The organism is Corynebacterium sp. LaCa54 (genome assembly GCF_046717495.1).
GTDB lineage: Bacteria > Actinomycetota > Actinomycetes > Mycobacteriales > Mycobacteriaceae > Corynebacterium > Corynebacterium kefirresidentii.
This window is the reverse complement of record NZ_CP177115.1, coordinates 57672-113257: the sequence shown is the minus strand read 5'-3', so window position 1 is coordinate 113257 and position 55586 is coordinate 57672. Positions and strand designations below refer to the sequence as shown.

The window sequence follows — 55586 nt, the reverse complement described above, 5'->3', positions numbered from 1 at the left end:
AGTTCCATAAGGAACGCGGTAGCGGTAACCATTGGCCGCGAGCGTGCACGATTCCATATCGACAGCCACCGCGGTGGAGGTACGCAGCCACTCCCACAAATCCCGGTTAGTGCGCCACTCCCAATTGCGATCATCGGTGGAGAGCACCGTACCGGTTCGCATGAGCGAATTATCATCGCCGTACACCGCCTTCACCGCAGATTCGAGCATGCGCTGTACCTCCGGAATCGCCGGGATGGGGGAGGTCGCCGCGACCTTTTGGTCCAAGATGTGGTCATTGCGTTGATAGGCATTGCCCAAAATCAAATCCCCGATGCGCATGCGCCCATCCATGCCAGCGCAGTGGCCGATCATGATCCAGGCCTCCGGCCGCAGCACCGCCAAGCAATCCGTAATGGTTTTGGCATTCGAGGGGCCTACGCCGATATTGATCATCGTGATGCCATCACCACCGGCAGTAATCAGATCAAAGCGCGGCATTTGGTACCGAGAGGTCAAAGTTAGACCATCCACATCGAGGTCCACCGCATCGTTGGGGTGGATGGTCTCTCCATTGGGCAGCACCAAGGCGGTATAACGCGAGTCTTCCCTGGTCAACTCGCGCAAACCGAATTTCACAAACTCGGTGGTGTGCATCGCGTAGTTAGTAAACAAAATGTATTTTTGCACCGTATCGACCTCGATGCCGGTGTAGTGCTCAATGCGTGCACACGCGATATCAAAGCGCTGGGCGCCAAAATGAAAAAGCGGCTTTTCCGCACCGTGGAAGGCATCCCATTCGCCATCAATGATTGCATCATTGACCTCATCCAGCGTCGGACGCGGAATGGGTCCGCGTTCCTGCGGGGCCTTTCTTGTGTCCTTGATGTACTCCGGTGGAATGCGCTGGTCGGATTGGCCAACAAAGATATCGCACGGATAATTCCCCGCCAGGCGAGTCAGCTGCTCGTGCAGGTAGTCCCTAATAATGTGCGGCTTGGAGATTACCGCCGAGTACTTGCCGGCCTCGTTAACGTAGCCGAAGGGCTCGGAACGATCGATCGGCTGCCATTTGCGGATATCCACCGTGACCTTGGGATAAACCACATAGCGATAGTCATCAAGGTTTCCTGATTCCAAAGTCTTGCGCGCAAGCTCGCAGGAATTCTCGTAAATCTCGATCAGGCGGTTTACCGCCTCATCAACGGAGTGGACATGCTGCAGATCGGTCATAAGCGCGAGTGTAGCGGGGACTTCGCAGCGCGGCAGCGGTCCGCGCATTTCATTATTCTTTTCCGCGGTGGCTTCAGTGATACCACTACTGACATGATTTACTGCGAGAAAATCAAAGGCCTAGGATCAGTCCTTTTAGCTGCTAAGATTGTCCAAGCAAAGGTCTCAAAGGGAACACGACGAAGAGCTCGACTATGTCAATTCGGGTATCAGTCCCATCAATCCGAAGTATTCCTAATTCACATTGTCCCCAGTATGAGAGCGAGAAGAGGCACTGGCCCCAATACTGCAGACGATTCCTACTAGGACTGCACCTAATGCTCCTAACAGGATTCCCGTGGAGGAGGGCAACAGTAATCCACCCACTGCGGAGCCGACTGCCGAGCCAAGGTAGTTCGCAGATGCATTAGCAGCAACAGCAGTCGCCCCTTCGTCAGGGTTTGCACTGAGCATCGAATGCTGCTGCGGCGCCATAGACGACCACCCCAAAAGCCCCCAAGCAAAAAGACACACCACTGCCACCACGTGGCTCGAAGGGAAGAGCAGCAGTAGAGCGAAATCAGTCACGAGTAATGCAATGATAATGACCGTTAGTTTGCGTGAACTATTAACCTTGTCAAGCACCCTCCCAATCCCAAAAGCACCCACTGCCCCGCCGATACCCCAGACCCACATGCCAGCAATGGTGTCTACCTGCACACGATCAAGCACTACAGGAATATAGGTGTACAACCCCAGCGAACCCACTCCCACAAAGAAAGTAACTAAGGTCGTCAGGAAATTATCCACTCGGCCGATGACTCGGAGTCGCTGCCCCAACGAGGAGGAGGGCACAGCTGGTACCACACTCGCTTTGCGCAACGCTAGACCCGCTAACGCCACTATTCCAATGGCCGAGACCAAACCGATGGTAGCCCTCCAGCCTAGCTGTTTAGCTACCCCCAATCCCACCGGTACGCCCACGACAGTTCCCACCGCTAAGCCAGCCAGCACCATTGACAGTGCGCGCCCGCGATACTTTGCTGGGACAGACATCCCCGCTACGGCTGAGGACAACGGCGAGTAAATTCCCGCTGCCGCACCTGCGATTAAGCGCGACACGAGAAAAACGCTCACTGTAGGCGAGACTGCAGTCACGACATTCGCCAAAGAAAACACAGCAACAGCTCCAAGCAGACCACTCCGCGGATCTTTGCCTGCCCTACCCGAGAACAGCGGACCAGATATTGCGTACGCGCCGGTGAAGGCGGTAACGCCCAAGCCGATCACACTGCCACTTGTACCCAAGTCGTTTGCAATCTGTGATAGCAGCCCAGCGATAACATATGCGTCCAATCCGAGCGCTACACTGCCCAAAACTAACGGCCACAGCTGTTTAAGCATTCGAAATCACCATATCGAGCAAACCAGGGAACCGTTCGTCTAGATCGCCTCTGCGCAAAGAGATAACACAAGTTCGTCCCTGGCTTCTTGTCCACGTCACACCGGCTTCACGCAGCTGCCGAGTGTGGTAGGTCAGGGTAGATCGAGGCAGGTCATCAGCGAGCGTCAAACTATCGTGCTCCTGACCGTCTGCCAGGCGCCTAACCATCTCTAACCGGATGGGATCACTTACCGCAGCCAGAACACGGACGAATTCAAGGTCCTCGGTGGCCGGATGCTCATACTTTCGTGGGCTCATCACAACTCCAATCGTGCAAGAATTCCTGAACGATTGACCACAGTAAGCTACCCGAGAGATTCGTGCAAGATTTCTTGCACGAATGTAGGTGCGCAGATAAAGCCCCACCCAGACAGCGATAAATGAACACCGGAGTCTTGAGGAGTTCTATTTTTAGATACCAAGCTTTCAACCCCAGACGTCTCTAATTCATAACTTTCAACGTTGGAACAATGAATCGAGCCAAGCTTATGAAAGTAGAGAGCCTTTTTCCTTTTTCTAACGGTGCGTACAACGTAGCTTGATTTAATAGACCCTTCTACCCAAAAATATGCTCGAAGGTTCTTTGGTCAGGAAAGCATGACAGACACCGTCACCCCTTCAGGGAAAAGCAACTAATCTGCAGCACCAGAAATGATTTAGAGAACGAACAATCGCTGGTGACCAGTTGAAATGTTTAGTTCTCACGCGCTTGCAGTTGGTTAAATGCGCAGGGCACACCGAAGCCCTCGACGCATAAGCGTTATGGATACCAACTCGCACCCCTCCACTGCACAGAATTGCCACTGCAGAAAATGGCGTCAGCTACTCCTAGACTCCTGGGGAGGTAATGAAGCGGTATCCCAACCCGGGTTCAGTAAGCAGATATTGGGGATCAGAGGGATCGGTTTCCAGTTTGCGGCGCAGCTGCGAGGTATAGATGCGCAGGTAGTGGCTTTGCCCTTCGAATCCCGGGCCCCAAATCTCTGCGAGGAGGTCTTCTTTGCGCACCAAACCGCCGTGGGCACGCAGCAGCGTTGTAAGCACGCCCCACTCAGTAGGGGTCAGGTGAAGGGGCTTTCCTGCCTTGGTGATGGAGTGTCGAGGGACGTCGATCAGCACATCGCCCGCCCGCACCATCGTGGCTTCCCGCTGAGCAGATGGATGCTGGGGACTGCCATGCCGCAAAGCCACGCGCACGCGGGCCAAGAGCTCTTCCATAGAAAAGGGTTTGGTCACATAATCATCAGCACCGCGATCTAGGGCCGAGGCACTAAATAGGGGATCGGACCGGGCCGTAAGAATCAGAACGGGAATTGCTGACCACCCTCGAATCCCATCGAGGACCTCCCGCCCATCCATATCCGGCAGACCCATATCCAAAATCACCACATCGGGCTGATGCTGGGAGACCACCTGCAGACCCTCCGCCCCGGTGCTGGCTGAATACACCTCATACCCACGCGCTTTAAAATTAATGCTCAGGGTGGTGAGCAAACGCGGATCATCATCCACAATGACAATCGTGGCCTTCTTATCAGTCATGGCTTTTCTCCTCCCGCAGCGGGAAACTCAGGATAAAGGTCGCTCCTGGAGTGGCCTCTACGGTGATAGTACCGTCCATGGCCTCCACAAATCCGCGTACAACGGAGAGGCCTAAACCTACCCCGTTGTCATTGCTGGTATCGCCCAAGCGCTGAAAAGCTTGGAAAAGCTCCTCCTGCTTTTCTGGTGAAATTCCCGGCCCTTCATCGCTCACACTCAGCTCCACGCGCTCATCTATAACCTGCGCATCAACGTTGACTGGTCCGCTCGGCGCATAGCGCAAAGCGTTATCGAATAGGTTCGCCAGCACGCGTTCCAGCAAAACGCTATCCGCGCAACAGGTGCGGCCACGGAGTCCAGAACCAATATGAATGCGACCAAGTTGGTCCTTGCTATGTCCAAAGGCACAGGAAGCAATAGCCCGATTGGCTACCTCGTATAACTCCACAGTATCCCGGCGTGCAGTTACCGCTCCTGCACTCAAGCGCGAGTGATCCAATAGGTTGGTCACGAGCAGCGTGAGTTGATCGATGCTAGCTGCGGTTTCCGCCAGCAGTATTTCTTGATCCTCTGGACTGAATTCGATTTCGGAATTCCGCAAAGAGGACACAGCCAGCTTGGCCGTTGCTAGGGGCGTGCGCAGATCGTGGCTCACGCTCGATAGCAGCGCACGACGCAATTCATCAGCGGCAGCAATGGCATCGGCACGTGCGGCTTCAGCCGAAAGCTTGTCGCGGCGCACGATGCCGGCTAAGTAACCTGCCACAACCGCCACCAAAGCACGGTCGCGGGCGGATAACGCTGGGCCCTCCATCACAATCTGGACCGTAGTGTCCTCGCTGGAGACCAACGTTTCTACCTCACGTTTATGAGTCTTTGCGGGGATATGCAGGTGTCTACTTTGCCGGGGCGAGGCCGCCGAAGCGTGCCAGGTAGAGAGTATGTCCCCGGAGGCGTCAAGAAGCACGGCCTTATGGCAGCCGAAGGTCTCTCCTACCTTGCGAAGCACTGCGTCGATGGGAGATACGTCCGCACGGCGGTTGAGGGCTGCGCGGGAAAAGACCGTCAAGAGCTCAGCATCGCGCGTGGCAATGGCCGCATTATGGTGCTCTATTTTGGTGCGCCGCACTTGTAGGCCCACGGCCAGGGCAATGGCTACCATGACCACGAGGATGACAGCGTTAGCCGGCTCAGCAATATCGAAGGTGTACAGGGGTTCGGTAAAGAACCAATTGACCGCCAAGCCCGAGGCAAACGCAATAATTACCGCCGGCCACAGGCCAGCGAGCATGCTCACGAGGAGGATCAGTGCAAAGTAAAAAGCAGAACACGTGCCTGTTCCCAATGCTGAGCCGTCGATGCCTTGCAACAGTGCGGTCAAGGCGATGAAAGCGACAGCTGCGCCTACCCAAGACACCGCCCGGCGCGGGAGGGAATGCAATGGTCGCAGCAGTGGTGAAAGAGGCGAGGGTTTATCGGACGGAAGATTAACAATGTGACAATCGATCTTGCCTGAATCCCGCAACACGGCCTCAGCAACGGTGCCGCGCCAGTGCAGGCCTAAGCGACGCCGTGGTGAAACCCCCAGGACCAACTGGGTGGCGTTGACGCTGCGGGCAAAATTAAGCAGCGCTTCTGGCACCGAGTCACCGGTGACCTGATGCAAACGGGCCCCCACGTCCTGAGCCAAGGATTGTAATTTGGCCAGTTGTTGAGCGGAACCTGCAACAGAAGATTCACCGGAAGAAAAGGAATCCCCAAAAATTACGTGGACCACATGTAGCTCGGCTGAGGATTTGGACGCGATGCGGCGCCCACGGCGAATGAGCAGTTCTGCGTGCGCGACGTTCTGAATGGCCACGACCACCCGCTCCCGCGCCTCCCAGGTATCGGTAATGTCTTGTTCAGAACGGTAGGATGCGAGAGCCTCATCAACCTGGTCCGCCAACCACAACAGGGCAAGCTCCCGCAGTGCAGTCAGATTGCCCACCCTAAAATAATTATTCAAGGCAGGGGCAATGCGCGCTTCTTTATAGACTTGACCATCCCTCAAGCGGGTGCGCAAGAGCTGCGGGGATACATCCACCAACTCGATCTCGTTCGCCGCACGCACCACCTCGTCCGGCACCGTCTCCTGCGGGGAAATACCGGTGATCTGCTTTATTACGTCATTGAGGCTTTCGAGGTGCTGGATGTTCAGGGTAGAAATCACATCGATTCCTGCGGCTAGGAGTTCCTCTACGTCTTCCCAGCGCTTAGCGTGTTCCTCACCGCGCGGATTGGAATGGGCAAATTCATCGACCAGAACGGTTTCCGGCTGGCGCGAGATGATGGCTGCAGTATCGAGTTCTCCGGTGGATAGCCCGGCGGCGTAGCGCCGCGGGATGGTCTCAAGGCCATCACACAGCGCCCGAGTGAATTCGCGCCCATGATCTTCCACGATGCCAATGACCACATCGCGGCCGGCCAGCACAAGGCCGTGCGCCTCGTTGAGCATTGCACAGGTCTTACCGGACCCAGGCGCCGCGCCGAGGTAGATCTTCAAAGCGCCACGCTTGGTGCGCGCCGGAACTTTCTTGTCGTTCATATAGCACTCATCTTATGAGCAGGACGGGGGATTGGGCAGCGCTCGGTTGAGAGTAGTGACGTTAACTGCGTCTTCGCCTAGGAACCCGAGGCTGGCATGCTCCGTGTTGTCTTCGATGAGGCGTCGCACTTCTTCGGTGCTCATCCCCTGCTCTCGTGCGACACGCGGAGCCTGTAGTTCAGCGTACGCAGGGCTAATGCCAGAGTCGACACCAGAGCCGGAACCGGTTACCGCATCGGTGGGAACATCTTCTGGAGCGGCGCCTTCGCGCTTGGCGATGTCCCCGCGCCGCTCCTGCACGGCTTTTTCTAGCTCGGAGCTACTAGCGCCGTAATTGCTCATGCCTTCGGAACGGGGGAAGAAGTACGGGCCTTCGGTCTGGCCATCTTGCAGCTGGGTCGAGCCAGCTAGGCACTCACCTTGGTAAATGAGATTGCCCTCGGCGGAGTCCGGCTTGATGCGGGAGATTCCCCACACGGCAGCAGGATAAATCATTCCCAGTGCGATAACGCACAATAGTACGGCTACGAATCCAGCGGCGAGGTTACGAAAATAGACACGCATTTTTTGATCCTTCTTTTTCTACATGCCTGGAAGCAGGTTGACTACCTGGTCAATGAGCCAGATACCTAGGAATGGGGTGATCACGCCGCCCAGTCCCCAAATGCCCAGGTTACGGCGGAGCAGGGACGAAGCAGAGGCCGGCTTATAGGCCACGCCCTTGAGCGCCAATGGAATAAGAGCAACGATGATGAGCGCATTGAATACCACTGCAGACACAATGGCGGATTGCGGCGAGTGCAGGTGCATCACGTTGAGGCGCTCGAGGTGCGGAAGCTGGGTAGAAAACAGGGCCGGCAAGATGGCGAAGTACTTCGCTAAGTCATTAGCCAAAGAGAAGGTGGTAAGCGCCCCACGGGTGATGAGCAACTGCTTGCCAATGCGCACGACATCGATAAGCTTGGTCGGATCAGAATCCAAGTCCACCATATTGGCGGCTTCCTTCGCTGCAGAGGTACCAGTATTCATGGCCACGCCCACGTCCGCCTGCGCCAGCGCCGGTGCATCGTTAGTACCGTCACCGGTCATAGCAACCATGCGGCCGTGCGCCTGTTCCTCGCGGATCCTGGCCAGCTTGTCTTCTGGGGTGGCCTCCGCGATGTAATCATCGACGCCTGCCTCTTTCGCAATGGCCGCTGCCGTCAACGGGTTATCGCCGGTCACCATGATGGTTTTGATGCCCATCTGGCGCAGTTCGGCGAAGCGCTCCGCCATGCCCGGCTTGACGACGTCACTGAGCTGCACCACCGCAATAACCCTGCGGGTGCCGTCGGATTCTTCCACAGCAACGGGCAGCGGGGTTCCACCACCTTCTGCAATCTGGGTCACGGAGTCTTCAATTTCTTGCGGCCAGTCGCCACCCGCCTCAGTTACCCACCGGCGCACAGCATCACCGGCACCCTTACGTAGTTTTCGGCCTTTGAGATCAAGCCCAGACATGCGGGTAGAAGCGCTAAATGGAATGACCTCGGCGGTCTTTTCTTCCTCTCCTGCTGCGGCAGAAAGGTGGTAATTTTCGGTCAACCACGACACGATGGAGCGACCCTCTGGGGTCTCATCGGCAACCGAAGCAACGCGGGCTATCTCCGCAGCTTCCTGCTCATCGACACCGCGCGCAACGATCAGCCCGGTGGCCTGCCGGTTGCCATAGGTGATGGTGCCGGTTTTATCCATGAGTAGGGTCGCTACGTCGCCCGCCGCCTCCACCGCTCGTCCGGACGTAGCCAGAACATTGTGGTGCACGAGGCGGTTCATTCCCGCGATTCCCACCGCGGATAGCAGGGCAGCGATGGTGGTTGGGATGAGGCAGACCAACAGGGCCACCAGCGAGAGCGGGGAGAGCTCCGCGCCGGTAAACAGCCCCATTGGGGCCAGTGCGGTAACCGCAATGAGGAAGAGAATAGTCAGGGTAGACAGGAGGATACTCAGCGCGATCTCATTCGGGGTCTTGCGGCGCTCCGCTCCCTCCACCAAGGCAATCATCGTATCGACGAAGGTAGATCCCGGCTCCGAGGTGATCTGTACCAGGATGGAATCAGACAAGACCACGGTACCGCCGGTCACAGCACAGCGATCTCCACCGGCCTCGCGAACCACGGGAGCAGACTCGCCGGTAATGGCAGATTCATCGACGGTTGCCGCGCCTTCAATGACGTCGCCGTCGCCCGGGATAGTCTCTCCGGCCTCCACGCGCACGATAGCGCCCTTGGTGAGCTCAGAAGCGGCAATAACCTCGATGCCGCCATCGGTGACCAGGTTAGCGGTGGCGTCATCGCGCACGGCGCGCAAGCTATCCGCTTGGGCTTTACCGCGGCCTTCGGCATATGCCTCAGCGAACGCGGCGAACGCAATGGTAAACCATAACCATACGGTCACCACCCAGCCATAAACGCTGGGGCTAAAGATGGACCACAGGGTAGTCAGCGCGGCGCCTACCCACACCACGAACATGACGGGGTTGCGGGCTTGGGCGAGCGGGGACATCTTGTGCGGCAACGATTTCAACGCTGCCGCAGCCAACCCACTGTTTTTGGTGGCAGAGCGCTGGGGAGTGCGTTGCTCAGTGGTCATAGTTGGTGTTGTCATGAGAGTGCCTCCGAAATGGGACCCAAGGTAAGAACGGGGAAGAAGGTAAGGGCGGCGACCAACACAATGACGCCGATGGTAAGCAGCGCGAAGGTCACGCCGGACGTCGGCAAGCTGCCGGCGGTAGTGGCCTGCCGGCGTTGACCGGCTAGGCTGCCCGCCAAGTACAGGGTGAAAACGATGGGGAGGAAGCGGCCCAGCAGCATGGCGATACCGAGGGTGACTTGCCACCAGGGCTCGGTTACCGTCAGGCCCGCGAAGGCCGAGCCGTTATTATTCGAGGCCGAGGTAAAGGCATAAAGCACCTCGGAGAGACCGTGCGCGTTATCCGGGGTTCCAGGAGCGCCGTAGTTGGTCGCCGAAAGCTCCACCAGCTTGCGCTGAGCCACCGATGCGCCCACGCCTACCAGGACGAGGACCGGCATGGTGAGGATGTACAGGCTCACCGCGGAGATTTCCTTGCGGCCGACCTTATTGCCCATGAACTCCGGTGTGCGCCCAACGAGCAGGCCGCCGATAAATACGGCGAGGATTGCCACCATCAGCAGACCGTAGAGACCCGTGCCCACGCCGCCTGGTGCAATTTCGCCCAGGAGCATATTGAGGATCAACAAGCCGCCACCCAATGGTGAGTAGCTATCGTGCATCGAATCGACCGCACCGGTAGAAGTGCCCGTGGTAGACACCGCAAAGAGTGCCGAAGCGTCAATACCTAGGCGCTGTTCGATGCCCTCCAAGTTGCCGCCAGCTGCCTGTGCTGCCGCACCGGTGGTAGTGTGCTGTGCCCATACCACCAAGGCAACCATAACGGTCCAAATGCCGCCGATGACGCCAAGCAGGGTCCAGGCATGCTTCTGCGATTTCAGCATTACCCCATAGGCACGGATAAAGCAGAAAGAGATAACCAGCAAAGAAAAGATTTCCACGAGGTTGGTAAAACCAGTGGGGTTCTCAAAAGGGTGCGCCGAGTTGGCGCCGAAGATGCCACCACCATTGGTTCCCAGCAGTTTAATTGCCTCCTGGCTAGCTACCGGAGCGCGCGGAATATCCACGCCCGCGGAGCTCACCAGGTTGGACCCGAAGGTTTGCATGGTTCCGCCCAAGATGAGGACGAAGGAAATCAATAGAGAAAGCGGCAAAAGAATGCGCACCAAACCGCGGGTGAGGTCAACCCAGAAATTTCCGATGAGGTGCTGTCCGCTCTCAGAGCCCAGCTTGTCACGGCTATATCCCAAGTGACCGATACCGCGAATGAGCGCAACCGCCACACACATGCCAACAGCCGCGGAGGCGAAGTTCTGGACGGTCAGGCCAAGCATCTGCGCACCATTGCTCAGGGTTTCTTCGCCCGAATAGGACTGCCAGTTGGTATTGGACACGAATGACGCCGCGGTATTAAACGCCATCCACGGTTCCACCGCTTCGGAGCGGGAATTGCCAAAGCTAGGCACAACGGTTTGTAGGCGCTGCACCGCGTAAAGAACGAGTACGGATGCCAAGCTGAAACCAAGCAATGCACGGCTGTAATTCTTGCTGTTATGCCCGCGGTTTGGGTCAACGCGCAGGACCTTATACACCGCACGCTCTATCGCCCAGTCCTTGTCAGAGGTGTAGCTGCGTGCGATCCAGTTGCCCAAAGGAACATATGCCGCCGCGAGCAAGACGACGAGGGCGAGGAACTGCGGTAACACCGCCCCAATGCCGGCGATCATGCGAAACGCTCCGGATCAACTAAGGAAATGATGAGGTAGGTCACCAAGGCCACAACAATGATGAGGCCAATGACCGCTGTAATGGTGTTCATGGTTATGCATCACCGTCCAGAAGCTCGTTGAGGACGGAGGGACAGCCAACCGTCAGGATGGCTATCAGGATTGCCACGATGTCTAACATGTGGGAAACCCCCTTGTGCGAGTGAAACTTTCCTATGCCTGACAGGTATGCCTGCCAGGTGCCGGTACCAAGGCAGCACCTGCTACGCACAAACGTTAGGACCACACCCCCGCTGCCCTAGGCAATCTTTGCGCTATCTTTACGCCTCCCGCTCGCAATTTTTATATCTTCTTTACACCCCTTTTGCGCCACCTTTTCTTCAGGCCACGAACCGCCCCTTATCCACAACGAAGGCCCGCCGACAGCACATCGGCGGGCCTTCTCCCCATGACTAATCTCTCGGTACCCAAGGAGGGAATGGAGCGCACCCTCCTGCAAGCACCGCCCGTGATTAGGCAAGCCTAAGTTTATAAACCTTTCGTAGGATGGTCAAGGGTTTGCCCATAAATTTCTTAACTCCTGACAAAAACACAGTTAACCTGCAATAACGAGTACAATCCGGAACCATGGCTGAGTTGAAATCCACTATCTCCGAACAACTCCGCAAATTCTGGCGTGCCAGCGAGAAGGAATTGACCGATTCCCCGCGTCGCGGTGTCGCCTCCCCTGCCGAAGCCACGGCACTGCGCGAGGAGGTCGCGGCCGAGATTGCGGACCTCATCAAAGCGCAGAAGATAAAGACCAGCCCCGGCGATACCGCCCTCGACGCCGATGCCGCCGCTACCCTCCCGCTAGGTGCACGCATGAAGCCACGTGGGATCTTCGAAGATGACTGGGGTGCACGTCCTACCGCACAGCGCCCCTGGCCGGTCATCCTCATCCACGGCACCTGCGATACCAAGGGCGTATGGCAAATCCTCGGCAATGAACTGCGCCAAGACGGCTGGGCGGTCTTCGCCCCTGACTACGGCCGTCGCGCCACCCAACCCCTTGCAGAATCCGCCGAGCAACTCGATGCTTATATCCGCACCGTGCGCATGGCCACCGGCGCGGACAAGGTCATCCTCATCGGCCACTCGCAGGGCGGGCTGCTTGCCCGCTATTGGATGCGCATGATTGGCGGCGCCGAGCATGTCCTCCATCTGATGTGCATCAGCGCGCCAAACCACGGAACTACTTACGGCGGCATCGTCAGCCGCCTCATTCGCACCCCACGCCAAGAGGCGGTTATGCGCTCCGTCATCGATGGCTGGTTTGGGCCGGCGGGAATGGACCAAATTGTCGGCAGCGAAGCGTTACGCGAGGCCAATCGCGATGGCGACTTGGAATCCGGCGTGAGCTATACCTGCATTGCCACGCGGTCTGATGCCGTCGTGGTCCCCCCCGAGACCTGCTTCCTCGACCCCCGCGGCGTCGCAGAGGGCACCGTGCGAAATATTTATGTCCAAGACTTCGACCGCCGAGCAGTGGTCATGCACGAGGATATGCCCATGGATAAGCGCGTCCACGCCATCGTGCGCACCATCTTGGAATTAGTAGAGACCATTCCACGCTAGTTAGAGCTCCAGCTCATCAAGAACCGCGTCAAAGGCTGGGCCCACCTGCGTGCGCCACAGCGTATCCACTTTCTGATCACCTCGGCCAGGCCCGCCATTGATGACGGCCACGCGCTTGCCCTGTTTCTTTGCCTCCAGTACAAAGCGATACCCACTCATCACCGCAAGAGAGGACCCAGCCACCAGCAGCGAGCGGGCCTGGCCTAACACGGCAAAGGCGGCATCGCGGCGCTCAGCCGGCACGGGCTCGCCAAAGTAGACGACGTCTGGTTTCAATAATTCCGATCCACACCGCTCGCATCCGGCCATGCGAAACGCCGCCACGTCGGATTCATCCAGGGTCACGTCACCATCCGGATTCACTTGGTCTGCCTCCACCACTAGGCGCTCCAAGTACCCCGGATTTGCTGCGGCCAAACGCGCATCGAAATGCGTCCGCGCCTCCCGATATCCGCACATCAGGCACACGACGGTTTCCATATCGCCATGCAGCGTCACCAAGTTCGCGGTCCCGGCCTGTTTATGCAGGCCGTCCACATTCTGGGTAACCACGCCATTAATCAGCCCGGCGCGCTCCAGTTCCACGAGCGCGTAGTGCGTGCGATTCGGCGCCGCGGAATCCATGACTCGCCACCCCACAAAGCTGCGGGCCCAATACCTATGGCTCGCGGCCGGGTCGTGGCGAAATTCCTGATAGGTCATCGGCCGGTGCCTACTCAGCGAGCCGCGCGGCCCTCGATAATCCGGCACGCCCGACTCCGTCGACACCCCAGCCCCCATTAGCACCATCACTGGGCCCTCGCGCAGCTGCTTGACGACGTCCCCTAAAGCCCTCCCTGGCTCCGTATGCGGCGCCGATTCCTCTACCACTCGGGCGATCGAGCGCAGCGCGGACTGGTGCGCAAGGGAGACGGCTGGATCCATGCTCCCGATGCTAGCTTTCGGGCAAGTGCTCTACGTATAGCCACTCCGAATCCAGCTCCCCGTGGCGCGAGCACTTGGTATGCCAGCCATCGGGGCGTACCTGGGCCACCATGCGGCGACCACAGATTTGGCAGTAGCGCGGCACATCGAGTCCAGCTGCGGCTGCAGGGTGCAGCGTAAAGACTTCCTCGATCGGCTTGCCGGTATTCGGATGGAAAATCGGCTCATCCCCAGCCAGGACGGCAGCGGCCAATTCGGAAGTCGGCGCGGATAAACCAGCCACTACAGGGCCTTAATCGGCAGATCGATGCGGTTCAACATGTCCACATCCTTTTCAATCTGCTGGCCCAGGGTGGTCAGGTAGTTACCGGCAATGATGGCGTTGATGCCGCCGAGCAGGCCGCGCTCCGTGCCGTCGTCGCCAAGCGAAAGCTCGCGGCCGCCGGCAAAGCGCAAGGTGGTAGACGGCATAGCCAAGCGGAATGCCGCCACGGCGCGCAGGCCCTCACCCAGTGGAACCAGCGGGCGATCCGCAAATGGGGTGCCCGGGCGCGGATCCAGGAAGTTCATCGGCACCTCGCAGGGATCAATTTCTGCCAGCTGCGCGGCGAACTCGGCGCGCTGTTCCAAAGACTCGCCCATGCCGATGATGCCGCCGCAGCAAACCTCCATGCCTACCTCGCGCACATAGTCGAGGGTCTGCTTGCGCTCCTCCCAAGTGTGGGTGGTGACCACATTGGGGAAGAAGGAACGGGATGTCTCCAGGTTGTGGTTATAACGCTGCGCGCCCATGTCCTTTAGGCGCTGCGCCTGCTCGCGGGTCAGGGTGCCCAGGGAGCAGGAAATCTCGATATCGACGGCGTCATTAATCGCTGCAATCGCCTCGCCTACCTGGTCCAGCAAGCGATCATCCGGGGACTTCACCGCAGCGACGATGCAGAACTCAGTAGCACCGGTCTTGGCGGTCTTCTGCGCTGCCTCCACCAACTCCGGGATGTTGAGGCGCACGGCGCGCACTGGGGACTCGAAGAGGCCGGACTGAGAACAGAAGTGGCAATCTTCTGGGCAGCCGCCAGTTTTAATGGAGATAATGCCTTCCACCGATACGTCTGGACCACACCACTTCAGGCGGGTCTGGTGGGCGATATCGGCGATTTCCTCCAATTGGGAATCCGGAACCTGTAGTACTTGCAGCAGTTCTTCCTGGTTGAGGCCTTTGCCTTGCTCCAGTGCTTTTTCGCGGGCGATGTCAATAATGCTCATAGTGTGAACCATACTTGAACAGCGTTCAGCTTTGGTTAAAATCACATAAAATTTTTCCCAGCGTTAGGCTCGATAGCATGACGCTTTATGATGACACCCTCTCCCTCCTCCAAGAACTTATCCGCAATGCCTGCGTAAACGACCTCACGCCGGACTCCGGTCACGAGGTACGCAATGCGGATAGTTTAGAAAAATTCTTCGCGGGCGAAGACGTGCAGATTGAGCGCTTCGAGTCCCACCCAGGCCGCGTTTCCATCGTCGTGACCGTCCCCGGCGATCCGGACAAAGAACCGCTCACCCTCATGGGGCATACAGACGTCGTCCCCGTCGACGAACCTAAATGGACCAAGCCTCCCTTCGAGGCGCTCATCGAGGACGGCAAGCTCTACGGCCGCGGTTCCGTAGACATGCTATTTATTACCGCCACCATGGCCGCCGTCACGCGCGAGGTCGCCCGCACCGGCAATACGGGCGGCACCCTTGCCTTCGTCGGCATGGCCGATGAAGAGGCCCGCGGCGGTCTCGGCGTGCGCTTTATGTCCGAAAACCACCCCGATGCTTTTTCCTGGAAGAACTGCTTATCTGAAACCGGCGGCAGCCACCTGCCCGGCGCGGTGGGTTTCAACGTGGGTGAAAAGGGCGCCGGCCAGCGCCGCCTGCACGTACATGGCGATGCCGGCCATGGCTCCACCCCTTATGGCAAGGACTTTGCCATCGTAAAGATCGGTGAGGTGGCCCGCCGCATCGCCGCCGCTGAGCCGCCCACGGCTTCCAATGAGATCTGGGAGGGCTTCGTGCGCACCTTCAAATTTGACCCCCAGACCGAGCAGGAGCTTATCGACGGCACCGGTGACTACTCCAAGTTCGGCAACCTCGCCGCCTACGCGCATGCCTTTAGCCATACCACCATCGCCGAGACCGTCCTGCGCGCCGGCGGCGCCATTAACGTGCTGCCTTCACATGCCTACCTGGAAATGGATGTGCGCCCCTTCCCCGGCCAGACCCAAGAGGATCTAGATGACTTCCTGCGCAGCGCGCTTGGAGACATGGCCGATGAGGTAGAAATCGAACACCTCATTACTGAAGATGCCACGCAATCCTCCACCGATACCGAGCTGTGGCGCGCCATTGAGTCCACCTCCAAGGAATTCTTCCCCGATAAAGACGTCGTCCCAGTTCACGCCACCGGCGGCTCGGATCTGCGCTTTGCTCGGCGCAAGGGTGGCAATGCCTATGGCTTTGCCATGCACGCCGAGGGCCGCGATATGGCCAGCGCCAATTCGCAGCTGCACAGCCACGACGAGCACCTTTACTTGGAGGACCTCGAACTCACCGTGCGCGCTTACCGCAGCTTGGTCAATCGCTTCCTTGGCCTGTCACAGGCATAACAAGTGTGGCAAGATGTCTGGCATGAGCTTTGCACGTAAGTCCGCGCTGCTATCTGCAGCTACCGCCCTGACCGTAACCCTCGCCGCCCCTGCCGCTGCCCATGCCGACGCCGTTGATAACCTTCTAGCCAAGATGCCCGCCGGCCAGATTTCCTGCTCCCAGGCGAAGCAGTACTGGACCAACTCCGCTGACTACAACCAGAAAAAGTCCCAGGCCCTCGCCGTTGCCACCGTGCACCCACGCGGCAACGAGGTTCGCGACGCCATCGGCCGCATGGACGAGGCTATTGCCCGCTGCGGCCTAAACGGCACTACTGGCCAGGGCAAGCCGGTCAACACTGGCGGCCAGCGCGGCAATGCTCCCGCACCAAAGCCGGCTCCGGCTCCGTCCCCGGCGCCAGCCAAGAACGCCAAGGTCATCGAGCTGGGCACCATCCCTGGCCAGCCGACTGTCGACGTCCCGTTCTTGGGCCAGACCTTCCGCATCCCGGATGCGGCCAAGATTGCCCAAAACGCTGTATCCCAATTCCAGCTGCCGCAGATTCCGCAAATCCAGCAGCTACAGCAACTGTCTTCTTTCTAGCGGTCTAGCTGAAAATAGATCCCGGCATGCGCGCTGCAGCCGGGATTAAATTTATGCCCACAGTGGGGACAGGCAGGCACGGCGGCATAAGCGTGGTAGTTCATCTCGGTGCGGCAGGCGCCGCAGAGGACTGAGGGGGCGTCGGCAAGCATGGGACCAAACTCATGGTCAGTGAGTTCGGCGTGGCACAACGCGCAAGCAAAATACTTCCCGCAGGTGGCGCACTTATTGGCCACCACGTCCAACGGGGAATGCCAATGCTTGCACCGGCCTTCCGCATCAATCGCGCCGTGAATCTTCATGGCCGTCAGCATACGCGCCACCCTGTTGCCACTGCTGCTTCTTTTCTTCAGACTTTTTGGCATTGCGCACTGCCTGAATGCCCACCACGATGGCAATGATGATCGGCACCCACACCTTGCTGTAGTCCATTAAGAATACGAGCCAATCGGGCAGGTCTATGTCAATATTAAGGTCGATATTTGGCACGGGCAGCTCAATCTGCGGCAACTCCGGCACCGGGAGCGCGATATCCGGCAGGTCGATATCCGGCAGCTCCCAATCCGGCAATAACCGAGACAAGATGCGGCTAATGATCGGACCAAGCACGATCACGCCAATGGCCCAGCCGGACTTTCCCAAGCCGCCCAGGAGCGGATACAACACCCGCTTAAAGGAGCTTTCCTCCATGGCCTTGCGGCGCTTTTCTCCCAGTGAGCCGACCGGTGGATCGAGGGCAACTGCCTCCTCGCCATTGCGGTAGTAGACGTCTAGAAGCTCGCCAAAAGGAGAGGCTTGGATATCCAGATAAGGTTTGCTGCGCGAGGCGGAGTTCTCGAGCAGGGTGAGGTCTTTTTCAATCTTCTTCTTAAGCGAATACCGGCCCGCACGCGGCCGATCGTGGCGGCTACGTACCTCCCCGTTCACCACAATCTGCAGGCGCGGGCTGGGATTCTTCCGCCAGAGCCGGAGGCGTTCCGGCAGGGTTGCATCGCCTGGAACCGGGGTGAAGTCCTTCGCTTTCTTAGGCCACTGGCCCATCTCCGCGAATTCGGCATCGTATCCGCGCTGCACCTCAATGGTGCCCACCTCGGGGTGCTCTAGGCGCCAGGTCTCCATTAGCTCTTCCCTGCCTTGGAGCCCACCACGGCACCCAGCTTGCTCGCAGCCCATGCCAGAAAGACAAACACTGGGAGGTAAATCCACGTTCCCTCATTGAAATACAGGGACATGGCGGCAAAATAGGCCAGCCCAGCCACACAGAAGATGGTCCAGGAGGCGCGGAAAGTGGCGCCGTCGACAAGAGCAATGATCACCGTCAGCACGGCCATAAGGATGAGCAGGATAAGTCCGGAAACAAGGTGGTAGACAGCGGGCGGCAGGCCAACGAAGACCGCGATCATGGCGATGGGCGCCCACCATTGCCACCAGACGCGGCTGGGCTCGTCTTTCGTTTCCGCTTCTTCCTCTAATTCCTCAAACACGCACCCAACCTATCACAGGCCTTGGCAGAGCTTATGGGGGAGAATTCCTCCCTATGGCCGGCTTAATCCTCCCCGCGGAGGATACCGCGATGAGCAGGGCATACTTAGCGTTGAGTACATGAAAAGCACACCACTCATCCTCGCGGCGGGCGTGGTATTTGGCACCATCTATGGCACCAATGCACTCCTGCCAGATATATACGACAACCCCACCTCTGAGGTGCAGGCCGGCCAGGCGCGCATCCCCGGATTATCCTGCACGGAAGAAGATGGCTCCACCACTGCCGAGCCGCGCTGGGACTGTGACGGCACCCAGATCCGCGCTAAAGAAGTCGGCGTACAGGACAAAGACCAAGCCACCCGCCGGTACCTCCGGGCAATGAGGGAAGGTACGGCCATGCCGGAAGGAGACATCGACCGCGACGGGGATAAGCGCACGCTTAGCGATGGCGGCCTCGTAGCCATCAGCATTGAGGGCGATGGCCCCACCACGTTCCTCTCCTTGCACGGACCGCGCGCTGCAGAACTTGCCCAGGAGGTAGAAAAGGCATGAAGAATCTGTACTGGCTATCTATCGCTTTCGGCCTGGTAGTTTCCGGCTTTTTCTTTGTTGATCGCCGTTTTACCGAGGTGGGGCTCATCGGTGCGCTCATCTGCGCTGGCTTGACGCTTGGACTGGGATTCTGGTGGTTTAGGCCGCGGCCGATGTGGCAGGGCATCCTATGGGGTGCGCTCACCCACCTATACGCGGCCTTCTACTCGCCGCTTCCGGAAGAAACCATCAAGCTCCTCGGCGTCGTTATTATTATTGCGGCTTTTGGAAGCGTGAAGCATCCCTACCAAGCCGCCGCGATCGGCATGGCGGTAGGCCTTGGTTTTGATGCCATGGAAAATGTGCCGTTCATCCTCAACGCGGCCATCGATGACTTGGACGGCGACCTCTGGGGCGTCATCATTACCGGTATCGGACGATTCTTCACTGGCGCCTTTAGCCATGCGCTGTATACGGGGGTTGCGGCATGGGGCGTCGGCAAGCTCTATGCGGGGGTACGCCACGGATACTGGCAGGTGGCCGGATTCTGGCTGGCCGCCATCGCCCTGCATACCCTATTCAATGCCTCGACCATCATTGCGGGTGATTGGCCGGTGACCATTCTCCTTATCGCCCTCATCACGTGGACACTGGTTATTTGGGGCCTGCGTTTCATACGCAAGCAAGATAGGAGATATGCGGCACAAAGAAGCGAAATTACTCTGCCCACCAAGGATCCAGAATATAGCTGTTAAGCTGCGAAAATACGAAGGAAAAGGCTCGTGTCCGAGGGGTGTTATAAGGTGTGAATCGTACACAAGTTCACACGATAATTTAGGTACGATGCGCCATGGAAGAACCCTACTTTTCCACGACCAACACCACCGACCCCACCACACGCTCAGCCTTTGAAATGCGAAAGGCGGAATACGAGTTCTGGGTGAACCAAGTGCCCGATCTCGATTCTGATTTCGAATTAGTCACCCAATCCCTCTACCGCACCACTGGCGTCAATGAAGGCCGGATTAACCATATCCTCATGGCGCTGCATCGCTTGGAGGAGCTTCCCAAGCTCCAGGCGCTGCAGCACCGCCTCTATCACTTAGACCTCGACCGGATTATTGCCATTAATAAGTCCCTCAACCGCTTAGGCAACCCGACCCCTAAGGTGGTGGAGCGGATCGATGAGCAGCTCACCGCCTACCTCACCCCTACCCGGCCGAACCAGACTATGCGTACGCAGGCGCAGATTAAGCGCAAGCTCAACGAACTCATCAACCTCGCGGATGACACGTTGGCAGTCACCCAGGGCCCCACCCAACCGCGCTACACCATGGAGAACTGGGGCGATAACACCTCAGCGGTGACTTTGAGCGCGGACCCGGCGGTTATCGCGAGCGTCGATAAGTGCATCCGGCAGACCGCGCTAGAGCTAGATTGCTCGCTTGCCGACGCCGCCGTTGCGCTCCTCACCGGCCGCACCCAAGCCCCCGAAATCATCCTCAACGCCTATAAAGCCACCGACGTGCCCAATTCCCCGGCGTTTATTGAATCCGTGGGCTGGCTCGACCCGGCGCGCTCGAATGCGCTGCCCTACACCAAAATCCGAGAGATGGATCCTAACCAGGAGGTCAAGGGCTACGTCACCCCGGCGGCCATGGCTGCGTACTTAGAAGGATTTGACGGCACCTGCCGCTACCCCGGCTGCAATCGCCCAGCCACGGCCTGCCAAAAGGATCACCGCATCAACCATGCGGACGGCGGACCGACCACGCCTTCAAACCTCGCCTGCCTGTGCCAGCACCACCACAATGTGAAAACCGATGGTCGCGCTTTTTATGTCATGGACCCACATACGCGCGACATCATCTGGCTATTTGAAGATGGCACCTGGACCGCCACGGAGCCCTCCGGCCCGCTGGCACCCAAGAACAAGAATTGGGTGCAGACCTTTGCTCAAACCATGACCGCCCACCGCGCCCGAGCATATGAAGAGGCCCAAGAACTCATGCGCCAGCAGAAAACCACCCCTAGGGAGGAGGAATAATTCCACCAGCTGCCCTACAGTGGCTGGCATGACGCAAAATTTATTCACACTGGATGAGCTCGTAATTACCCAGACCAAGTCCTTCCTCAATGATCAGTTCATGATCACCGATATCGACGGCACCCCTGTGGGCACGATCCTGCAATCCACCAGTCTTAAAGATATGGTGTTTAAATCCTCTCGCAGCTTGGAGGTCGCACTCACGGATGCTGAAGGCAACCCCCTACAGACGGTCATGACGATTTCGGATCCGCCGAATTTTCTGCGGGATACCTATGAGGTGCACTTGCCGGGAATCGAACAGCCCATGGCCGTCATTACCAAGCGTTTCTCCATGCTCAAAACAAAGCTGGAGCTGACCATGAAGGGCTTTCCTGACGTCGAAATTCGCGGCGATTTCTGGGATTGGAACCTCTCCATCACCTCCCACGGCCGCCAGCTTGCCAACGTCACCAACGAGTGGACCGGCGTAGGCAACTACTTCATGGGTAAAAATACCTACTGCCTAGCCATCACCCCAGGTCTCAACGAGCAACAACATGCTGCCATCATCGGCGCCGTGATGAGCATGGATATGCTGCGGACGAAGGAAAAGAACAGAGAGTAGATGTCTGCTACGATATGAACATGTTCACTGAACCTGTTCATAAAAACTCACGTGCGCGCTCGAAGAACACAACGCGCCTAAAGGTGTTAACCGCTGCAGGCGAACTTTTCGAAACTACGGGATATGCCGATACCAGCATTAGAGAAATTGCGAAAAAGGCTGGTGTCAGCGTTGGCACAGTCATGTCTGTCGGCGAAAAGCGCGCACTGCTGGTTCAAAGCATCAGCCACAAAATTGCAAAGATTCATGACGGACTCAGGACTCAACCACCTGGAGATCTCATTTCGGTCATCAATCCATTTTTGGAGATGTTTGCAGGACACAGCGAACTATCCCGCGCTTACGCATCTGCTCTCATTGAACTTGGCGATCAAGGGCAAGAGCTCAGACGCTTGGAACATCTTCTCACGGAAGAAATCCTTCGACGTCTCGCGGCATCAAGATTGACCGAGGATGAGTCTCGCGATCTTGCAGGAGTCTTGTATCACGCCTATCTAGGTTTGCTAATCGGCTGGGCCGCCGGACTTTATTCGTCGCAAGAACTAAAAGACCAAGCACGCACAATCATCAATCGCCTAGAAAGCGTATTTGGAGTCCAACTATGATTTTCGACGAAACAGCCCCTATCTGGCCTTCCATTCTCCTTGCCGTCATTCTTTCAGGCGACGTCATACTGTCAATTCGTCCCGTTAAGTTCATTGAAAAATGCCTCACCGGCGTAAAATTCCCACGCCAATGGTGGTGGGCTCTCATCTATATCAAATGCGTCGCGATTTCCGGGCTGATAGTCGGACTTGCCTACCCCGGAGTCAGAGTTGCGGCACTAGCAGGCATCGTCACATATTTCTTTGCTGCAGCCTTCGCTCACCTGAAAGCCAAATTCACCGGCACCGAATTCTGGGCTAACTGTTTGGGCATGCTTATCCTTTCCATCGCGGCGCTAATTGTAACGCTCGCCGCATAATGCAGAAAGGAGTTCTACATTCCCGTAGGCACTTTCAGATCTAACCCCTATTAGGTGGACACCTGATGCCCAGTCCGGTTAGGTTGGGTACAAAGGTAATCTACCACCATGTCTAGGTACTCCGAACAGTTCAAACGCGATGCCGTAGCACTCTACAAGAACAATAAGGAGAACTCGCTGAGCTCAGTGTCAGCATTGTTTAGAATCAACCGTGCATCACTGCATTCTTGGACTAAGCTCTACGCACCGTCAAACACACTCGTACGAAAACCGTCCATGATAAAGCCCATTCCGCTTTTTCACCGTGGTAGAGATATTTGCGTATTCTTTGCGGCATAATCTAAGGGATACACAACGGATTGCTCAGTACATGGGGATTTCTGGACCTTGGCCACGGAAGTTTTCGGTCAAAAATCCGAACTCGACTTCCCATATATGATACTCACTCGGTAAGAATGAAGGCTCCTTTTTCTGCCGAGAAACGACCTCAGTTTGAGCTGCTTCACGCGTGGTAAATGCAGCCAATATATCTGGGCTCATTTCTTGGAAACGCACGGAGGAATGTTGCGCATACCCCTCCCTAAAAACGAGATAGACAAGTCTCGGGAAACGAGACTTGTCTAGTTTTCCGTCCCAGCCGTCAAGGGGAACTTCTTCAGTCCAACAGGTTATACCTGGAGAATCAACATGCTCGCCCATGGCACGCTCCTGCTCTCTGGTTAAAGCTATTCCGACAAATTCTTCGTCAGACGTAGCTTCCGTACGCGCAAAGAGCACAAAAATTTTAGCCTGGTTGCTGCTATCTGAAATTCTACCTATTAAGCCTTGCATACTTCTCTAAACGGTTTAGTTTTAACAGTCGCAGTGTAAGTTTTATCGGAGCGTGTCAAATTATTTGTGTGTGGAAAAACTTTTATTCCCGTTTATGCCGCCAGGGTAGAGAAACCACAGCACCAATAAGCAAGATGGCAGTGACACCTACTAAATATGCTATGGATACCCAGGGGATTCCATCGCCGCCAAAGAGGCCGTATCTAATGGCTTCACTTATGTGGACAGCCGGGTTGGCTTCTCCCACTATCTGAAGCCACGAAGGCAACAAGTCTTCAGGAACGGCAACCGGGCCGAGACTTAGCAGCGTAATAGCCAATAACAATGAGATGGAAGATGCCTGCTCAAGGCTGGAACATAATGCTCCAATTATCATTCCGGCAGAAAGAAAAGCACAACCAGCAAAAAATAGGGCTGGAATGATAGTGAAAGAAGGAGATAAAGAAAGCCCGAGAATCTTAACTACCGCAACTGGAGTTATGAGCAGTGAAGGAGTAGCTAAGAGACTAAAGGCGATAAAGCTCCCCACAACAAACTGGAGGCGCTTTGCCCCAGTAGCAGCTAGTTGATCTAGAGCTCCATTCGCCTTCATAAAGGAAATATTGGTGGCAATTTTACCCTGCAACTCGAATAGCAAAGAAAAAGATAGACCACCAATAACAGCGTACTCAACGGCGGCCCCACCTAAATTTTGTGCGTACACACCAAGCCCTAAGGACATTAGAACAGGAACGACAATCCCAGTAAGCAGCATGGACGGCCAAGACCAGCGCCAATTAGTCAGCTGTATGCGTGTAAACGTAAAGGTGTTACTCATGCTTCATTCGTTTGGGATGCGATTAGGTTGACAAAAACATCCTCGAGATTGGGTGAGCTAATAGTAATATCGCCGGCTCCTTCGTCACATAGTTTCGAGACAATTCTCGGAACTTCGTCGACACCTACTATCTGCTCGCAAGGTTCTGAACTTTTATCACTATTGGACTCAGTGCGGTACGCAATGGTTCGTCTATTTTGAACGTTTTGCATGACTTGGTTAACCGTGCCGTTGGCAATGAGCCGCCCTTTATCCATAATTCCGAGATGAGTTAGGCAGGATTCAACTTCGGAAACTGCATGAGTGATTACCAATACGGTAACTCCCTTATGAGAGAGTGCCTCAATTTCGTCCCATACTAGACGGCGATTTAACGCATCCAGCTCATTCGTGGGCTCATCCAGAATGACGAAAGGGCGGTTTGAGGAGATAGCGATTGCAAGTTGGACAAGTTTACTTTGTCCACCAGATAGCGATCTCACCTCTCGATTGCGGAATCGAAGAATGCCTAGCTTTTCTAGGAGATGTTTCTGCTGCTTGTTCGATGACTTCGTCCCGTACAGCCGACCAAAGAAATTCATTGATTCCTCTACAGTCATGGTGTTTAGGGCTAGCGGAGATTGCGACAAATATGCGACGTTTGACCTCTGCCAGTGAGTGGTTGCGGACGCATCTCTGCTTTCATTTATCCAAATGTGGCCGGAAGTAGGGCGTAGTATGCCGGTGAGGATACGAGCTAAGCTACTTTTTCCTGAACCGTTGCGCCCAATTAAACCGTAGACACTACCCCTGTCGATGCTTAGAGAAACGTTGTCGACTGCGGGCTTTTCTTGATTAGGGTAGGTCTTACAAAGACGCTCTAGTCGTACAAGTTCTGACATGACCCACTGTCCTTTAGTTGACGACGAAGCTGCCTAGACTTACAGCGGACGACGTTAAAGCAGTCGAGATGTGCAATGTCATCATCCGAGAATGATTGCGATAGTAGCATTCTCAACGCTTTGCTGATCATGGTCATAAACAGCATTACGGTTTGGACACCAATGTAAACTGTGGGCCTGACCCTCGGAAAGTAGACACGTCGGGAGTAACTTTGCTGCTTGCCATATTTACCATCGACAAATAAGCGTACTCACCTGATTAAATAGTCCCATCAAGGTCGAATATATAATCGCTCACCGCTGTTTAACGCCTATCGCAATGGAGTTCTTACCCAGGGCAAAGAGCGTAAGTACTGCTACGACTGACACGAGGATAAAAGTAACTGTCACCGATAAGAAACCGGAATACTCCAGTAACAGCCCAGCCAAAATAGCACCCACCATCATTCCAGCCGGCGGAAGCATTTCAACACGCCCCCCGTGCAGCTGGATTAGCTTTTCCGAACAGGTGTTGTTGCAAAGTTGGGCGGAGAGCAGCGAAGACTCAGTTTCTCATTCCCTGATGGCCGCTGCGTGTGGGCGTTGTTAGGCCGTCTCGAAGACCCGGTTGACGATCACCGCGTCCGGGTTCGGTTGCCCGTAGGCAAACATCGCGCCTTGCCCTTTCCGCAATGAGTGCATCGCCTCCATCCCTTTCAACGTCCGATATGCAGATGTCCGGTTCTTAAACGCGCCTTTCGGCCCGAGGATCCGCTTCAGCCGACCATGGTCGCCTTCCAGGCTGTTGTTGAGGTATTTCACCTGCCGATGTTCCACTGTGGGCGGGCAGATTCCCTCTGACTTCAACTCGGCGATTGCCCTGGCAAGGGAGGGTGCTTTATCGGCGTTGATCACTCTGAGATACCCGGCTGACGCATTGGATCTGACGGCCTTGGCCAGGAAACACTTCGCTGCGGCCACGTTTCGCTTCGAAGAGAGGTAAAAGTCCAAGGTCTGGCCACCGGCGGTAATCGCCCGATAGAGGTAGCACACTACCTGCCGCCGACCCGGATATAGGTCTCATCCACCCGCCAAGAACTGGCCTGCCAGTCAGGTACCTGCCGGTACCACCGTGTTTGCTTGTCCAGCTCAGGGGCGTATTTCTGGACCCAGCGGTGAGAATCGTGGTGTGATCGACCGGCACGCCCCGCTGAAGTCATCATTTCCTCCAGATCGCGGTAGCTCACCCCGTAGCGGCAGTACCACCCACTGCCCATAGAATGATGTCACGGGGGAAATGACGACCGAAGAAGATACCCATGGCTGTGACTATTTCACGTCGCCCTTCCTACTGCCCCAACTTTGCAACAACACCTGTTCGATAGCGTTTAGGCGGGCATGTCGGTATGGGCCTCTAGGCTTGAGGGCATGGGCTTTTTAGAAAACCTCCTGAACCGCTACGCCCCGCGCACACCGGGCAAGCCGGTCTTTGCGGTCATTGATACCGAAACCACCGGCTTTAACAAGCGCTACGACCGCATCATTGAACTTGCTGCCGTGCGCGCTGACGCATACTTCAATCCCGTTGACTCCTGGCACACATTGCTCACCCCTGACACCAACGCCGTGTTCACTACTCGGGGGACACCCCCGCCCACCTCGGCACTCAACCCTGCTGTGGGGGTTACTCGTAGCGAAGCGAGCTGAGCATCCCGGTTTCCATGTGATAGGCGTTATGGCAGTGAAATGCCCACTCACCGGGGTTGTCAGCGATTAGGTCGGCGATCATGGTTTCACCGTGGCGGAGAAGGACGGTGTCCTTGCGTAGCCCGCCGTTGCCGGGCAGCGCCCACGTGTGGCCGTGGATGTGCATGGGATGGGGCATCATGGTCCTGTTGCGCATGACCATCCGCAGGCGCTGGCCCTCCTGCACGGTCGCGGAGGAGGATTGGCCGTCGGTGAGAATGCTCCATTCATACGGCATCATCTGCCCGCCCAGGTCGATGCTGACTTCTCGGTCTGGTGTGTCCTCGGGTAGGAGTGCACGGTCTGCTGGCTTCAGGGAGGACAGAAGCAGTCCGGTGGACAACAACTCGGGGAAGTCGACATCGGGGTGGGGGGCCTGGCCGCCGGCGGTGCGGATGACGGCGAAGGCGCGGTCGTCCTTACCCACCGCCAAAGCCGTGAGCGGGAAGATGCCGTCGCCGAGGATGACCTCGACGTCGACACGCTCGCCCATCGACAGGTAGATCGATTCGGTCTCCCGGGGCTGGACAGGGAAGCCGTCGGTGTGGGTGACGGTCATGCGGTGACCACCGAGGGCCACCTTGAAGATGGTGTCACCGCCGGAGTTGATAAACCGTAGGCGGGCCTTGTCGCCCGGGCGAGCCTCGAAGGTCCGGTGAGCTCGGGGGATACGTCCGTTGATGAGGTAGTGCGGATACATCACATCGCCGGCATCCCCGCCCAGTACCCGGTCCGGGGTGCCGTGCATCATCTGGCCGTGACCTCCCATTCCCTTCTTCCCGTTATGGTCGCCCGAACCCATTGCGGTGAGCTTGTCGAGCTCATCGTCGGGAGTGCCCTGAATGCCATCGACCCAGTCGTCGAGCACGATGGTCCACTCGACGTCCTGGTCCTCAGCGTCTTGCGGGTCACGGACGATCAGTGGGGCGTGGAGGCCGCGATCAAGCTGCAGGCCGGAGTGGGAATGGTAGAAGTAGGTGCCACCGTGGGGGACTTCAAAAACATAGGAGAAAGACTCGCCAGGTTCAATGGGGTCCTGGGTCATGCCGGGCACACCGTCGGCTGCGTTGTGGAGGGCGATGCCATGCCAGTGGATGGAGGTGTTCTCAGGCAGTTCATTGGTGATATCGACCTGGAGGACGTCGCCGGCGGTGGCCTCAATGGCCGTATCCCCGGTGTCAGAGACGTATCCCCACGTCTTGGCTTCGATGCCGCCGATATCCAGAGAGAGGGGCCGGGCGGTCAGTGTCCGGCGCACCGTCGGCTCACCGAGCGCAGTGGGGGTGGGAGTGGGGCGAAGAGAGGAACCTGGTGCCGAGGCAGCGGGTCCAGGGTCGCTGGTGCAGGCGGCCACGGCCCCGGTGCCGGCGAGGACGAGCCCACCGAGCAGAAACTGTCGTCGGGAAAATCCGTTCATCATGATTTAACCTTCCTTGGTGTTAGATTTCAGTGACACGGGAGACAGGCGCAGGTGAGGACCCTGCTGAGCCATCACGTCAGGTGCAGGTCTGTGACACAGGTGGCACCGTCGTCGGCGGTGGAAAACTCCGCGGTGCCGGTACGCCCCTGGTAGCTGACCTCAATCAGGCCGGTGGCATCATCGGGAAGCCAGAAGCCAATAAACCCGTTGTCGAAGGTGGTTGTCGCCTCGTCCACCAGCACCTCACCGGTCGCCTCATCGGTGATCGTGACCTGGATATCCTCATTGCCGAGTTCCCCCAGGCAGGTCGTGAGGCTGTGGTAGAAGCAGTCGTGGGTGGAGGTGAGATAGGGTGCGATCGAGACATACGTCTGATTGTCGGGAAGATCGACCACGACTTCCTGGTCATCACTCGAGAGCAGCAGTTCATCGGCACGCACTGAGGCTTTCAGATCCGTGGGACGCTCAGTGACCTTCTGCCGGTCGAGGTGATCAATGATCTCCACCGCGTCCATGTCGGCCAGGCCATGGGCAGTCAGGAATGCATCCTGGGACACCGTCCCGTCGGCGGTGGGTTCCGGGTCGGCAGCCGAACACCCCGTGAGGGCGAGGGCAAGGGCGGCGGCTGCGATCACTGCTCGTTTCACGTCAATCTCCTTGGATCGTGGTAAGACCGTGAGAAGACACCGCCTCAAGGTCGATGCCATACCTTTATCTAGCACGGGTGCCTGACGGACTAGAAATCAAAACCCCTGCTCACAGCCTTATAACAGGGCGAAAAAGGGGGTGAATTCGGTGGGCTGGGTCACCACCGGAACACCACCCCACAGCCGTGGGCGATGTCCGTCTACCCGCCCCGGGTATGCGGTGCAGGCAGTGAAATCCCTGGTGGCGCCTGCTGAACCGACCAGGGGAGACGATGCCGCCGGCCCGGGGTGGGGCACAGTGGTGACGGCGGTCGAAGGGTGATGTTTGAAGATTTGATGAAGATTTCCCCGCCGGGCACTGAGCGAGGGTGGTATTCCCCCCTGGCCGGAGCGATACTGGGGTCTATGGCTGACCGCACACCGACCACCGCCACGCCCCCGGGGCGGGTGCTGGTCGTCGATGATGAACAACCCCTGGCTCAGATGGTGGCCTCCTACCTCATCCGGGCCGGCTTCGATACCCGCCAGGCGCACACCGGCACCCAGGCCGTGGACGAGACCCGTCGCTTTTCCCCCGATGTCGTGGTCCTGGATCTGGGGCTGCCCGAACTCGACGGCCTGGAGGTGTGCCGACGGATCCGCACCTTCTCGGACTGCTACATCCTCATGCTCACCGCGCGTGGCAGCGAGGACGATAAGATCAGCGGATTGACCTTGGGGGCGGATGACTACATCACCAAACCTTTTAGCATCCGGGAACTGGTGACCCGGGTGCATGCGGTGCTGCGCCGCCCGCGCACCAGCACCACCCCACCGCAGGTGACCACCCCCTTGAGCGTTGGTGACCTCATCCTTGACCCCGTCGCCCATCAGGTGCGGGTGGGGGAGACGACCGTGGAGCTCACCCGCACGGAGTTCGAGCTGCTGGTTGCCCTGGCCCTGCGCCCCGGCCAGGTGCTGACCCGCCACGACCTGGTCACCGAGGTCTGGGACACCACCTGGGTCGGTGATGAACGCATCGTCGATGTCCACATCGGCAACTTGCGTCGCAAGCTCGGCACCGACACCCGGGGCCGGGGGTTTATCGACACCGTGCGTGGCGTGGGCTACCGGATGGGGCAGCCATGAATCACGGACCCGGCCTGACCTTCCGCTTCCTGGCCGCCCAGGTGTTGGTCGTGGTGATTAGCCTGCTGGTGGCCGCGGCCGTGGCCACGATGGTGGGCCCGACCCTATTCCATGATCATATGTTGATGACCGGCCGGGAGGACCCCTCGCTGGAGCTGTTCCATGCCGAGCAGGCCTACCGGGGCGCCAACCTGATCACCCTGGCCGTCGCCCTGCCCACCGCCTTAATCAGCGCCCTACTGGCCAGCCTGTGGTTATCGCGTCGTCTGCGCACCCCCCTGCAGGATCTTACCCACGCCGCTACCAGCCTGACGGCCGGCAACTCCCGTATCCGCGTGCCCGCCGGAAAAGCAGGCCCCGAGGTCACCACCCTGGCGCATGCCTTCAACACCATGGCCGATCGGCTGGAACACACCGAACAGGTCCGCCGCCAGATGCTCTCTGATCTGGCCCACGAAATGGGCACCCCCTTATCGGTGCTCACGGTCTACCTCGATGGTCTCCAGGACGGGGTCGTGGACTGGAATAATGCCACCCACACGATCATGGCTGACCAACTCACCCACCTGACCCGGTTGATGGAAGACATCGACGATGTCTCCCGGGCCCAGGAACGCCGGATCGATTTGGACCTGGCGGAGGAAGAGCTCGGGGATCTGCTCCATACCGCCGCTGCTGCCGCGGAGGAAGCTTATGCTGACAAAGACGTCGATTTACAGGTCGAGACCATTACAGACACCGCCCGGGTGCTCGTGGACCGGCAACGCTTCGGCCAGGTGATGAGCAATCTGCTGTCGAACGCGCTACGGCACACCCCGGCCGGCGGGCAGGTCCGGATCAGCGTCCACCGACAGGGGGCGTCCACCGCGCTCATCCACGTCGCCGATGACGGCGAGGGAATCCCACCTGACCAGCTCAGATACATCTTCGAACGCTTCTACCGGGGGGATGCCGCCCGCAGCCGGGACGACGGCGGGTCCGGTATCGGTCTGACCATCTCCAAGGCATTGATCGAGGCCCACGGCGGCACTCTCACCGCCACCTCCCCCGGACCTGGTCGCGGAGCGGTGTTTGCCCTCCGCCTCCCGCTGTCCCCTCCCGACAGTGAGGAGGCTGCTCAGTAACCACACCCTACCCCGCGTGAGGGCCGTGCCCTCCACCCATTGAAAATATACCCCGGGGGGGTATACGTTAGAGAGTAGCATCGCCGCATCCCACCGACCCGTAGGAGCTTTCCCATGATCACCTCCCCGCCCCGCCTCTTGCCGATGGTCTCCCACGGCTGCAGCTGTTGCGGACCTGCCTCACGTGCCGACACCGCCTCTATCCCTGCCGCCAGCGACTCGTCAGCAGGAGGGTCCTCCCCTAGCTACCAGGTCACCGGCCTGACCTGCGGGCACTGCGCGAAAAGCGTGACCCAGGCCCTTCAGGCCCTCCCCCAGGTCGACAACGTCCAGATTGATCTCGCTGCTGGTGGTGTTTCCACCGTCACGGTCACCGGTGTCGTACCTCCGGAGATGGTTCGCCGGGCCATCGAGGAGGCCGGCTACACCGTCTTATCCTGATCAGTTTTACCCATCATCTCGACCCCGACCGGGTTGAGCGAAAGGAACGTCATGAGCACTCCCCACCATTCCGGTGATCACCATGGTGATCACTCCGCTCCGGAAACAGACCACACCCACCACCCGGATCATGCCGGCCACGAACACCACGCGGATGCCGACACCCACGGCCAGGCGATGCCCCACGATCACACGCACGCCGCCCTGGACGAAGACCACCACGTTCATGGTCACGGCGAACACGCCGGACACAGTACCGCAATGTTTCGGGACCGTTTCTGGTGGTCGCTGATTCTGTCCATTCCCGTCGTTGTTTTCAGCCCCATGGTCGCCCACCTGCTCGGCTACCACCTCCCGGCATTCCCCGGATCCACCTGGATCCCCCCGGTGCTAGGCACGATCATCTTCGTCTACGGCGGAACGCCTTTCCTCAAGGGCGGATGGAAAGAACTGAAATCCCGCCAACCCGGGATGATGCTCCTGATCGCCATGGCCATCACCGTGGCGTTTGTCGCCTCCTGGGTCACCACTCTGGGGCTGGGCGGTTTTGAGCTGGACTTCTGGTGGGAGCTGGCCCTGCTGGTGACCATCATGCTGCTGGGCCACTGGCTGGAGATGTCCGCTCTCGGGGCCGCGTCCTCCGCGCTTGATGCGCTGGCTGCCCTGCTGCCGGATGAGGCCGAGAAAGTCATCGACGGAACCACCCGCACCGTGGCCATCTCCGAGCTGGTCGTCGACGACGTCGTGCTGGTGAGGGCCGGTGCCCGGGTGCCGGCCGACGGAACCATCCTCGACGGAGCCGCCGAATTCGATGAGGCGATGATCACCGGCGAATCTCGTCCCGTCTTCCGCGACACCGGTGACAAGGTGGTCGCCGGTACCGTGGCCACCGACAACACCGTCCGCATCCGGGTGGAGGCTACCGGCGGGGACACCGCCTTGGCCGGGATCCAACGCATGGTTGCCGACGCCCAGGAGTCCTCCTCCCGGGCCCAGGCCCTGGCGGATCGGGCGGCGGCGTTGTTGTTCTGGTTCGCGCTGATCTCCGCTCTGATCACCGCGGTGGTGTGGACCATCATCGGCAGCCCGGACGATGCCGTGGTGCGCACGGTCACGGTGCTGGTCATCGCCTGCCCGCACGCCCTGGGCCTGGCGATTCCGCTGGTCATTGCGATCTCCAGCGAGCGGGCCGCGAAATCCGGGGTGCTCATCAAGGACCGGATGGCGCTCGAGCGGATGCGCACCATCGACGTGGTGCTCTTCGACAAAACCGGCACCCTGACCGAGGGTGCGCACGCGGTCACCGGTGTCGCGGCAGCTGTCGGCGTCACCGAGGGCGAGCTGCTGGCCCTAGCCGCCGCCGCGGAGGCCGACAGCGAGCACCCCGTGGCCCGCGCCATCGTGGCAGCCGCGGCCGCCCATCCCGAGGCCTCCCGTCGGCAAATCCGTGCAACTGGTTTCAGCGCCGCCTCCGGCCGAGGGGTCCGGGCCACTGTCGATGGCGCTGAGATCCTCGTGGGCGGGCCGAACATGCTGCGCGAGTTCAACCTCACCACCCCGGCCGAGCTCACCGACACCACCAGCGCCTGGACCGGGCGTGGGGCCGGTGTGCTCCATATTGTCCGCGACGGTCAGATCATCGGTGCGGTGGCCGTCGAGGACAAGATCCGCCCCGAATCCCGCGCCGCCGTGAAAGCCCTGCAGGACCGCGGGGTGAAGGTCGCGATGATCACCGGCGACGCGCAGCAGGTGGCCCAGGCGGTTGGTCAGGACCTAGGCATTGATGAGGTCTTCGCCGAGGTCCTGCCCCAGGACAAAGACACCAAGGTCACGCAGCTGCAGGACCGGGGTTTGAGCGTGGCTATGGTCGGTGACGGTGTCAATGACGCCCCCGCTCTGACCCGCGCGGACGTCGGTATCGCCATCGGTGCCGGCACGGATGTGGCCATGGAATCTGCCGGGGTGGTCCTAGCCAGTGATGACCCGCGGGCAGTGCTGTCGATGATTGAGCTGTCCCAGGCCAGCTACCGCAAGATGATCCAGAACCTAATCTGGGCCTCTGGCTACAACATCCTCGCCGTGCCGTTGGCTGCCGGAGTGCTCGCCTCGATCGGGTTCGTGCTGTCCCCGGCCGTGGGCGCGATCTTGATGTCTGCCTCGACCATCGTGGTGGCCCTGAACGCCCAGCTGTTGCGCCGCATTGATCTGGATCCGGCTCACCTGGCTCCGACCGAGTCGAAAGAGGAACACGCCACGCCTACTCCGGCATCCACCGCCGTCCAGTGATCCACCACTTCTCTCCACTGCCCCCATATGACTCTGAAAGGCTCCACCACGAAGCGCACCCTTGTTCTTTCCGCTCTCGCCGTAGCCTCCACCCTGGCGCTGGCCGCCTGCGGTGAGGCCACCGAGTCAGGCAACGCCGACGCCACCACCTCGGCCACCAGCACTGCGACGACTACCGCTGAGACGACCGAGATCACCACGGCGACGACTGAGGCGGACGGGGAGATCTCCGCCGATCACAACGACGCGGACATCATGTTTGCCCAGATGATGATCCCCCATCACCTGGGACATGATCGCCTCCAGCTTCGCCACCAAAGAATTGAAGACATCTAACGATTTGGCCCACTTTCGGACTGAGATGAAGAAATCAATAGCCGACATTCTCCAAACGTGGCCACAGGCAGGCATCGAAGCCAACACAGACGGAGTAACGGTCACGAGAACTGCCCCATCAGTTCAGCAGAAACCATCACGCCCCGAACTCGACTAAACCGAACGCAGAAGACTAGCGCCCTCCGGGGCGCTTTCTTTTTGCCTCAAAACAACTTGCGCATATTTACGCATACGCCTGCGCATATTTACGCATACAGGGCTAGTTATCCACAGGGTTTTACCTGCGGGTTTACCTATTTTCCCAGGTGGCTTATAACTATATCCCTGTAGATCTATATCCCCAGCCGCTCAACCAACAAAACCGTTCACTACGGGTTACTGTTTACGCTCCCGCCTCGCCTGACGGCTCGTTGGGCTGCCGCCCAAATCAATAGATTTGGTTGCCACCAAAACACCCCACAACAACCACAGTCCTATAACCCTCCACGTACCCTTGTGTCTTCTAGACTTTCTTGGAAAAGAACCACGGGAGATGGAAGGCCTCCATGTCGGTATGGGCCTCTAGGCTTGAGGCCATGGGATTTTTAGAAAACCTTTTTAACCGCTACACCCCGCGCACACCGGGCAAGCCGGTCTTTGCCTTCATTGATACCGAAACCACCGGCTTTAACAAGCGCTACGACCGCATCATTGAAATCGCTGCCGTACGCGCCGACGCACATTTCAACCCCGTCGATTCCTGGCACACACTGCTCAACCCTGACGGTAAGGCTATTAAAAACTCCCACATTCACGGCATTACCAACGACATGGTGGCAACCGCCCCAACCTTTAGCGAGGTATACGGGGACTTCACGAGCTACATCGACGGCATGCATCTATTTGCCCACAACGCCCCGTTTGACTCAAAAATGATCGTTGCTGAGTTCGACCGCATGACCGGCGTCGACGATGACGAGGACGAGGACGAGTTCTTCCCCTTTATTGACACCATTGACCTTGCCAAGCAAATACTCGATAGCGGCCCCTACAACCTACCGGCACTCCTTGACCGCCTAGGACTGGACAATCCTGACGCGCACGCAGCAGTAGCCGATGCGACCGCCACGGTGAACATGCTCCACGCCCTGTTCGGGTTCAAACGCGGTGAAATTGGCCGAAAGATTTTGCACCAAGGTCAAGTCTTCCGCGCCACCAACACCTGGCGAGGAAGCCACGTCACACCACTGCTCCCCCGCAACATATAGGCCTACTAACAGCGCAACCACTGACATAGCCGAGAAGAATACGCAGCCATATGCTTTCACATATGGCAAGACGTGCCACGCGGGTCAGTGGGGTCTTGAGTCCCTCGCCGTGCTCACGGTTGTTTTGGTCTTAATTATCCAGACCGTCAGCCGCGAACAAGCGCAGTACTTCCTGTTCCTTGTCACCCTCTTTCCTTTTGCCCATGCTGGACTCTCGTAGGAACTGGTGGTACCGCTCATTTCCTTTGGTCTATTAGTCCTGTGGACTAGCATTTTGGGGTCCGGTTCAATGCAGGAACCAGCAGGTAAAACTGCATACAGTCGGACACATGGAAGGGCTGACGACTGCGTATAAGTTTACTGCCTTGACGACAGCAAATTTCAGCTTTACTTTAGTATAAGTAAGGTGTTTCATATGGTTAGGAAAACTGTGAATAAGACTAAGATGTTGAAAACTGCCGCTTCCCTTCTATCTGCCTTGGCTATCCTTCCTGTCTTGTCTGGAACCGCTCAAGCAGAAACGACACAAGGAAATCAGGAAGAGTCCCAAACGATTATGGGCGGAAACTACCAAAGTACTGATCCAACGGCCTACAATTACCTTCCTGAAGGAAGTGATCCAGTTCCGAACACTGCGGATAGATCAGCATTCGGATCGGCCCAAATCAGCGGCTTTGGATTTAAGTTTCAAGGGCATGACTTCAAAGTTCCCGTAGTGAATCTTGAGCATGCAATTAAGGGCAAAGGCGGTCACATAGACTCCGAAAGTGCATCCGTGACGTTTACTAACGGAACGCTGTGTAACTGGAGAGTGGACTACCAAAATAGAGACGAGAATGGGATTCATGCAACCCGTAAGGGGGCAACCCACAATGATTGCTCTCTTGGGCATGCACATGATGCAGGATTCAAAAACTTCGATGTTAAAAGCAATGCTGAGTGTGCACGTCTATTTGTAATGGGAGAATTTAAGGGAGAGCAGTGTCACGCAATTCATCCTTAGTAGCTCTGATGAAGATTGCGATTTTTATATCGTTATCGCTTTGTCTCGGGTATCTTGTTGGCGGTTTAAATGCGATACACGTTGCTAAGGCTTTGGCTGAGGGGAATTCAACCTCATTAGCCGATATTTCTCGTAGATTAGAAAATGGTTTTTTCTACTTTAGAATCGCTGGAGTCTTTGCCGTCATTTTTCTCGTCGGAACTTATACGGTTTGGCGCAGGACCAAAGTCTCCCCTTAAATGAGATCTATACGGGCATCAGTTATTTATCCTATTTGGGTATGTGTGGCACAATCGTGGGCCTTATCTTAGGCCTCAAATTCCCCTTCTGAATCGAGTAAACGAGGGCACTCCCGCTGGTGGGAGTGCCCTTTCCTATTTATTACTGCTGTCGTTTAGACGTAGACAGTGCGGGTAGTGGCGCATTCTCGGAAACATATATTTTCTATGTGTTTAGCCATATGTCCTGCCATACGGCAGGCACCGTGGGCACGCTGATTTACCGTACGACTGCGCCGCTTTAGGCGTTTTTCAACGCCCGATACACCGTAGGGCGAGTCACCCTAAACTCTCGCGCCAAGGCTGCTTTCGACTCCCCCGCTAGTGTGCGTCGCTTAATCTCCGCCACCTGCTGCGGGCTAAGAGCAGGCTTGCGGCCTTTGTACTTGCCAGCCTTTTTAGCCAACGCAATCCCCTCCGCCTGGCGCTCGCGGATAATGGCCCGCTCAAACTCCGCAAACGAACCTAAAATGCCGAGCATTAAATCCGCGCGTGGATCTGTGGTGTCTTTTGCAAACGCGAGATTTTCATGCAGGAAAGTATCAGTCACACCCTTGTTGGTGAGTTCATCAACAATGCCGCGTAAATCCGCCAGTGAACGGGCGAGGCGATCGATTGACGACACGACGAGTTCGTCACCGTCGCGCACATACGCCATACACTCGACAAGTCCAGGGCGGGCAGTCTTGGTGCGGCCGGAAATCTTATCCTCAAAGAAACGGTCAATCCTGCCGGAAGCATTGAGTAGTTCTTTCTGGCGCTGATTATTCTGCTCCACCGTCGAGACACGGATATAACCCACCCGCTGCCCACGCGAACCGGAGTCATCGCCCATTAATCTTCGCCCCGCAAGGGTTCAAAGGCGGCATTCTCCTGTTCTATGACCGCATCACGATACGACTCAACCACCCGAGCCAAGTCAGACAACTGCGCCCCGTCGAGACCATCAGCGTCAGCAAGCAAAGACTGCACAATCCTGCCCAACGCCTGCTGTCCCGACGACAACCCACCATGCAGATCTTTCACCCGCGCTAACGCGGGCACAGAGTCAATATGACTTTCAATATGAAAACCGTCAGACGATAACACCACACTCACCACTTTCTGTAAACATAAGACCTAGACCCCACTAGACACGTGTAAAACAATGCTAGGAACGGCCCTATTTTACAGCAAACATTCCACCCCAAACCGGCGTAACAATAGGGTGTACCACACTGACACACCCTCTACCACGTAATCTATGACTATGGGAAAGCTGATTGGGGAGCGACATGTTTCCGTCATCCTTTTTGAAGGATTCGAGGTGTTAGACGTCTTCGGGCCGGTGGAGCTTTTGAGTCAGGTTCCGGACATGCATATAAGTTTTTAGGAAAGGAAAAAGAGCCCGTCCAGAGCGCCCAGGGCGTACGTGTGTTGACAGATCTGCCTTACACAAACCTCGAGAATCCGGATATTCTCCTGATCCCCGGGGGTGCGGGGACGCGAACCCTAGTTCAAGACACCACCTTCCTGTCCTGGTTAAAGGAAACGGGACAGCGCGCCGAGATAGTGGCATCGGTTTGTACTGGGTCAGCCCTACTGGCAGCCGCGGGTCTCCTTAAAGGGCGCCGAGCAACGAGCAACAAGAGGGCATTCGGTTGGGTTTCTTCCTTGGATGATGATGTTGAATGGCAATCTCAAGCCCGCTGGGTGGAGGATGGAAAAATATGGACATCCTCGGGCGTTGCGGCGGGTTTGGACATGACTGCCTCGCTGATCCAGCACCTCTTCGGCGCAGAAGCTTTTGAAGAAGCGACCACGCTAGCGGAATATCAGCCACAAACAGACAGCACTGTCGACCCCTTCGCCCATATTCATGGCCTCATCTAGTTCACCTTATAAAAAGCCCCAGCTGGCCTACCCGACCCCCGCAGACGCACCTCATCCCAAGCCAGACAGTCGACGACTCCCAAGATAGACCACGGCCGACGGGCAGGTGCACGAAAAACGCCCGGGCAGTGGTGTTGTTGTGCATCGTGGGAGTCATCGGTGCCGCCATCGACTTCGGCACCATGCACTTCCTCGAAACCTCTGGGGCAAACGCCCTGATCAGCCGGGCAATCAGTTATATCCTGGGCAGCTTGTTCGCCTACTACGCCAATAGCGTTGTCACTTTCTCCGGCAACCGGTCCACCACCGAGAAGCTGAGGGCCTTCATCGTCTACACCGCGTGTTTGAACATGGCGGTGCTGGTCAACAAGCTCGCCCGTATCCCGCTGGCGGATTTCGAACACACGGTTTTCCTCTCGTGGGTGATTTCGCAGGCAACAGCCACCACCCTCAACTTCATCCTGCAGAGCAAGTGGGTTTTCACCAGCGAAAACACCTCACGGTGAGCGCATTCCGCTCCGCCAAGCCCCTGTCTAGTAAGCGACAACCCGGCAATCAACCCTCATCCTGCCCGGCAGGGCAGGGTGGGAGAAGGACTGTCGGGTTAGACGTCCATCTCGATCGAGGTGGGAGTTCCGTCCCTCTTCGTCTTCACCGTCACGGGGTGCCCACCGAACATGTACCCGTCGTCGAACTCGACGCCAATGTTTCCCCTGTGGGGAATGTTCACCGCAGTCGGAGTCAGCTTGGCGTAGACGTCCTCCACCCCGAGTTTCGGGGCGGGTGTCGGCCTGCCTTCCGCCTCGGCCACATCGTGGCGCCACCGGTTCGCGGCCGGAAGCGCTTTTTCGGCCCCCAGCATGCGCGCGCTATCGAGGTACTCTTGGGAGAGGACGTTGTTGATGAAGTTCAGCGCCGACTTGAACTTCTTCGCCATGTTCCCCTGGCCCGCGAGGAGCAGTTCCGGCCCCTCGTACCACATACTGACTTTGACGCCGAGGTCGTCCACTTTACCCTCGAAAGTCGAAAACGTCCGGTCAAGGACCAGTTGTCCGATACTGGTCTCCAGGATCACCGGTTCGGCAGTCTTGGCCGAGAGTTCCTCCATCTCTGGGTCGGGCAGCGGATCAAGCATTTCCCAAATGGTGACGTAGGGTTCCTTCCTGATATCGGAAAAGAAGTAGCTACCCCGCGCGCGATACACCTTGAACGGCTCCAGATCGGCGATTTCCCGCGGATCCCAGAGCGTCTTTCCCTGCCGGGTGTGAAACAGGTGCGGGTAACACACATTGATCCCCCCGGTGGTTACTTCCCCGTCGGGAAGTAACCGGAGAGCCACACCAGGCATAAGCATAAATTGGAGTTCGAACTTGTCTTTGGCGCAGTCATCATCCACGACCCTCTTTTCCGGCACCGAGGAGACGATGAAGTGGAATTCGACTTCCTCTTCCTTAGCGCTCCTCTGCGTAATTGGGTCGTCGGGAAATTCCTCGTAAAGCGACAGCATGCGGCAATGGTAACTCACCCCACGTGCCCCCCGCACCGGAATCCATGGCGGCGGGACCCGACACATGTTCGCCCCCGCGCACCTCCGATCCCAAGCCAGCCAGAGGGCATGACCGGGGTGTTTGTTACCGTGTGTGCATGAACCGACACATAGTGCCCGCCCTCGCCCTCGCCGCCGCCTGCACCACCGTCGGCGCCTGCTCCACCAACCAGGACACCGGGGACGACCCCGCCACCGGGGTCTCTGCCTCCCCGACAGTCGACAAGGGCCCCGTCGACCCCACACCACCATCGTCGACGACACCGCCGCCCCGCAGGGCTACACCATGGATAGCATCAACCAGATGATCCAGGACCAGGAAGCCGAAAACCCCGGCATCAACCAGGACATGGTCTCCATGGCCCAGGAAGTCACCGCCGACCCGGCCGAATGCGCCGCTTTAATCCCCACCGCCGTGACCTACATCTCCAAAATCGTTCAGAACCCCGACGTCATCGCGGCCCGCGACTTCACCAACGAGTCCACTGACGCGACACTCAGCGTCACCGTCTCATCCGACCCGCAGCTGTTGAACCACCCCCGTGACGTGTCGGGATGCGAGTCGATCACTAGGACCCACGCCGGCGGATCCACGTCCTATACTGCGGCACCCATGGAGCTGCGCGTCGACGGAGCCGACTCCGTCACCGCCGCCGAGGTGACCCTGACGCAGTCCTCCTCTCCCCTTTCCGGTGACAACGGCTCCGTCAGTCGCATCGCCTACGTCGAGATCGATGGGGCCACCTACACCGTCTCCGGCTCCCCCGAAGTCGCACCCGAAGATTTCACCCGCATGGTCCAGGCGCAGGCCGAGAAGATCCGCCAACGATAACACACCGCGGGTCATGCTCGCCCCGCTCCCCGGGCACCGGTGGCGGGCAGGAGACGTCGCCTACCGCCAGGCAAGGCTGACAGGGTCCCACACCCCAGCCGCGGTGGCAGGAACCCCGCCCAGGATGGGGTCCAAAAGGAAACCGGCGATACGCAACGCCTCACCGACATCCCTCAGATTGTTGCGCACCCTGGTAAATGCCCGCGTCTTCAACGGGTACTCGCTTTCCCACTTCTTATCGGGCACGGTGATGCGCTGCGGCAGGGTCATCGACCGCACCCTGCACTGGGTGTTCAGGGCGGAGCTCAGCTCCGCCGCCGAAACGGGCAACTCAGAGGCAATCAGGGCGATGTCGTAGAGATCGTGGTAGCGCGTCGACGCCCGCCCCGGAGGGGTCGCGCCGTGGCGTTCGTACATCGCGCACACCTTGTCGGCGAGCTGACTGGCTACAGGATAGGAATGGACAGGAAAACTCGGCGGGAGAAACTCCGTGGCCACCTGATAACTCGCCGACACCGTCAGTGTCTCCGCCGCACCCTAATTGAAGTTTCTCGCACAGGCTTCCACATAGTTCGCCGTTGTCATTACGTTGGCAAACTCGCCATGAAGATTTGCAGCAGTGGCACGCATGATCTCATCTGCGGATACAGTTTTTCCTTCATGATCAGTGCGCGGGAAACAAGCAGTGGCATCTAGAATGAATGACACGTCGAATCCCAGATTTCCGGCCATGCGTGCGGTAGTTTCACAGCAATGGTTGGTAGTGATGCCGCAAATTACGAGCTTGTTGATCCCCCGTGTGTGCAACCACTCTTCCAAGGACGGGGTACCGTAAAACGCCGAATTTACGTTCTTGGTGACTAACAAGTCGAAGTTTTGCGGCACGCAATCTTTGAATGAATGTTTTGCGGAACTTGGATGTAGTGGCGACCCTGGGCGATCGGAATCATGGCGCACAACCACGATCGGCCAACCTCTATCCTGCCAAGTACTCACCAGACAGGAAATATTGCTTTCACAGCCCGGATTGTTACGCTTTCCCCAATATGTTTGATCATCAAAGGCATATTGAACATCGATCACGATCAGTGCAGCAGGGTTCATAGACTTCCTTTTTAACAACAACTAGCTTGATTACTTCGAGGTTCGAGCACTATCGTAGTCAACCTCAGACATTCTTCCTACTGCCCCAACTTTGCAACAGCACCACCAAAAACACTCTGACCAGCGAACACGCGACTGGCTGCTAACGATTCCCGCAGATGAAGACAAAGGTGTTAGCAGAGACGAAGTAGAAAGCAAGCTAGCTAGCTACTCGGCATATATTGGTCAGCTAGAAAAAGGAAAAAGCAGCTATTTACACTGGCAGATATACCTATCCCACGACCAGCCGATACGATTTAGCACGCTAAAAATAAGCTCCCGACAGCACATCTGGAGCCTAGACGCGGCACTGCTCGTGAAGCAGTAGCCTACGTGACCAAAGCAAAACGCGGTTTCAAGGCGAATTTCCGCTGGTCAAAGGCGAAATCGACTTCAAGGAGAGTCAAGGTCAACGCTCTGACTTGGAGGAGCTTCGCGAAGAAATCATGTCCTCTAACTGCAAGCTATCTAGCTTGCTAGCTAGCAACGAAAACGCTTGGAAATTCGAGCGCCAATGCCGGACGCTAATTGAAGCACGCAATGCCGAAACCTGGGGCCGTAAAATGCGCGATGTACAGGTAAAATGCTTTTTCGGCGCTACTGGAACTGGAAAAACTCGCAGTGCCCTAGAAAGCGCGGATTGGGCCGATATTTACCGCGCCACCCACTACAATAGCGGTGCTTTTGATGGATATGATGCGCATGACGTGCTCATCTTGGACGAATTTCGTGGTCAGCTCCCGGTGTCACAGCTGCTCACCATGAGCGACCCCTACCCCTGCAAGCTAGCCGCACGGTATGCGGATAGACAGGCCGCATATACCTCGCTTTACCTGCTATCCAATGACGGCCCATGGGATTGGTACCCCTCGGCAACAGAAGAAACAAAGCGCGCCTTATGCAGGCGATTTCCCGAAGTACGCGAGTTTACTTCCGTAGGAAAATCCCGCGTCCTGGAGAAAGAGGAGGTGCTAGAAAGAATGCTAGATAGCAAGCTAGCTAGCGCGGTAGTAATAAAAAGTAGCAACCTAGCTCGCCTATGTGTACACATGAAATCATGTCTACACGTAAACGTCCGCCCTCACCCGCTGCCCAAGCTGCCCGCGCCCGCCTGGAGTCTTTCGCCCCGGAGGCTGCTCACCGCCTAGGCGAGCACTACACCATCGAGGACGTCCAAGTCGCTACCCTCCACGCCCTGGAGCTGCCGCTGCCACGCCCCCCGCGCTCGTATCGATGAACGTACGCGTGCCTGCTAACCTCAAGGCTCGAGCGACTGATGCGGCCCGCTCGCGCGGCGTCACCCTGCAGGCCCTTGTGGCTGAAGCACTAAAAGCTTTTATCGAACAATCCAGCTAATAGCCGCTAGTTTTTCGACGCTGCTCAAGCCCTGCAACCCCCGGCCTTCCTGAGGGAGGGAGCGCCGTGCCTCCAGTGTGAAAAAGGGACACTAGCGGGGGTTCTTCCGTCGGTCGGTCGCTTAGGTGGCTCCGGACATTACTCCGGGGCAGTGGCGGCATGTGTACGCATTCTGGCGCTGCTGGAGCTATCAGCAGGACTCGCGGCTTCTCTCCCCAGATTCGGCGCTCCTTTTCGCCCCAAGCTCACGCGCTGGGGAAGCATCTGGCTGATGCGTACTCGCGAAAAACGGTGCTGTTGCAAAGTTGGGCGGAGAGCAGCGAAGACTCAGTTTCTCATTCCCTGATGGCCGCTGCGTGTGGGCGTTGTTAGGCCGTCTCGAAGACCCGGTTGACGATCACCGCGTCCGGGTTCGGTTGCCCGTAGGCAAACATCGCGCCTTGCCCTTTCCGCAATGAGTGCATCGCCTCCATCCCTTTCAACGTCCGATATGCAGATGTCCGGTTCTTAAACGCGCCTTTCGGCCCGAGGATCCGCTTCAGCCGACCATGGTCGCCTTCCAGGCTGTTGTTGAGGTATTTCACCTGCCGATGTTCCACTGTGGGCGGGCAGATTCCCTCTGACTTCAACTCGGCGATTGCCCTGGCAAGGGAGGGTGCTTTATCGGCGTTGATCACTCTGAGATACCCGGCTGACGCATTGGATCTGACGGCCTTGGCCAGGAAACACTTCGCTGCGGCCACGTTTCGCTTCGAAGAGAGGTAAAAGTCCAAGGTCTGGCCACCGGCGGTAATCGCCCGATAGAGGTAGCACACTACCTGCCGCCGACCCGGATATAGGTCTCATCCACCCGCCAAGAACTGGCCTGCCAGTCAGGTACCTGCCGGTACCACCGTGTTTGCTTGTCCAGCTCAGGGGCGTATTTCTGGACCCAGCGGTGAGAATCGTGGTGTGATCGACCGGCACGCCCCGCTGAAGTCATCATTTCCTCCAGATCGCGGTAGCTCACCCCGTAGCGGCAGTACCACCCACTGCCCATAGAATGATGTCACGGGGAAATGACGACCGAAGAAGATACCCATGGCTGTGACTATTTCACGTCGCCCTTCCTACTGCCCCAACTTTGCAACAACACCCCATAGTTGAATAAGTCGGCAGTTAACACACCTTATTTTCCGTAAACTGCCGACTATGGAAGAGAAAAACCTATCGTCATTAGTGTTCGGAAACGTCGTCCTTGAATCTCAGTTTTTGGGGACAACTCCTCGAATATATGCCGCTGACATGCGGTCTTATTCTTTACGCCCCAGTCCTTATGCCACTCTCTCTGCCCCCTTAAATGATTTAAGAGGGCAGCTTCAACCTGACCATGCTGAGGCTATCGCTAAGAAAATCTTTGACTCCGTGGCTGAAGAGCTGAACGAAAACTACCCAGGTGGTTGTGAGCGCGCAGAGGAGGAACTAAAAGCCTGGCTTATACAGAGTAATTAGTTCACATTGCATGGAAGATGGACTTCTTTGGAGATACCAAAGTCATGATGCTTTCCTACAAAAATCTCTCCATCAATTCGATAATCATGCCCTGAAGTAGTTGGGTCACAGATCGCTTCTCCACGAACAAATCCGTAGCCACCCTCAGTAAGATTCTTAGAGGTTTCATCTACGGTCTCATAAACAGCTCCGAGATGTTCTTCTTGAAGCCTGATCTTTGCGCTTAAAGGAAGAAACCCAGTTCCAGTACACCGGACATGCAATCCATAAGAGACAATTCCTCCGGCTTCTACCTGGTGATTCGCAAATGTTCCAGTGCATACACCTGCATTCAAAGAGCGAGTTGATATTCCATCATTCGATGTTTCCTCATCAAGCGTAAAAGTTCAGACTTTAAAGCCGTGGGGTTCAAGCCACATACGGAGTGTACAGAAAAGGTACTGAGCGTGACGCACGTTAATACATTGCGCTATAAGTACTATGCTTGGTGGAAAAAGCACCTGATTTAAGGGGTGGTACAGATAATAAACCGGATTATAAATTCGATAAAAAGAAGAATCTTCCACATAAGTACACCTCGCGTGAAGTGGAACAAGATTGCATTGGAGACGTCGAAACCTCATTTATCGGGGTAACTGAAGGAACAATTGTTACCTCAACGGGAACTTATTATGCGAGGGCTTATAGTAATCCAGCGCGCGTTAAATGTAAGATTCCTGGCAACCTTTAAAAGATCGGCCTCGGTTAATGCATATATCTAATATTTACCTTGCCTACGTCAAACGCTTCTTTCTATCCGATCCTGATGGAGCAATCCAGGTTTTTGCAGGTGCCAGTTTTGATGAGCAAGAGATTCTCGAGTGGATTGATAAAGGCAAAAAAGTAGACCATGACATTTGGTACGAGAAAATTCCGATAGAGAACCCTCCCCATTCTCTCAGTTCCCCGAGTGAGGTATTAGTTTATTTCGATGGGTGTTCTTTTAACGAAGGATGGGAACATGATTTCCAGTGGACAGATCCAGTAGGTCGTAGAGCCCTTATCCCCGAAAAGTTTAATGGAGTTGTACGCCCCCAACCTGAGACAGAAGGAGTGCAACGGGAAGACGGATATGTAGGTAATGATTACTATCTGTGGAGAGTTCCTTGCCCATGGAAAAGCCGCTACCTTTTAGCTCCGTTCCAGGAAAAGAGTAATGAGGACATTGACTATGGACGTCCGTTTACGGTTTGAGCGTAATTAAATCGTAAAATCATGATGCAAGAAAAGTGACCTTAACTAGAGCAGTTAGTTAAGGTCACTTTTGTTTGTGCTAATGACTTTCATCGATTGGGCGAAATGAACGGTGTTGTTGCAAAGTTGGGCGGAGAGCAGCGAAGACTGCTCTTCCCGACCTAAGTGTGTGGCCTAGCTCTCAAAGCTGCCTTCCAAAATCTCTACTCCTTACAACGAGCAATCCGAAAACCAAGACACACACCACCCCTGCACCAATACTAAGAGCAGAAGCACCCCAAAGACTCGATACTGCCCCACCGACCGCACCACCGATACCTACACCAAGATTGAAGATAGTAACGAAAAAGGACTGTGCAATGTCTGCCAAGTTAACTGTATTTCTGGCTAAAGCAGTCTGCAGAACTGTCGGTGCACCACCAAATCCCAGTCCCCAGACGACTATTCCTGAAATGAAAAAATAGTTGGGAGCTGCCGGTACCGACAAAAGCAAGAATCCTAAAAGCATCAACGCTCCTGAGATTAGACCAGTCAGAAACAATCTCTTATCTACAACGACAGCAGTAAGTAAAATACTGATCCCCGCAGAAATCCCAAAAAATAGAAGCACAACATCTATTCCAAGAGCTATTCCCACACCACTGGTTAAAGGTTGAATGTACGTGTAAACCATGTTGTGCGCTACTGTCCAGCCGAAAAGCGCTACAAGCACCCCCATCACACCAGGCATCAAAATCGATCTCTTAAGAACATTGGCTCCTGGGCCATCTCCAACAGGTCCCGGCCGGGAAGGAACTGCAAACGTAATCCATAACGCTAAAACGATGGATGCGACTGTTAGCATGCCAAGCGTCAACCTCCAACCAAAGTGTTGACCCCCTAATGCACCAAGCGGGACTCCACAAGCTAAGGCCAAAGGCTGCCCAAAACCGATAATGGCAAGTGCGCGACCTTCGTTTTCCGAACTGACTAAACTCCGAGCGTAATTTGCCACAAGACCCCAAACGACACCTCCGGCCATACCGGCAAGAAACCTAGCAAAAAAGGCTAACCACAAATACGAAGTAATAGCAGTGAGAGCGTTGAAAACGCCAAGCCCCATGATAGCTATAACCAAAAGACGCTTACGCGGCATTTTTCGAGTTGCCGCCATCACCGGTATTGCAGCCACCACAGATCCAGCTGCATAAACGGTTAGAAACTGTCCTACTTTTCCCGTTGTCGTTCCAAAGGACTCACCCATATCAACCAAAACCCCCGTAGGAATGGTCTCGGTCATTATGGCCAAGAAAGCGGCAAACGCTAACCCTGCCAATTGTAGGACTGGCATATCTGCTTTCGAATTCCGATTTGACATGTTTGGCAATAATCAATCCTCTAAGGCACTCGCAGTCCGCCCCCCTTCATCCAGAGTGCAAGCAGCGTAGATTCTGGATCCCTATCCTCCTCTATGCGCTCTCCAATCTTGTGCATCCACAAAATACGTATCGAATTCATCTTCTCGACGGGCAAGCTCATCTTCAGGAACCTTGCCACTCACTATCCCGCCCAAGATACGGAAATACTCAAACCTCTCCACACCGGGTGCGATAGTTACCAGTACATCCGCGTCGCTACCCTTAGCGGCTCCAAAAGCATGAGGAACTCCCGGAAGAACCAATGCGCAATCACCCGCGCCTAGCTGGTAAATTTGGCCATCCTCCCAAAACTCCAGCTCCCCTTTAGTGACGTAGAAGAACTCACACGAAATCCTATGAAAATGTGGGACGGCTCCCTCGCCCCCATCAAAAAGTTGAATGTTTTGTACACTTACATTTCCTTTTGCATCCGAGGCATCCACCAGCAATCTTGCCTTCGGAAGGCGAGAGGAGGAAGCATCTGCCACTATTTCGGGTTCAGAAATTAACATCTCAAATCTCCATAGATTGTTCGCTGACAAACTATATAGTTCGCTACCGAACTTCTTTTGTCAAGCGCTACACTAAGTTTCAGCAACCCGAAAGGAACAAAATGGACCCCATCTCCACAGCCATGAACAAATGGGCGAGGATAAATCCCCACGTCGATGTGGATGCAATGGAAACAACTCTTCGCCTCACCCATCTGTTAAGAGCAATCAAAAACGAAGTGACGACCATCCATGAACAAGCTGAATTAGCTCCAGGCGACTTCGATGTTCTAGCAACGATCCTCCGCCAGGAAAACATCACCCCGGGACAACTTGCACACGACCTACTTCTGTCAAAGGCCGGAATTACCGGAAGACTTAACAAGCTCAAGAAGCAAGGACTCATTGATGAAGAAATAAATCTCAGCGATAAGCGAGGAAAAACTCTGACACTAACGCCAGAAGGACGCGACCGAATAATGTCCATCGTTGAAGCCCATGCCACAGCTGAGCGAAAAGCACTCAACCACCTGTCCAGTACACAACAGGATGAACTGCTCGAATTGCTACGATCTTGGAGCAAAGAAAGTTCGGTCTAAACGAAACGATGTGTTGGCGAGGTTAGATGGTTAGCCATTCTGGCGCGTTGCTATTAGGATGATTTCACTTATCTGGAGGGATAACCCAGTCTGGGTCCTTAAATACCCCGGTGGAGTGCCGGTGTGTTAGCTGCCTAGGTTCACCATGAGAGGATGAATAGGAATCCTCCTCGATGCCCCATCTAAAGCGGGTGTGCACCAAACACGGAATGACAAGTGCTGGTCGCCAATGATGGCGATGCCGTGATGCCGCACGGAAGGCCGTTGCCTACTGGATTGAAGTCGTCTACAACCGTCGGCGCCGGCACTGAAGCACTCGGGATGGCCAGCCCCGTCGACTTCGAGAACCGAATTGGTCTAACCACAAACAGAAAAGAAATAGCTGCCTCACCACTAGGTAGCTCCACTACGTGTCCACAAATTGCGGGCAACCCCAGACTCTCGAGGGCTCTTAGTTTGTTAGCGCACTTCTTTCCGTTTCAGCAGAGGTGTTACGACGGTATCCCGATGCCCATCAATGGTCTCTATGATCCAGGACTTGTGGTCCCACTATGTCGTTTCGCAAGTTCATTAGCCAGATCAGCAGTGAGTTTTACCGCTTCTGGGGGATCAGTGATCCAGATATGGTCCCCAAACTGAAGCAATTGCCTTACCCCCTGAATATCCGCATATCCCACCACGATACGGACAAAGTCTTCGTCCACGGGTTCATGGTGGATAAGCCGTGATCCCAAAATGCGAGATGCCATATCAAGCCTATTCGCTCGAAGAAGTGCGGTGATACGAACAGGCATGTCTTCTTCCAATTTTGCAACGAGCTGCGCCCACACCCTTGCCAAACTTTGCCCTTGACGAAGCTGAGCAGCTTGACCTAAAACGCGAAAGGTTTCCAAGCGCGAGACTGCCAACATCCTTGGTTCCCCATCGACATCGACGACCAAGTACCAACGTCTACCCTTGTGCACAAGCCCATAAGGATCAGCCACAGCACGTTGCAGCTTCTTGTCCCCACTTCGGCGATACAACACCTCAATTCGAGCTTCATTCCGTACAGCCTCCAGCAGACCTTCTAAGTCGCTTTGGGTTTCATTGCTAAACCAGCCACTGGAATCAAATAGAACCTTCTCTTCCAAATTATGAGTATCGGATGCTCTAGAGAATGAGACTGCGTTCAACTTCTCCTGCAACAAGGCGATGTCCTGGCCAAACCCCAAGTGCGCGAGTGAATCCGCCCCAACACCAAGAATCCTCAACAGCTGAATCTCAATCGGATCCAATCGAGAAGCATTCAACCGAGAACGCCTATCAAGCACAATCCCACCATGCATACCTTGCTCCGTATAAACAGGTATCCCCGCGGCCGAGAGCGCATCAACGTCACGCAGTATTGTGCGCTGCGAAACTTCAAAATGTGAAGCCAACTCCGCAGACGTAACACGGCCTCGTGTTTGCAACAACAAGAGCATAGACAACAGTCGCGCCGATCTCATGCCGCAATTATCACTGGAACCACAATATTTTTCGGAATATGACACTCCTTGTCAGGTTTGTTTGGTCCAATGCGCTTTGGCCACGTAAACAACACCACTCACCGAGAGGAGAATGGCAATGCCAACCCCCAATCTTTTCCTGACTTATGTCTCTGATGTCGAGACCTCGACTGCCTTCTACAGCGATTTATTCGACATGCAGCCATCGTTCATCAGTCCTCGATATGTAGCATTCGAAATTTCACAGGATGTCCTGTTTGCTGTATGGACCGGCCATAACACCCACATGGAGAAACAAGCACCGCGAACAAGCGAAATAGGTTTGATGTTGGATGGACCGGCAACCCGCATTGATGAGACATACCGTCTATGGAAATCAAAAGGAGTCCAAATTGTGCAGCCACCCTACGATGACGTCTTCGGCCGCACCTTCGTAGTTGCCGACCCTGATGGAAACCTTATCCGCGTCAGCCCAGTCGATTAATTCTTAAATCGGGATTCAACAGCTAGGAAATCCTCCAACACCCCAAGGAAAACATCTCAGTTGGAGGATTCCAAGTGCCCCAAAGTGGGAGCTAAAGCCGGGAAAGAATTAAGTACACCGGCTTTCCCGTACAACAAATCCCTAAAAACTGACTGGCTTATGGGCCCCAGCTGAGATACCGCAAACGTAAAGCCCCAGCCCCCCAAACGAACTACTAAATCACCCGATAAAATAATTAGCCGCTCAACCTTGCCATCCAAGCCCAGCAAAGTCGTCCGACTTCGAACCGACTGCCTACACAGTATGCCTAAGACCCAATGCCAGGGCGTCAGATCAAGATAACAAGCAAGATGACTTGTTGACACCATCGAAAACAAGAGTTTAACAGCCGAGAGCGGGAGTTAGGATGTAAATCCCCACACTTGCAATCCTCGACCGCTAAAGTTCAGAAATACAAAGAAACCGGAGGTCACGAACCCTTTCGAGTTTGTTACCTCCGGTGTCGCAGTTTGTACAACTGCTCATGGTGCCCGGGGCGGGACTTGAACCCGCACGTCCTTATCGAACACTGGCACCTGAAGCCAGCGCGTCTGCCAATTCCGCCACCCGGGCAGGGTGTGGATGTCTTAGCGACTTGATAAAGATACCACGAATGCTGCTCAGAACTACAAATCTGCAGGAAAAATAAACTATTTCGGGCAAAGAGAAGGGAAATTTCTGGGAACTTTCGCGTCGCCATCTACGTTTCGAGGTAGTGAACAAACTATACTGATCGCTACTGATCGCTGCATGGTGGAAAGGAGAATGGCTCGTGGCGTTTTTAGAAAAGCTGGCGAAGCTGGACTCCGCCATGCAACGCGGCCTTGATAACGGCATGGCCCTTGTCTTCGGCGGCAAGGTCGTTCCCGCGGAAATTGATGAGCTTTTAAAGCAAGAAGCTCAGGACAATCTCGCGCGCGGCGACGATGACAATCTTTATAGTCCGAACGTAATGACTGTGGGTGTCTCCTCCAAGGATTTGGAGAACTTGTCGCAGGATCGCAATGTGCCGGCCGATTGTGCAGACCAGTTGTCGCGCTTCATTCGCAATAGCGGATGGTCCCTCGCGGGCCCCGTGATTGTGCGTGTGGCGGAGGAATCTGGTTTGCGCACGGGTCAGCTTCGCGTGTCCTCGTTTATTGATCACGAGCCCACGGAAGAGACCGGATTTGAGGCTATTTTCCACGACTTTGATGGTCAGGAGGACCAGATGACCGAGCAGCACGAGAATACGGCTGATGACGCGGTAACTACCGCTTTCATTGCTCCAGATAGTCAACCCGCTCCGCAGCCGCAGGGCCCCGCAGTCAACCTGATGCTGCAGGATGGCTCCTCGCGCGTCTATCACGTGCAAGAAGGCTCCAATATTATCGGCCGCAGCAACGACGCCGACCTGCGGCTTCCGGATACGGGCGTATCCCGTCAGCACGCGGAAATCACCTGGAACGGCCAGGATGCGGTTCTGGTGGATTTGCAGTCCACCAACGGCACCACCGTGAATGAAACGCCGATTGATAATTGGCTGCTTGCCGATGGCGACGTGATCACCATGGGCCATTCCCACATCGAGGTCCGCATCACGGGCCTTGATTCGCACAGCTACTAAGTTCAGTTAAGGAAGGGAGGTCGCCATGGATGCAGTCATCATGCTGGCGCTTCGCATCGGCTTGTTGGCTCTGCTCTGGATTTTTATCCTGGTGGCCTTGAACGCCATGCGCCGCGATACCAATAAGTCCGCCGGTGCTATCCGCCAACAGTCGAAGAAGGTGGGGGCACCGCGGCGTCGGGAAGCGATTAAGCAGCTGTCCATCGTTGAGGGGCCGTTGCAAGGCTCCCACATGGAATTGGGCACACTAGAGGATTGCACGCTGGGCCGAGCCTCTGATTGCGATTTTGTCACGGGCGATGATTATTCTTCTGGCCACCATGCCCGGCTATTCCGCCGCGGTAGCGAATGGGTAGTAGAAGATTTGGAATCTCGCAATGGCACTTTTGTCAATGGCGTGCGCATCGACCAACCCGAGGTAGTCGGCGCGGACTCCGAAATTAAGCTGGGCCGCACTACCGTGAGGTTGAACGCATGACACTGAAGCTGAACTTCTTTGCTAAGTCCGATCGCGGCCTCATTCGCGATAATAACGAGGACTCAGGCTACGCCGGTCCTCACCTTTTGATCTTGGCCGATGGCATGGGTGGCCACGCGGCGGGCGAGGTTGCCTCCGAGCTGATGGTCAACCACCTAGAAATCTTGGACCAAGATCCGGGCCAGGAAGACACTAAAGCACTGCTGGAAGCGGCCGCTGACCAGGCCAATGAGGCCATCAGTGATCACGTCAAGGCCCATCCAGAAACCGAAGGCATGGGCACCACGCTATCCACCATGCTCTTCAACGGCACGGATTTCGGCGTCTGCCATGTGGGTGATTCCCGCGGATACCTGCTGCGCGACGGCAAACTCGAGCAGATCACCAAGGATGATACCTACGTGCAATCCCTGGTGGATAAGGGCGAACTGGACCCAGGCGACGTCTCGTCGCACCCGCAGAAGTCCCTCATTCTAAAGGCCTATACGGGCCGCCCGGTCGAAGCAACCCTGTTTACCCTCGAAGCCAAGCCGGGCGATCGCATCCTGCTGTGCTCCGATGGGCTTTCGGATCCGGTAACCGCCTCCACTATTGAGACCGCACTGGGGCAAGGCAGCATTGAGCAGGCCGGCTCCACCCTAGTGGACCTAGCCATCCGTTCCGGAGGCCCGGATAATGTCACCGTGGTTATCGGTGAAGTAACCGAGGAAAGCCCCCAGGAGCACGAACCATTCCGCGTCGGCGCCCTCGCGGGCCCTACGGAAGACCCAACCCATCCGGATTCTTCCGCCTCGCGGGCGGCACAACTCTCCCGCAAGCCTCAGGTAATTCCGCCGGCCGTCATGGCGGATGGCAAAAACGAGCGCCCAGAGCCTAATGATGACGAAGCGGAGGAGGAAACTTCCGGCCGAAAGACCGGCTGGAAGGTCCTTCTTGCCCTGCTCATCGTCCTCGCACTGGTCATCGGTGCCGGACTGTGGGCAAAGAACTTCTTGTCCAATAATTATTACGTAGCTACCAACGAGGCACAGGAAATCACCATCCAACAGGGTGCTGATTACTCCGTCTTTGGCAAGGAACTACACTCCACGAACCAATACGTGTGCATCAATGACAGCAATTCGCTCCTCTTTTCCGGCGAGCCGTGCAAGGGCGACTTTGCACCGCTAAAGGTTACGGACCTACCGGAATCTGAACGCAGCGCCGTCGACCATCTCTCCACTGGTGATCTGGGTGAGGTGCAGCAGCAAGTCAATGATTTGGGCGATAAGGCGCTCAAGCCATGTATTACTGCGCCGAGCCAAAAAGATAAGAAGGATGCCAAGAAAAACAAGCCTGGCGTCACCTGCCGGGAGGTGTAGGTTGTGAAAAAGTTTTTTAGCCGAGGGACCGAACTCGGCCTGCTCATCCTAGCCGCCATTGTCTTCGCTATTACCCTGGTCAGCCTGGAGCTTTCCCAGGACAACGCTCTGACCATGGACCTGGTTTATCTCATTGGCGGTTTCATTGGCGTCTTTACCGTCGCCCATCTGGTGATGTGCTTCTTAGCACCTTATGCCGATCAGATCATGCTGCCCATCGTGGCGATCCTCAATGGCATTGGGCTCATCATGCTGGCCCGCCTGGATTTGGTGAATGAAAGCGGGCTCGCGGTGCGTCAGGTCATGTGGACCATCGTCGGACTCGTGCTCTTCGTGCTGGTCTTGGCCATTTTGAAGGATCACCGCTCGCTGACGCGCTACTCCTATATCTTGGGTGCCGCAGGCCTTGTCCTGCTGGCCCTGCCATTGGTTTGGCCGCAGCCTCCAGGCGTGGAGGCACGCATCTGGCTAAACTTGGGTCCCTTTTCCATCCAGCCCGGCGAGTTCTCCAAGATCTTGCTGATCTTGTTCTTTGCCATGCTGCTGACGCAGAAGCGCTCCCTATTTACCGTGGCGGGATACCGAGTACTGGGTATCTCCCTGCCGCGCTTGCGCGACCTCGCACCCATCCTGATCATTTGGGCCATCGCGATCGTCATCATGGGTATCTCCAATGACTTCGGCCCAGCGCTGCTGCTGTTTAGCACCGTCCTTGGCATGCTGTTTATGGCCACGGGCCGGGTGAGCTGGCTGCTTATCGGCGTTGTCCTCGTCGGTGTAGGTGGTTTCGGTATTTATCAGATCTCCGCGAAAATCCAGCAACGCTTTTCTAACTTCCTAGACCCGCTGGGCAATTATGATGGCACGGGCTTCCAGCTTTCCCAGTCGCTATTCGGCATGTCTTCCGGTGGCATCTCTGGCAGCGGCTTGGGCGAGGGGCATCCAGAACTCGTTCCGGTGGCCCACTCGGATTACATCCTTGCTGCAATCGGTGAGGAGTTCGGCCTCATTGGCCTTGCCGGCGTACTGGTGCTTTTCGGTATGCTCGCCATCCGCGGCTTTGGCACTGCGCTGCGCACCCGCGATACCTATGGCAAGCTGGTGGCTTCCGGTCTTTCTCTTACCTTGGCAGTCCAGGTCTTCGTGGTCACCGGCGGCATTTCCGCCCTGCTGCCGATGACCGGTTTGACCACGCCGTTCATGTCTGCCGGTGGTTCCTCTCTCATGGCTAACTATGTGTTATTGGCGATCTTGCTGCGGATCTCTAACGCGGCTCGTCGCCCCATGCAGGAGACCTCGAGCAATGCGCCGAGCGATACCTCCATGTTCCCGTCGGTCCAGGAGGCTCACCGATGAATAGATCCATCCGTCTAGTGTCCTTATTCGCCATCATTTTGACGGCCATCTTGCTGGTCAACTTGACGGTGATTCAGGCTTTTTCTGAAGATAAATACGCCCATAATCCGCGGAATA

The 55586-nt window shown here is 56.5% G+C and carries 59 protein-coding genes, 1 tRNA gene and 3 pseudogenes (2 of these 63 cut by a window edge); 32 read left to right on the top strand and 31 right to left on the bottom strand.

What is annotated here, in order from left to right; translation table 11 throughout:
- The 8 genes from amn to kdpF all read right to left on the bottom strand — a co-directional run.
- Positions 1-1212, bottom strand: the 5' portion of a protein-coding gene (gene amn, locus ACLI1M_RS00560; RefSeq protein ID WP_040425539.1) for an AMP nucleosidase. Its footprint begins 192 nt before the window's first position; the window shows 1212 of its 1404 coding nt (coding positions 1-1212); it begins with the start codon at positions 1210-1212; its stop codon lies beyond the left edge, outside the window.
- A 234-nt stretch (positions 1213-1446) separates the two neighbouring features.
- Entirely contained in the window at positions 1447-2595 is a 1149-nt protein-coding gene (locus ACLI1M_RS00555; protein WP_248099326.1) for an MFS transporter, read from the bottom strand.
- Positions 2596-3463: 868 nt separating this feature from the next.
- Entirely contained in the window at positions 3464-4177 is a 714-nt protein-coding gene (locus ACLI1M_RS00550) for a response regulator (RefSeq protein ID WP_005328258.1), read from the bottom strand.
- The gene (locus ACLI1M_RS00545) at positions 4170-6764 is read right to left on the bottom strand and encodes an ATP-binding protein (protein ID WP_248099328.1); all 2595 of its coding nucleotides are present in this window, start codon (positions 6762-6764) and stop codon (positions 4170-4172) included. The genes ACLI1M_RS00550 and ACLI1M_RS00545 overlap by 8 nt, the downstream gene beginning before the upstream one ends.
- A gap of 12 nt (positions 6765-6776) precedes the next feature.
- Positions 6777-7328 (bottom strand): potassium-transporting ATPase subunit C, encoded by a 552-nt coding sequence (locus ACLI1M_RS00540; protein ID WP_248099329.1) that lies wholly within the window; start codon positions 7326-7328, stop codon positions 6777-6779.
- Between the two features lie 18 nt (positions 7329-7346).
- Complete coding sequence (gene kdpB, locus ACLI1M_RS00535; RefSeq protein WP_248099330.1) at positions 7347-9410, bottom strand: potassium-transporting ATPase subunit KdpB; 2064 nt, start codon at positions 9408-9410, stop codon at positions 7347-7349.
- Positions 9407-11122 carry a potassium-transporting ATPase subunit KdpA gene (gene kdpA, locus ACLI1M_RS00530; protein WP_248099331.1) on the bottom strand — a complete coding sequence of 572 codons (1716 nt, stop codon included), beginning with the start codon at positions 11120-11122 and terminating at the stop codon, positions 9407-9409. Before kdpA ends, kdpB begins: the two co-directional genes overlap by 4 nt.
- Complete coding sequence (gene kdpF, locus ACLI1M_RS00525; protein WP_086589010.1) at positions 11119-11214, bottom strand: K(+)-transporting ATPase subunit F; 96 nt, start codon at positions 11212-11214, stop codon at positions 11119-11121. Before kdpF ends, kdpA begins: the two co-directional genes overlap by 4 nt.
- Before the next feature lie 535 nt (positions 11215-11749).
- Here kdpF and ACLI1M_RS00520 point away from each other — a divergent pair.
- On the top strand, positions 11750-12739 hold the full coding sequence (locus ACLI1M_RS00520) for a lipase family alpha/beta hydrolase (protein ID WP_248099332.1): 990 nt from the start codon (positions 11750-11752) through the stop codon (positions 12737-12739).
- Here ACLI1M_RS00520 and ACLI1M_RS00515 read toward each other — a convergent pair whose 3' ends face one another.
- Genes ACLI1M_RS00515 through bioB form a run of 3 tightly spaced genes read right to left on the bottom strand, consistent with a single transcriptional unit; the run spans position 12740 to position 14926 of the window.
- Complete coding sequence (locus tag ACLI1M_RS00515; RefSeq protein ID WP_411706608.1) at positions 12740-13663, bottom strand: Sir2 family NAD-dependent protein deacetylase; 924 nt, start codon at positions 13661-13663, stop codon at positions 12740-12742.
- A 10-nt stretch (positions 13664-13673) separates the two neighbouring features.
- On the bottom strand, positions 13674-13946 hold the full coding sequence (locus ACLI1M_RS00510; RefSeq protein WP_239206204.1) for a hypothetical protein: 273 nt from the start codon (positions 13944-13946) through the stop codon (positions 13674-13676).
- The gene (gene bioB / locus ACLI1M_RS00505) at positions 13946-14926 is read right to left on the bottom strand and encodes a biotin synthase BioB (protein WP_034655643.1); all 981 of its coding nucleotides are present in this window, start codon (positions 14924-14926) and stop codon (positions 13946-13948) included. The genes ACLI1M_RS00510 and bioB overlap by 1 nt, the downstream gene beginning before the upstream one ends.
- A 77-nt stretch (positions 14927-15003) precedes the next feature.
- On the opposite strand from bioB, the gene ACLI1M_RS00500 reads away from it, so the two are divergent.
- Positions 15004-16314, top strand: a complete 1311-nt coding sequence (locus ACLI1M_RS00500) for a M20/M25/M40 family metallo-hydrolase (RefSeq protein WP_200288430.1) — start codon at positions 15004-15006, stop codon at positions 16312-16314.
- A 22-nt stretch (positions 16315-16336) separates the two neighbouring features.
- Entirely contained in the window at positions 16337-16897 is a 561-nt protein-coding gene (locus tag ACLI1M_RS00495; RefSeq protein WP_248099333.1) for a hypothetical protein, read from the top strand.
- Here the strand turns inward: ACLI1M_RS00495 and ACLI1M_RS00490 are convergent.
- Genes ACLI1M_RS00490 through ACLI1M_RS00480 form a run of 3 tightly spaced genes read right to left on the bottom strand, consistent with a single transcriptional unit; the run spans position 16894 to position 18381 of the window.
- Complete coding sequence (locus ACLI1M_RS00490) at positions 16894-17199, bottom strand: CHY zinc finger protein (protein WP_248099335.1); 306 nt, start codon at positions 17197-17199, stop codon at positions 16894-16896. The genes ACLI1M_RS00495 and ACLI1M_RS00490 overlap by 4 nt on opposite strands.
- Positions 17177-18016: a hypothetical protein gene (locus ACLI1M_RS00485; protein WP_248099336.1), complete on the bottom strand. Its 840-nt coding sequence runs from the start codon at positions 18014-18016 to the stop codon at positions 17177-17179. The genes ACLI1M_RS00490 and ACLI1M_RS00485 overlap by 23 nt, the downstream gene beginning before the upstream one ends.
- Positions 18016-18381 carry a heme transporter gene (locus ACLI1M_RS00480; protein ID WP_248099337.1) on the bottom strand — a complete coding sequence of 122 codons (366 nt, stop codon included), beginning with the start codon at positions 18379-18381 and terminating at the stop codon, positions 18016-18018. The genes ACLI1M_RS00485 and ACLI1M_RS00480 overlap by 1 nt, the downstream gene beginning before the upstream one ends.
- A gap of 118 nt (positions 18382-18499) precedes the next feature.
- Here ACLI1M_RS00480 and ACLI1M_RS00475 point away from each other — a divergent pair, with 118 nt between their 5' ends.
- The 6 genes from ACLI1M_RS00475 (at position 18500) to ACLI1M_RS00450 (ending at position 22531) form a co-directional block, all read left to right on the top strand.
- Entirely contained in the window at positions 18500-18934 is a 435-nt protein-coding gene (locus ACLI1M_RS00475; RefSeq protein WP_248099339.1) for a hypothetical protein, read from the top strand.
- Entirely contained in the window at positions 18931-19668 is a 738-nt protein-coding gene (locus ACLI1M_RS00470) for a PrsW family glutamic-type intramembrane protease (RefSeq protein WP_411706607.1), read from the top strand. Before ACLI1M_RS00475 ends, ACLI1M_RS00470 begins: the two co-directional genes overlap by 4 nt.
- Positions 19669-19763: 95 nt before the next feature.
- A complete protein-coding gene (locus ACLI1M_RS00465; RefSeq protein WP_248099342.1) occupies positions 19764-20960 on the top strand; it encodes an HNH endonuclease signature motif containing protein in 1197 nt (398 codons plus the stop codon).
- Between the two features lie 28 nt (positions 20961-20988).
- Positions 20989-21567 (top strand): LURP-one-related/scramblase family protein, encoded by a 579-nt coding sequence (locus ACLI1M_RS00460; RefSeq protein ID WP_023020268.1) that lies wholly within the window; start codon positions 20989-20991, stop codon positions 21565-21567.
- 20 nt (positions 21568-21587) lie between these two features.
- On the top strand, positions 21588-22172 hold the full coding sequence (locus ACLI1M_RS00455) for a TetR/AcrR family transcriptional regulator (protein WP_239206188.1): 585 nt from the start codon (positions 21588-21590) through the stop codon (positions 22170-22172).
- Positions 22169-22531 carry a DoxX family protein gene (locus ACLI1M_RS00450; protein ID WP_239206186.1) on the top strand — a complete coding sequence of 121 codons (363 nt, stop codon included), beginning with the start codon at positions 22169-22171 and terminating at the stop codon, positions 22529-22531. The genes ACLI1M_RS00455 and ACLI1M_RS00450 overlap by 4 nt, the downstream gene beginning before the upstream one ends.
- A gap of 363 nt (positions 22532-22894) precedes the next feature.
- Here the strand turns inward: ACLI1M_RS00450 and ACLI1M_RS00445 are convergent, their stop codons facing one another.
- The 4 genes and pseudogenes from ACLI1M_RS00445 to ACLI1M_RS00430 all read right to left on the bottom strand — a co-directional run bounded on the left by ACLI1M_RS00445 (position 22895) and on the right by ACLI1M_RS00430 (position 26360).
- On the bottom strand, positions 22895-23362 hold the full coding sequence (locus ACLI1M_RS00445) for a hypothetical protein (protein WP_034660245.1): 468 nt from the start codon (positions 23360-23362) through the stop codon (positions 22895-22897).
- An 82-nt stretch (positions 23363-23444) separates the two neighbouring features.
- Complete coding sequence (locus ACLI1M_RS00440; RefSeq protein WP_239206184.1) at positions 23445-24179, bottom strand: ABC transporter permease; 735 nt, start codon at positions 24177-24179, stop codon at positions 23445-23447.
- Positions 24176-25060 carry an ABC transporter ATP-binding protein gene (locus ACLI1M_RS00435; RefSeq protein WP_248099344.1) on the bottom strand — a complete coding sequence of 295 codons (885 nt, stop codon included), beginning with the start codon at positions 25058-25060 and terminating at the stop codon, positions 24176-24178. The genes ACLI1M_RS00440 and ACLI1M_RS00435 overlap by 4 nt, the downstream gene beginning before the upstream one ends.
- A 585-nt stretch (positions 25061-25645) precedes the next feature.
- Positions 25646-26360, bottom strand: a pseudogene (locus tag ACLI1M_RS00430) (IS6 family transposase).
- 107 nt (positions 26361-26467) lie between these two features.
- On the opposite strand from ACLI1M_RS00430, the gene ACLI1M_RS00425 reads away from it, so the two are divergent.
- Positions 26468-26746 carry an exonuclease domain-containing protein gene (locus ACLI1M_RS00425; RefSeq protein WP_411706606.1) on the top strand — a complete coding sequence of 93 codons (279 nt, stop codon included), beginning with the start codon at positions 26468-26470 and terminating at the stop codon, positions 26744-26746.
- On the opposite strand, the gene ACLI1M_RS00420 is transcribed toward ACLI1M_RS00425, so the two are convergent.
- On the bottom strand, positions 26724-28205 hold the full coding sequence (locus ACLI1M_RS00420) for a multicopper oxidase domain-containing protein (protein WP_411706605.1): 1482 nt from the start codon (positions 28203-28205) through the stop codon (positions 26724-26726). The genes ACLI1M_RS00425 and ACLI1M_RS00420 overlap by 23 nt on opposite strands.
- A gap of 71 nt (positions 28206-28276) precedes the next feature.
- The gene (locus ACLI1M_RS00415; protein WP_201816085.1) at positions 28277-28852 is read right to left on the bottom strand and encodes a CueP family metal-binding protein; all 576 of its coding nucleotides are present in this window, start codon (positions 28850-28852) and stop codon (positions 28277-28279) included.
- A 405-nt stretch (positions 28853-29257) separates the two neighbouring features.
- On the opposite strand from ACLI1M_RS00415, the gene ACLI1M_RS00410 reads away from it, so the two are divergent.
- The 7 genes from ACLI1M_RS00410 (at position 29258) to ACLI1M_RS00380 (ending at position 36417) form a co-directional block, all read left to right on the top strand.
- Positions 29258-29980 (top strand): response regulator transcription factor, encoded by a 723-nt coding sequence (locus tag ACLI1M_RS00410; RefSeq protein ID WP_411706604.1) that lies wholly within the window; start codon positions 29258-29260, stop codon positions 29978-29980.
- A complete protein-coding gene (locus ACLI1M_RS00405) occupies positions 29977-31104 on the top strand; it encodes a sensor histidine kinase (protein ID WP_411706603.1) in 1128 nt (375 codons plus the stop codon). Before ACLI1M_RS00410 ends, ACLI1M_RS00405 begins: the two co-directional genes overlap by 4 nt.
- Positions 31105-31218: 114 nt before the next feature.
- The gene (locus ACLI1M_RS00400; RefSeq protein WP_411706602.1) at positions 31219-31545 is read left to right on the top strand and encodes a heavy-metal-associated domain-containing protein; all 327 of its coding nucleotides are present in this window, start codon (positions 31219-31221) and stop codon (positions 31543-31545) included.
- 51 nt (positions 31546-31596) lie between these two features.
- The gene (locus ACLI1M_RS00395) at positions 31597-33831 is read left to right on the top strand and encodes a copper-translocating P-type ATPase (RefSeq protein ID WP_411706601.1); all 2235 of its coding nucleotides are present in this window, start codon (positions 31597-31599) and stop codon (positions 33829-33831) included.
- A gap of 27 nt (positions 33832-33858) precedes the next feature.
- Entirely contained in the window at positions 33859-34167 is a 309-nt protein-coding gene (locus ACLI1M_RS00390) for a hypothetical protein (RefSeq protein ID WP_411706600.1), read from the top strand.
- Positions 34168-34742: 575 nt separating this feature from the next.
- Positions 34743-35414: an exonuclease domain-containing protein gene (locus ACLI1M_RS00385; protein ID WP_411706599.1), complete on the top strand. Its 672-nt coding sequence runs from the start codon at positions 34743-34745 to the stop codon at positions 35412-35414.
- Positions 35415-35844: 430 nt separating this feature from the next.
- Positions 35845-36417 carry a hypothetical protein gene (locus ACLI1M_RS00380; protein ID WP_411706598.1) on the top strand — a complete coding sequence of 191 codons (573 nt, stop codon included), beginning with the start codon at positions 35845-35847 and terminating at the stop codon, positions 36415-36417.
- 519 nt (positions 36418-36936) lie between these two features.
- On the opposite strand, the gene ACLI1M_RS00375 is transcribed toward ACLI1M_RS00380, so the two are convergent.
- Both ACLI1M_RS00375 and ACLI1M_RS00370 read right to left on the bottom strand, forming a co-directional pair.
- Complete coding sequence (locus tag ACLI1M_RS00375) at positions 36937-37530, bottom strand: recombinase family protein (protein ID WP_411706597.1); 594 nt, start codon at positions 37528-37530, stop codon at positions 36937-36939.
- Positions 37530-37787: a hypothetical protein gene (locus ACLI1M_RS00370; RefSeq protein WP_411706596.1), complete on the bottom strand. Its 258-nt coding sequence runs from the start codon at positions 37785-37787 to the stop codon at positions 37530-37532. The genes ACLI1M_RS00375 and ACLI1M_RS00370 overlap by 1 nt, the downstream gene beginning before the upstream one ends.
- 151 nt (positions 37788-37938) lie before the next feature.
- Between ACLI1M_RS00370 and ACLI1M_RS00365 the strand changes: the two genes are divergently transcribed.
- The 3 genes and pseudogenes from ACLI1M_RS00365 to ACLI1M_RS00355 all read left to right on the top strand — a co-directional run bounded on the left by ACLI1M_RS00365 (position 37939) and on the right by ACLI1M_RS00355 (position 39073).
- Positions 37939-38067 carry a hypothetical protein gene (locus ACLI1M_RS00365; RefSeq protein WP_411706595.1) on the top strand — a complete coding sequence of 43 codons (129 nt, stop codon included), beginning with the start codon at positions 37939-37941 and terminating at the stop codon, positions 38065-38067.
- A 35-nt stretch (positions 38068-38102) separates the two neighbouring features.
- A pseudogene (locus ACLI1M_RS00360) lies at positions 38103-38567 on the top strand (DJ-1/PfpI family protein); the annotation flags it as partial.
- 146 nt (positions 38568-38713) lie between these two features.
- Positions 38714-39073, top strand: coding sequence for a GtrA family protein (locus tag ACLI1M_RS00355; RefSeq protein WP_411706594.1), 360 nt, complete (start codon positions 38714-38716; stop codon positions 39071-39073).
- 98 nt (positions 39074-39171) lie between these two features.
- On the opposite strand, the gene ACLI1M_RS00350 is transcribed toward ACLI1M_RS00355, so the two are convergent.
- Complete coding sequence (locus ACLI1M_RS00350) at positions 39172-40074, bottom strand: DUF2262 domain-containing protein (RefSeq protein ID WP_023020240.1); 903 nt, start codon at positions 40072-40074, stop codon at positions 39172-39174.
- A 325-nt stretch (positions 40075-40399) separates the two neighbouring features.
- On the opposite strand from ACLI1M_RS00350, the gene ACLI1M_RS00345 reads away from it, so the two are divergent.
- Positions 40400-40945: a hypothetical protein gene (locus tag ACLI1M_RS00345; protein WP_411706593.1), complete on the top strand. Its 546-nt coding sequence runs from the start codon at positions 40400-40402 to the stop codon at positions 40943-40945.
- 60 nt (positions 40946-41005) lie between these two features.
- On the opposite strand, the gene ACLI1M_RS00340 is transcribed toward ACLI1M_RS00345, so the two are convergent.
- Together ACLI1M_RS00340 and ACLI1M_RS00335 are read right to left on the bottom strand one after the other, a co-directional pair.
- Positions 41006-41443, bottom strand: coding sequence for a nucleotidyl transferase AbiEii/AbiGii toxin family protein (locus ACLI1M_RS00340; protein WP_232213547.1), 438 nt, complete (start codon positions 41441-41443; stop codon positions 41006-41008).
- Positions 41444-41482: 39 nt separating this feature from the next.
- Positions 41483-42049, bottom strand: coding sequence for a cysteine hydrolase family protein (locus tag ACLI1M_RS00335; RefSeq protein ID WP_023020237.1), 567 nt, complete (start codon positions 42047-42049; stop codon positions 41483-41485).
- Between the two features lie 1096 nt (positions 42050-43145).
- On the opposite strand from ACLI1M_RS00335, the gene ACLI1M_RS00330 reads away from it, so the two are divergent.
- Positions 43146-43325: a hypothetical protein gene (locus ACLI1M_RS00330; RefSeq protein WP_156900711.1), complete on the top strand. Its 180-nt coding sequence runs from the start codon at positions 43146-43148 to the stop codon at positions 43323-43325.
- 487 nt (positions 43326-43812) lie between these two features.
- Here ACLI1M_RS00330 and ACLI1M_RS00325 read toward each other — a convergent pair.
- Positions 43813-44526, bottom strand: a pseudogene (locus ACLI1M_RS00325) (IS6 family transposase).
- 109 nt (positions 44527-44635) lie between these two features.
- On the opposite strand from ACLI1M_RS00325, the gene ACLI1M_RS00320 reads away from it, so the two are divergent.
- Positions 44636-44935 carry a hypothetical protein gene (locus ACLI1M_RS00320; protein ID WP_248099345.1) on the top strand — a complete coding sequence of 100 codons (300 nt, stop codon included), beginning with the start codon at positions 44636-44638 and terminating at the stop codon, positions 44933-44935.
- On the opposite strand, the gene ACLI1M_RS00315 is transcribed toward ACLI1M_RS00320, so the two are convergent.
- Entirely contained in the window at positions 44932-45270 is a 339-nt protein-coding gene (locus ACLI1M_RS00315) for a hypothetical protein (RefSeq protein ID WP_248099347.1), read from the bottom strand. The genes ACLI1M_RS00320 and ACLI1M_RS00315 overlap by 4 nt on opposite strands.
- 152 nt (positions 45271-45422) lie before the next feature.
- Here ACLI1M_RS00315 and ACLI1M_RS00310 point away from each other — a divergent pair, with 152 nt between their 5' ends.
- Complete coding sequence (locus ACLI1M_RS00310) at positions 45423-45665, top strand: hypothetical protein (RefSeq protein ID WP_248099348.1); 243 nt, start codon at positions 45423-45425, stop codon at positions 45663-45665.
- Between the two features lie 17 nt (positions 45666-45682).
- Complete coding sequence (locus ACLI1M_RS00305) at positions 45683-46168, top strand: hypothetical protein (protein ID WP_248099349.1); 486 nt, start codon at positions 45683-45685, stop codon at positions 46166-46168.
- A gap of 181 nt (positions 46169-46349) precedes the next feature.
- On the opposite strand, the gene ACLI1M_RS00300 is transcribed toward ACLI1M_RS00305, so the two are convergent.
- Both ACLI1M_RS00300 and ACLI1M_RS00295 read right to left on the bottom strand, forming a co-directional pair.
- A complete protein-coding gene (locus ACLI1M_RS00300; protein WP_023020231.1) occupies positions 46350-47498 on the bottom strand; it encodes an MFS transporter in 1149 nt (382 codons plus the stop codon).
- 108 nt (positions 47499-47606) lie between these two features.
- Complete coding sequence (locus ACLI1M_RS00295; protein WP_005323679.1) at positions 47607-48077, bottom strand: cupin domain-containing protein; 471 nt, start codon at positions 48075-48077, stop codon at positions 47607-47609.
- 101 nt (positions 48078-48178) lie between these two features.
- Between ACLI1M_RS00295 and ACLI1M_RS00290 the strand changes: the two genes are divergently transcribed.
- Positions 48179-48655 (top strand): MarR family winged helix-turn-helix transcriptional regulator, encoded by a 477-nt coding sequence (locus tag ACLI1M_RS00290; RefSeq protein WP_005323677.1) that lies wholly within the window; start codon positions 48179-48181, stop codon positions 48653-48655.
- Positions 48656-49179: 524 nt separating this feature from the next.
- Here ACLI1M_RS00290 and ACLI1M_RS00285 read toward each other — a convergent pair.
- Positions 49180-50190, bottom strand: a complete 1011-nt coding sequence (locus ACLI1M_RS00285) for a helix-turn-helix transcriptional regulator (RefSeq protein ID WP_205690673.1) — start codon at positions 50188-50190, stop codon at positions 49180-49182.
- A gap of 73 nt (positions 50191-50263) precedes the next feature.
- On the opposite strand from ACLI1M_RS00285, the gene ACLI1M_RS00280 reads away from it, so the two are divergent.
- Positions 50264-50629 carry a VOC family protein gene (locus ACLI1M_RS00280; RefSeq protein ID WP_023020229.1) on the top strand — a complete coding sequence of 122 codons (366 nt, stop codon included), beginning with the start codon at positions 50264-50266 and terminating at the stop codon, positions 50627-50629.
- 524 nt (positions 50630-51153) lie between these two features.
- Here ACLI1M_RS00280 and ACLI1M_RS00275 read toward each other — a convergent pair.
- Positions 51154-51241 (bottom strand) — tRNA-Leu (locus ACLI1M_RS00275).
- Positions 51242-51440: 199 nt separating this feature from the next.
- On the opposite strand from ACLI1M_RS00275, the gene ACLI1M_RS00270 reads away from it, so the two are divergent.
- The 5 genes in view from ACLI1M_RS00270 to ACLI1M_RS00250 are tightly spaced (at most 25 nt apart) and all read left to right on the top strand, a layout consistent with a single transcriptional unit that may run on beyond the window.
- Positions 51441-52274 (top strand): DUF3662 and FHA domain-containing protein, encoded by an 834-nt coding sequence (locus ACLI1M_RS00270; RefSeq protein ID WP_200288457.1) that lies wholly within the window; start codon positions 51441-51443, stop codon positions 52272-52274.
- 25 nt (positions 52275-52299) lie between these two features.
- Positions 52300-52752: an FHA domain-containing protein gene (locus ACLI1M_RS00265; RefSeq protein ID WP_005329668.1), complete on the top strand. Its 453-nt coding sequence runs from the start codon at positions 52300-52302 to the stop codon at positions 52750-52752.
- Positions 52749-54113, top strand: a complete 1365-nt coding sequence (locus ACLI1M_RS00260) for a PP2C family protein-serine/threonine phosphatase (RefSeq protein ID WP_248099350.1) — start codon at positions 52749-52751, stop codon at positions 54111-54113. Before ACLI1M_RS00265 ends, ACLI1M_RS00260 begins: the two co-directional genes overlap by 4 nt.
- 3 nt (positions 54114-54116) lie before the next feature.
- A complete protein-coding gene (locus ACLI1M_RS00255) occupies positions 54117-55469 on the top strand; it encodes an FtsW/RodA/SpoVE family cell cycle protein (protein ID WP_023020227.1) in 1353 nt (450 codons plus the stop codon).
- A protein-coding gene (locus tag ACLI1M_RS00250; RefSeq protein ID WP_248099356.1) for a penicillin-binding transpeptidase domain-containing protein crosses the window boundary here: on the top strand, positions 55466-55586 show its beginning. 1310 nt of this gene lie beyond the right edge of the window; only the first 121 of its 1431 coding nucleotides appear in the window; its start codon is at positions 55466-55468; its stop codon lies off the right edge, out of view. Before ACLI1M_RS00255 ends, ACLI1M_RS00250 begins: the two co-directional genes overlap by 4 nt.

Coding starts and splice junctions, on each gene's coding strand:
- ACLI1M_RS00555 (WP_248099326.1), bottom strand. CDS start 2,595: ATGCTTAAACAGCTGTGGCCGTTAGTTTTGGGCAGTGTAGCGCTCGGA.
- ACLI1M_RS00550 (WP_005328258.1), bottom strand. CDS start 4,177: ATGACTGATAAGAAGGCCACGATTGTCATTGTGGATGATGATCCGCGT.
- ACLI1M_RS00545 (WP_248099328.1), bottom strand. CDS start 6,764: ATGAACGACAAGAAAGTTCCGGCGCGCACCAAGCGTGGCGCTTTGAAG.
- ACLI1M_RS00540 (WP_248099329.1), bottom strand. CDS start 7,328: ATGCGTGTCTATTTTCGTAACCTCGCCGCTGGATTCGTAGCCGTACTA.
- kdpB (WP_248099330.1), bottom strand. CDS start 9,410: ATGACAACACCAACTATGACCACTGAGCAACGCACTCCCCAGCGCTCT.
- kdpA (WP_248099331.1), bottom strand. CDS start 11,122: ATGATCGCCGGCATTGGGGCGGTGTTACCGCAGTTCCTCGCCCTCGTC.
- kdpF (WP_086589010.1), bottom strand. CDS start 11,214: ATGAACACCATTACAGCGGTCATTGGCCTCATCATTGTTGTGGCCTTG.
- ACLI1M_RS00520 (WP_248099332.1), top strand. CDS start 11,750: ATGGCTGAGTTGAAATCCACTATCTCCGAACAACTCCGCAAATTCTGG.
- ACLI1M_RS00515 (WP_411706608.1), bottom strand. CDS start 13,663: ATGGATCCAGCCGTCTCCCTTGCGCACCAGTCCGCGCTGCGCTCGATC.
- bioB (WP_034655643.1), bottom strand. CDS start 14,926: ATGAGCATTATTGACATCGCCCGCGAAAAAGCACTGGAGCAAGGCAAA.
- ACLI1M_RS00500 (WP_200288430.1), top strand. CDS start 15,004: ATGACGCTTTATGATGACACCCTCTCCCTCCTCCAAGAACTTATCCGC.
- ACLI1M_RS00495 (WP_248099333.1), top strand. CDS start 16,337: ATGAGCTTTGCACGTAAGTCCGCGCTGCTATCTGCAGCTACCGCCCTG.
- ACLI1M_RS00490 (WP_248099335.1), bottom strand. CDS start 17,199: ATGAAGATTCACGGCGCGATTGATGCGGAAGGCCGGTGCAAGCATTGG.
- ACLI1M_RS00485 (WP_248099336.1), bottom strand. CDS start 18,016: ATGGAGACCTGGCGCCTAGAGCACCCCGAGGTGGGCACCATTGAGGTG.
- ACLI1M_RS00475 (WP_248099339.1), top strand. CDS start 18,500: ATGAAAAGCACACCACTCATCCTCGCGGCGGGCGTGGTATTTGGCACC.
- ACLI1M_RS00470 (WP_411706607.1), top strand. CDS start 18,931: ATGAAGAATCTGTACTGGCTATCTATCGCTTTCGGCCTGGTAGTTTCC.
- ACLI1M_RS00465 (WP_248099342.1), top strand. CDS start 19,764: ATGGAAGAACCCTACTTTTCCACGACCAACACCACCGACCCCACCACA.
- ACLI1M_RS00460 (WP_023020268.1), top strand. CDS start 20,989: ATGACGCAAAATTTATTCACACTGGATGAGCTCGTAATTACCCAGACC.
- ACLI1M_RS00455 (WP_239206188.1), top strand. CDS start 21,588: ATGTTCACTGAACCTGTTCATAAAAACTCACGTGCGCGCTCGAAGAAC.
- ACLI1M_RS00450 (WP_239206186.1), top strand. CDS start 22,169: ATGATTTTCGACGAAACAGCCCCTATCTGGCCTTCCATTCTCCTTGCC.
- ACLI1M_RS00445 (WP_034660245.1), bottom strand. CDS start 23,362: ATGCAAGGCTTAATAGGTAGAATTTCAGATAGCAGCAACCAGGCTAAA.
- ACLI1M_RS00440 (WP_239206184.1), bottom strand. CDS start 24,179: ATGAGTAACACCTTTACGTTTACACGCATACAGCTGACTAATTGGCGC.
- ACLI1M_RS00435 (WP_248099344.1), bottom strand. CDS start 25,060: ATGTCAGAACTTGTACGACTAGAGCGTCTTTGTAAGACCTACCCTAAT.
- ACLI1M_RS00425 (WP_411706606.1), top strand. CDS start 26,468: ATGGGCTTTTTAGAAAACCTCCTGAACCGCTACGCCCCGCGCACACCG.
- ACLI1M_RS00420 (WP_411706605.1), bottom strand. CDS start 28,205: ATGATGAACGGATTTTCCCGACGACAGTTTCTGCTCGGTGGGCTCGTC.
- ACLI1M_RS00410 (WP_411706604.1), top strand. CDS start 29,258: ATGGCTGACCGCACACCGACCACCGCCACGCCCCCGGGGCGGGTGCTG.
- ACLI1M_RS00405 (WP_411706603.1), top strand. CDS start 29,977: ATGAATCACGGACCCGGCCTGACCTTCCGCTTCCTGGCCGCCCAGGTG.
- ACLI1M_RS00400 (WP_411706602.1), top strand. CDS start 31,219: ATGATCACCTCCCCGCCCCGCCTCTTGCCGATGGTCTCCCACGGCTGC.
- ACLI1M_RS00395 (WP_411706601.1), top strand. CDS start 31,597: ATGAGCACTCCCCACCATTCCGGTGATCACCATGGTGATCACTCCGCT.
- ACLI1M_RS00390 (WP_411706600.1), top strand. CDS start 33,859: ATGACTCTGAAAGGCTCCACCACGAAGCGCACCCTTGTTCTTTCCGCT.
- ACLI1M_RS00385 (WP_411706599.1), top strand. CDS start 34,743: ATGGGATTTTTAGAAAACCTTTTTAACCGCTACACCCCGCGCACACCG.
- ACLI1M_RS00375 (WP_411706597.1), bottom strand. CDS start 37,530: ATGGGCGATGACTCCGGTTCGCGTGGGCAGCGGGTGGGTTATATCCGT.
- ACLI1M_RS00365 (WP_411706595.1), top strand. CDS start 37,939: ATGACTATGGGAAAGCTGATTGGGGAGCGACATGTTTCCGTCATCCTT.
- ACLI1M_RS00350 (WP_023020240.1), bottom strand. CDS start 40,074: ATGCTGTCGCTTTACGAGGAATTTCCCGACGACCCAATTACGCAGAGG.
- ACLI1M_RS00345 (WP_411706593.1), top strand. CDS start 40,400: ATGGATAGCATCAACCAGATGATCCAGGACCAGGAAGCCGAAAACCCC.
- ACLI1M_RS00335 (WP_023020237.1), bottom strand. CDS start 42,049: ATGAACCCTGCTGCACTGATCGTGATCGATGTTCAATATGCCTTTGAT.
- ACLI1M_RS00330 (WP_156900711.1), top strand. CDS start 43,146: ATGTCTACACGTAAACGTCCGCCCTCACCCGCTGCCCAAGCTGCCCGC.
- ACLI1M_RS00320 (WP_248099345.1), top strand. CDS start 44,636: ATGGAAGAGAAAAACCTATCGTCATTAGTGTTCGGAAACGTCGTCCTT.
- ACLI1M_RS00305 (WP_248099349.1), top strand. CDS start 45,683: ATGCATATATCTAATATTTACCTTGCCTACGTCAAACGCTTCTTTCTA.
- ACLI1M_RS00300 (WP_023020231.1), bottom strand. CDS start 47,498: ATGCCAGTCCTACAATTGGCAGGGTTAGCGTTTGCCGCTTTCTTGGCC.
- ACLI1M_RS00295 (WP_005323679.1), bottom strand. CDS start 48,077: ATGTTAATTTCTGAACCCGAAATAGTGGCAGATGCTTCCTCCTCTCGC.
- ACLI1M_RS00290 (WP_005323677.1), top strand. CDS start 48,179: ATGGACCCCATCTCCACAGCCATGAACAAATGGGCGAGGATAAATCCC.
- ACLI1M_RS00280 (WP_023020229.1), top strand. CDS start 50,264: ATGCCAACCCCCAATCTTTTCCTGACTTATGTCTCTGATGTCGAGACC.
- ACLI1M_RS00265 (WP_005329668.1), top strand. CDS start 52,300: ATGGATGCAGTCATCATGCTGGCGCTTCGCATCGGCTTGTTGGCTCTG.
- ACLI1M_RS00260 (WP_248099350.1), top strand. CDS start 52,749: ATGACACTGAAGCTGAACTTCTTTGCTAAGTCCGATCGCGGCCTCATT.